This is a genomic window from Actinomyces sp. HMSC075B09 (genome assembly GCF_001812395.1).
In the GTDB taxonomy this organism is placed as follows: Bacteria; Actinomycetota; Actinomycetes; order Actinomycetales; family Actinomycetaceae; genus Gleimia; species Gleimia europaea.
The window spans coordinates 288,358-346,028 of sequence record NZ_KV808731.1 but is presented as its reverse complement, the minus strand read 5'-3'; the positions used below and the strand labels follow the sequence as shown (position 1 = coordinate 346,028).

Sequence of the window (57,671 nt, the reverse complement as noted above, 5' to 3'; positions counted from 1 at the left end):
AAAACGTCAGGGGTGTGCGCGGTGTTGGGAACATTTGAATCGACGAGGACGTTGCCTTCCTTATCTTTGGTGTAGGCCTTGTCTCCGAGGGCTTCCATCTGTTCGACGGCGGCCACGTGGTCGCGCAGGGACAGGGTGAGTAGTTTGGGGGATAGGGGTTTGCCGGTGTTCCACGCGGGGCAAAGTTCTTGGCAGCGGCCGCATTCGGTGCAGGTCATGAAGTCTAGGCGTTGCTTCCACGTTAGGTCTGCAAGCGTGCCGGTGCCGAGCGTCGCGTCATCATCTAGCTCATCAAGCTGTTCTTCGCTCAGAAGCGGAGCCCCCTCCACAATGAGTGGCGAAGCCGCACCCAGGGTTTTGGAACCGTCGACGTTGCGGCGCGCATAAATATTGATGAGAGCGAGGAAGCGGTGCCATGCCACACCCATGCTGGTCTGCACGCCTACTACGGTCATCCACGCCATGGAGATCATGACTTTGAGGAATGACAGTACGGCTATCGAGTTGAGGAGGGCGGCGCTGGACATGCCGGCCAGGGCGTTTCCGAGCCATGCGGTGGTGGGGTAGTGCAGGGCCGTGGCATAGGCGGGGTTCAGGATTAGTTGGCCGCCTTCGTCGGTTACGCCGTTGATTGCTGCCGCGTAGTCGAGGGCGCGCAGGCCAATCACTGCGAGCACCACGGTCAGCACTACGAACTCAACGAAGTATGCCTGCCAGCGCGTGGATCCAAGGAACCTCGATGCTAGTGAGGTGGCTTGGCCGGTGCGGGTTTCACCTTCTGCTTCGTTGTTACGGCCGGAGCCGGACACAAGACGCAAGGTGATAAGGCCGATGATGCCAATGAGACTGGTCCATGCGAATAGTTCAACGATCCATTCCCACAGGGGAAAATGGTCGATTGCGCCCAAGGAGAATGAGGGCGCGCGAAGTTTACCCATGCCGGTAGCAAGAGTGAGCGCCAGGATAGGGAAGGAGAGCATGACGAACCAGTGCGCGATGCGAACGCCGGGCCGGCCACGGAACTCGCGGTGGCTCAGCACGGTTTTGATGGTCATCCACAGGCGCGGGCCAATCGGGCGGAGACGGCCGGGTGCGCTCTGACCGGTGGCAACGCGCTGGTACATGACTATGAGGGCGCGAACGAAGGTCAAGATCGCGACGATGGTCGCGATGACGGCGATCGCAAAAAGGGTTACGCGCAAGGTTGCAGGGGTCATGGCCTTCGCTCCTTCACGGTTTAGGGCCTGTCCGTATTATCGCTTTATTGCGCCGCCGTCTCAAAAATTCGCTAGTCTGATTCTGGCTATAAGCCAGTTAGCCGCTTTCGTTGCGAGTGAGGACAGTTTTGGTCACGATTTTGCTTCTTCATGCGTTGGCGGCTTGTCTTGCCCCGTTGCTCGGGCGAAAGTTGGGGCGAAATGTCCTGTTCCTAACCGCTTTGGCGCCGCTTAGTGCGGTGGTGTGGGCGCTTTCGTACACGAGGGAGGTGTTCACTTCTCCTCCGCAGTTCGTGTGGAATTGGGTGGGCGAGCTCTCTTTGGCAGTGGTGTTCAGGCTGGATCCACTGTCGTGGTTGATGACGCTGATTGTGAGCGGCGTGGGCACGCTGGTGATGCTGTATGCGGCGCGCTATTTTAGTTCTAATGCGGCTAGTTTGGGCCGGTTTTCTGCGATTTTCACAGCGTTCGCGGCGGCGATGCTCGGCCTTGTGACGGCTGACCATTTGCTTATTATTTATTTATTTTGGGAACTGACCACGGTATTTTCTTACCTGCTGATCGGTCACCATTTTGATAATCGTCCCGCTCGTGCGGCTGCCCGCCAATCTATTCAAGTCACCGGCTTTGGCGGCCTCGCGATGTTTGCCGGTTTTGTGATGGTGGCAGAGGCCCCGGGTGGCTCTTACGCGGTTCACGTGCTGGTAGAAAATGCTCGCACTGGTGTGCTCGATGTCGGTTCGGCACAGGTGATTGTGGCTGCCTTGCTGATCATTTTGGGTGCGAGCACCAAGTCGGCATTGGTGCCGCATCATTTTTGGCTCCCGGGCGCGATGGCAGCCCCCACGCCTGTGTCTGCGTACTTGCACGCGGCTGCGATGGTGAAGGCCGGCGTGTATTTGATTGCGCGTTTGACGCCGGGCTTTACAAATGTGCCGGGCTGGTCCCCGATAATAGTGGCGCTCGGTCTTGCCACTATGCTCCTTGGCTCGTATCGCGCGTTGCGGCAGTTCGATCTGAAGCTGGTGCTGGCCTATGGCACGGTGTCTCAGCTGGGTTTGATGAGCGCGGCAATGGCTTACGGCACGGCCGCAACTTACGCGGCGGGCATTGCGATGTTGGTGGCGCACGCCGTATTTAAGTCGGCGTTGTTCATGAGCGTTGGTTTGGTAGAGAAGGCCACGGGCACGCGCGATTTGCGTGAGCTCAACTGTCTGTACAAGCATCAGCCTGTGCTGGCCACGTCCGCCGCGGTGCTCGCGCTTTCAATGGCCGGCGTGCCGCCTCTGCTTGGTTTCTTGGGTAAAGAGGCGTTTATTACCAGTTTGTTTGAGGGAACTGGTGCCGGCTGGGCTACAAGCATCGCACCCCATTCGGCAGGAGCGAGCCTTGATGTTACTGCCTTGGTGATTTTGACGCTCGGTTCGGTGCTTACTGTCGCGTACTCGTGGCGCTACTGGTGGGGCGCATTTGGACGCAAACGCATCAAGATTGAGATGGATAACTCGCAGCTACCCGCCCTCACGCTGATCCCGGTGGTGGGGCTGGCGGGGGCTTCCTTCGCCGCAATCCAACCGGCGTGGCTCCAGACTTTGACGGAGTACATTACCGAGGGAGGAGTGGGCGAGCCACACATCGCGCTCTGGTCCGGACCCGGGCCTGCACTGATCACGGCAGTGATTCTGGCCGGAGGTGTGTGGACGGCGTGGCAGCGCCCCCGCATTGCGCGTATTCAGAGGCGTCTGGCTCCTAAACACCTGCATATTAGCGAAATCTACAGGTGGCTAATGCTGGAGCTGGAACACTTCGCATCGCTCATCACCTCTTTGTTCCACCGCGGTTCTTTGCCGTGGGATATAACCACGATTTTCGCGGTATTCGCAGCGGCAGTTGGTTTTGGCCTGGTCGAGGTCGGCCAGTCCGAGCTCAATCTGCGTTTATGGGATTCGGCTACGCAGGTTGGAATTGTGGCGCTCGCGGGTGTGGCTGCGTTTGTGGCGGCGAGGTCGCGTTCGCGTATTAACGCGGTGTTGGCGCTCGGCGTGGTGGGCACCGCGATTTCGCTGCTTTACATGACGTATGGCGCCCCGGATTTGGCGCTTACGCAAATGCTGGTCGAGGTTGTCTCCCTGGTTGTGTTCGTTCTGGTGTTGCGTTCCTTGCCGCAGAACTTCTCGGTGCGTTCGTTCGCGATTTCCCGTTGGGCGCGCATAGGTTTGGCGGGCGTTTTGGGAATCGTGGTCACGGGCGCAACTATCGTGGCTACTCAGGCCCGCGTTGCGGAGCCTATTTCTAACTTGATTCCTGCGGAAGCTTACTCGTTTGGTGCGGGTAAGAACGTGGTGAACGTGATCTTGGTGGACACACGCGCGTGGGATACGGTTGGTGAGCTTTCGGTCCTTCTCGTGACCGCTACGGGCGTTGCGTCGATGATTTATCTGGTGCGTCGTAGCTCAACGTTGGAGCGCGAGAGGCCTAAGACACCCGGCGCGTGGTTGCCGGCAATTTCGATGCTGTCGGCGCGTTCGCGCTCGCTGCTTCTAGAGGTTGGCACGCGGGTTTTGTTCCCCACGATGCTGGTCGCTTCCCTGTGGTTGCTCTGGGTGGGCCACAACAATCCGGGTGGCGGTTTTGCGGGCGGTGTCCTCGCGGGCATTGCGTTCACGTTGCGTTATATGGCAGGAGGCCGGTTCGAGCTGCGTGAGGCCAGCCGCGTGAATCCAGGTGCGCTGCTGGGCTTTGGTCTGTTCACTGCAACGGTTGGTGCGGTGATGCCGCTGGCATATGGAAACACGGTTTTGGAGTCTACGGAGATTGACCTCAGTTTCGGCGTGCTCGGCAATGTCCACTTCACGTCGGCACTGATTGTGGACGTGGGCGTGTACCTACTGGTTGTGGCGGTTGTTTTGGATTTGGTGACGGCCCTTGGTGGCCAGGTGGATAAGGATCGCGCGGAGGCCGAGCAGGCACAGGTGAAGAACAAGATGCCTGCGGGCGCGCTTAGCGACGTGAGGAGGGAGCCAAAGTGAGTACTCCTTCCCTGGTTGTGGTGATTCTTGCGGGCGTGCTGGTTGCGGTGGGCGCTTACCTGGTTATGGAGCGCACGCTAACGCGCATCCTGATTGGTTTGGCGCTGATGGGGCACGGCGTGAACGTGCTGTTCCTCGCGGCGAGTGGCCGTTCAGCGCGTCCGGCTTTGCTTGGTGAGGACGTGGATCCAACGATCATGGCTGATCCGCTCCCGCAGGCGATGATGCTGACCGCGATTGTGATTGGACTGGGTACTACCGCGTTTGGCATGGCGCTCGCGTACCGGTCGTGGCGTTTGTCTGGCCATGACGAGGTTGTTGATGATGTTGAGGATCGCCGGCTTGCGCGCAGGTTGGCGAAGGACCGTGTGGATGACTACGGGGTAGATGAGGTTACCGGTGAGGAAGATCCGCATCGCTTCTACGATGCGGAGGCCGTAGAGGATTCCGCGCGGGCGTCTGAGAGGGGACCTAGCCGAGGGGAGGGCGCCCGATGAACTGGATGCTCCCTATCCCCGTACTGCTGCCGCTATTGGCGGCGGGCTTTGCCCTTGTGTTTGTGCGCCGCCCGAAGTTGCAGCAGCTGATTTCGCTGGTGACGCTGACAACGGTGCTGGTGGTTGGCATCACGCTAGCGGTAGCGGCAAACTCCGGTCCGGTGGTGCTCGACGTGGGTTCGTGGGCGGCGCCTGTGGGTATCACGCTGGTGGCAGACCGGCTGTCCTCGCTGATGCTCGTGGTTTCGCAGATTGTGACGCTCGCGGTGCTTGTGTATTCGCTGGCGCAGAATCTCGCGGATGAAGATCCGGATGTGCCGGTTGCGATCTACCACCCCACATATTTGATTTTGATTGCGGGCGTTTCAAACTCGTTCCTAACGGGCGACCTTTTCAACCTGTACGTGGGTTTTGAGATTCTTCTTGCCGCCTCGTTTGTGTTGATCACCATTGGCGGTACGCGAGGTCGTATTCGTGCGGGCACGGTCTACGTGGTGGTTTCGCTGGTTTCGTCGGTGCTGTTCCTGATTGGTATTGGTCTGACGTATGCGGCTACGGGCACGGTTAATATGGCGCAGCTTTCCACGCGTCTTCGAGAGATTGATCCAAGTGTTGCGCTTACTATCCAGCTGGTTTTGCTGGTGGCGTTTGGAATTAAGGCGGCAGTGTTCCCGTTGGCCGCTTGGCTTCCCAATTCGTACCCGACGGCTCCGGCGCCGGTAACCGCTGTGTTTGCGGGTTTGTTAACCAAGGTGGGCATTTACGCGCTGATTCGTTTGCAGGTGTTGTTGTTCCCCGGCGAGGGCGTGTCGGTACTCCTAACAGTTGTGGGTATAGCGACGATGATTGTCGGTATTTTGGGTGCGATCGCACAGCACGATATGAGGCGTTTGCTGTCGTTTGTGTTGGTGTCTCACATTGGCTTCATGATTTGGGGCCTGGCTGTGGTGAACAAGGTGGGGCTTGCGGCGGCGATCTTCTACGCGGCTAACCACATTTTGGTTCAGACCACGCTGTTCTTGATTATCGGGTTGATTGAGCGTCACGAGGGCACTACGTCTTTGCGCGCTCTTGGGGGTTTGGCAAAAACTCATCCGATGCTTGCGATCATGTTCATGATTGCGGGGCTGAATCTCGTTGGTGTTCCTCCGTTTACGGGTTTCATTGGCAAGGTGGGGCTTGCGCAGTCGTCGGTGTTGCAGGGCCAGTGGGAAGGCTACGCGCTCCTCGCCGCCGGAATTATCACGTCGTTCCTGACACTGTATGCGCTTATCAAGGTGTGGAATTTCGCGTTTTGGCAGCCCAAGTCTGATACGCACGTGACGGATACTGATTTTGCTCAAGTGCGTGGGGCTAGGTATCAGAGGGCAACGCTACGCGCTGCCGAGGCAATCTCGCGGATTGCGGATTCAGATGACCGCATGCAGGTCCACTCTCGTACCCGAAGAGAGATGGAGGGGTCGGCTGTTACGCGCTTGATGTATGCTTCGGCGGCCTCGCTGATTTTGGTTATGTTTGCGATGACTGCGGGGGCGGGTCCGATCTACGCGTATGCTTCGAATGCTGCGCTTGATCAGATGGAGCGCTCCGCCTACTTGCACGCGGTATTGCAAGACGATGGCCGCGGGGCAGGTAAGTCGAAGTTCGCCGCCGCGGATGCGCCAAAGATTTTGCAAGATTATGCGAAGTCGGCGCAGGAGGATTTGATTCGGGATTACAGCCGTGACGGGCGCGAGCTGGAGCCAGAGAAGCGCCAGACCGGACAGGAGCTATGGCGTTACCAGTGGCATGCTCCGTTCATTCTTGACGAGAATAATGAGCACATTCAGAGCCACATTTTAGGTATGAAGTTGGCGCGGGATTATTCGGCGGCGTTCCCGAGGACGGGGCTGGCAAATGAGTAGGGTGAGAGCTTTCGCGTCAAAGCGGCTGTCGCTTTCTATGACGTTGTGGTTGCTGGTTTTGTGGACGCTGTTGTTCGCGAAGTTCGATCCACTGGTGTTGCTGAGCGGCCTGCTGGTAGCGCTCTTTATCCAGCTGATTTTCCCTTTGCCGCGCTCGCGGTTCTTCGAGCATTTCCGGTTCCGCCAGGGTTTGATTCTTGCTGGCGTGTTCTTGGCGGACATGGTGAAGGCGGCTGTTCACGTTGCAAGCGTAGTTGTGACAGGTCGCGATTATGAGTGTGGGGTTGTGCGAATCAATTTGCGCAGTAGCGCGGATATTACGATGGCGGTTACCGCGGCGATGATCAATTTGGTGCCGGGCACAATCGTGGTTGAGTTGAAGCGCCGCGAGGGCATCATTTACCTACACGTGTTCGATCTTGAGGCCCAGGGCGGCGTTGAAGGCGTGAGGGCGGCTTCGCTGGCGCAGGAGGAACGCGTGTTGAAGGCACTGGCTTCCGCGCAGACGTTGGACACCGTGGGGGTGAAGCTGTGAGCACTTTGATAACGGTGATTTTGTTTGTTGCTCTGATGGCGATGATTGCAACCGCGTTTATGACTCTGGTGCGGCTGACATTAGGGCCGAGCATTATGGATCGGGCGGTTGCCTCGGATGTGCTTGCGGTGGCGGCTGCGGGAATAACGCTGGTGATTGCAGTGCGAACGGATCGCACGGATGTGCTGGTACTCGCCATTATCTTTTCGATGGTTGGATTCATGTATTCGGTAACGCTGGGACGTTTTTCGGAGCGCCCGCGCGATACTACGGACGCGGCTACTACGCCGGAGCAGTTGCGCGCACAGGAGGTGCGTTTGATGCGTGAGGCGCAAAGCGAACTCCACGCGGAGGAGCGCGAGGCAATCAAGGCGGCCCGCGAGGCGCAGGTTTCGAAGCAGTCGGCTAAGAGCGTCGCCGATGCGGGCGAGCGTGCGAAGCAGACGTCAAAGAAGGCATCGAAGAAGGCGAGTGAGAAGCATGAATAGTTTCGAGGCCGTGTGGGATCTGCTGGGTGCATTGCTTCTGCTCGGCGGTGCTTCGTTCATGCTGGTGAGCGGCGTGGGGTTGCTCCGTTTGCGCGACACGTATTCGCGCATGCACGCTTCGGCAAAAACCCAGTGGTTGGGCGTGTTCTTGATGGCTACGGGCGCGGCTGTGTCCATGCGTTCGTGGCAGTGGGTTGCGGCGGCCTTGCTGATTGTTGTGTTGCAGACGGTGTCATCTCCAATTGGTTCGCAGTTGATGGCGCGCGCAACGTATCGCAATCAGGAGTTTGAGACAGCTGATCTGGTGATTGATGAGTTGCTGGTTGATAACGAGCAGGCGGAGGCAATCGCGATTAAGCACCCGCGTTCACGCTATGGTTTTGCAAGGCCAAAGGATTATCCAGATTTGGATTCGTCCACAACTGAGGCCGGTTGAGTCCATTTTTTGAAGCGCCCCGCAACTGGTTTTGTGAATGTGTAATGATGAGGGCGTGCGTGAAGATGAACTGCTGGATGCAGACTTTTCTGATTCGGATAAACCTAAAGATGAATGTGGCGTTTTTGGGGTGTGGGCGCCGGGCGAGGAAGTATCTCGTTTAACGTATTTCGGGTTGTACGCCCTCCAGCATAGAGGTCAGCAGTCGGCGGGTATTGCTGCTTCCGATGGTAAGAGCATCATGGTTTATAAGGACATGGGGCTCGTTTCGCAGGTGTTTAATGACGAGGCTCTTTCAACGCTTGAGGGGCATCTGGCTATCGGGCACGTGCGTTACGCAACGAAGGCGGCGGCTGAGTGGAAGCATTCGCAGCCGATGTTGGGGCCTACTGCTACGGGTTCGATTGCGCTTGGTAATAACGGAAACGTGACGAATGCGGCCCAGTTGCGCGATTTGGCAAATAAGGTTTCGCATCGCCCGATTGACGATGATGCGACGGGCACGCAGATTGTTACGGCGCTACTGGGTGGGTACGGCACTGAGAAGGGCTGTGAACAGCATCTGGGGGAGGGGATGCAAACTGAACGCGGTTCGCTGATTGAGGCAGCGAAGAACGTGTTGCCGCGTCTTCAGGGTGGTTTCTCGATGGTGTTTATGGATGAGCGCACGCTGTATGGCGCGCGTGATCCGCACGGTTTGCGCCCACTGGTTTTGGGACGTTTGGATACGGGTTGGGTGCTTGCATCTGAGACCGCGGCGCTCGATATTGTGGGCGCGTCGTTTATTCGCGAGGTGGAGCCGGGTGAGCTGATCGCGATTGATTCAGACGGTATGCGCTCGTTTAAGTTCGGTAAGGCTACTCCGCACGGCTGCGTGTTTGAGTACGTATATATCGCTAGGCCGGATACGAGGATTGCGGGCAGGTCGATTAGTTTGGCGCGTCAAGAGATGGGCGCCGCACTGGCTCGCGAGCATCCTGTGGATGCCGATTATGTGATTGCAACGCCAGAGTCTGGCACGCCCGCAGCGATTGGCTACGCGCAACAGTCCGGTATCCCGTACGCGCAGGGTTTTGTGAAGAACAGTTACGTGGGCCGCACGTTTATTCAACCTACGCAGAGTTTGCGTCAGCGCGGTATTCGGCTCAAGCTGAATCCGCTGCGCGACATTGTGCAGGGTAAGCGCCTGGTTGTGGTGGATGATTCGATTGTGCGGGGCAATACGCAAAGGCAGATTGTGAGGATGCTTCGCGAGGCCGGGGCAAGTGAGATTCACGTGCGTATTTCGTCGCCGCCGGTGGGCTGGCCGTGTTTCTTTGGGATTGATTTCCCAACGAGGGCGGAACTGATTTCCTCGGTGATGGACGTGGACGCGATTTGTGAGTGGATTGGCGCGGATTCCTTGGGGTATTTGTCGCTGGAAGACATGGTTGCCGCGTCGGGGCAGCCGGCGGATAGCTTGTGTTTGGCTTGTTTTAATGGACAGTATCCGGTGCCCGTCCCACCGGGAACTCCGATTCCGGGTACGCCTGGCGTGACTAAGTGAGGTTTGTATGGTTGATTACGCTGCTGCGGGTGTTGATATTGAGGCGGGTGACCGCGCGGTTGAGCTGATGAAGGCCGCGGTTGCAAAGTCTCATAATGCCACGGTGTTTGGTGATTCGGGTGGTTTTGCCGGGATGATCGACGCGTCGGCGTTGAAGGGGATGAAGAGGCCTCTGCTCGCCTCGTCTACGGATGGTGTTGGAACAAAGATCGCGATCGCGCAGGCGATGGGGGTCCATGACACGATTGGTCAGGATCTTGTGGCGATGGTTGTGGATGACCTGGTGGTAATGGGTGCGAGGCCGTTGCTGATGACAGATTACATTGCAACGGGCCGGGTAGAACCGCAAAAGATTGCAGATATTGTGCGCGGGGTGGCGCAGGCTTGTGCGCAGGTGGATTGCCCTTTGATTGGTGGCGAGACCGCGGAGCATCCCGGTTTGATGGATCCGGAGGATTACGACATTGCGGGCGCTGCAACGGGCGTGGTTGATGCTGATGAGATGCTTGGTGCTCACCGCGTGACGGTTGGCGATGTCTTGATTGGTATTTCGTCTTCGGGCTTGCATTCGAATGGCTATTCGTTGGTTCGCAAGATTGTGGCTGACTCGGGGTGGAAGCTTGATCGGGAAGTGCCGGAGTTTGGCCGCACGCTCGGTGAGGAACTGCTTGAGCCCACGCGCTTGTACACGAAGCAGATGCTATCGATGATCGAGTCGCTTCCCCGCGGCGCGGTGAAGGCTTTGTCCCACATTACGGGCGGCGGGTTGGGCGCGAACATTTCGCGCGTTATCCCTACGGGTTTTATTGCGCGAGTGGATCGTTCATCTTGGACCATGCCGCCGGTTTTTTCTACGCTTTCTAAGCTCGGCGGAGTCAGTTGGGACGCGATGGAGCAGACGTTCAACTTGGGCGTTGGCATGGTCGCGATTGTGGATGAGGCCGCAGCTGATGAAGCGCTGGGATTCTTGATGGCTGTTGGCGGCGAGCCGTGGGTGTTGGGCGAGGTCGAACTTTCTTCGTCTTCGCTGCAGGTAGCGGATTCGGATCGTTTGGTACAGGGCGCTAAGGGAGTGCAGGCAGGAGCGGCCCTACTGACGGGAAGCTACCGGCTCTAGGAACTGCTCACTTATAGGTTGGTCAAGCATAACGAATCGGGAGGGTGCTTGCCCTCCCGATTTTCGTTTGACTATTTGTTTTGGGTGTTACGACTCATTTGTAATCGTCGTAGTCATCCCAGTTGTCTTCGTCGGTTGCCGGGGGAATATCCCCGTACGGATCGTTCGATTCGCCTCGCTCAGCAGCGAGTTCACGCTGCAGAGCGTCAAAGTCGGTCTCGGGTGAAGCATATTTTAGCTTCCGAGCCACCTTTGTTTGCTTGGCCTTCTGACGGCCGCGCCCCATTGGCGTCGACCCCCTCCACAGTGTCTTGCGGATTCCCGTGGGAACCCTGAGCGTCTAATGGTCTTTCAAGCGCCTATTCTAACGAAAATCGGACAGATTATCCTAACGTCAAAAAGTGTATTAGGGATTTTCTGCGGGTTTTCCGTGGTTGTTTGGCATTTCGATTTCAAATAGTGGATCTATTTGCGCAGTTTCTTGAGTCCGACGAGGAGGCCGAGCGCTACGCCCACTGACGCGAATTTGGCCAGTGCGCGCGGATCGCCTTTGAGGGCAGCTTTGGCTTCATCTGCGGTTTCTTGACCAAACTGCGTGGCTTTTTCGCCGGCGCGTGTGGCAGCGGCTTTGGCTTGTTCGCGCGGATTTAGGCGGCTGCTGAGCTCGTTGACGGTGGACTGCATCGCAAGGCGCGTGCGCAGGATTTCAGCTTCGATCTCTTCGACGGTGCGAGGGGTTTCGCTCACTTTTCCAATCCCTTCTTTGCTGCGGCGACGTTTAGCTTCATGTTGTCGCCCGGGTTCGGCTTGTCTGCCAGGCCTTTCTTGAGGAGGAGGGCTCCAACTGCTGCCAGGATGATAACGATGAGCAGGAGGATGCCCGCGGTGATGAGGGCTGCAAGCCAGGGGGCTACAACGTTTGCGAAGCCAAGCTCGATGGTGCGGAAGATCCATCCGAGTAGGTAGAGGGCGAATACGCCCGCACCTGCGAGGAGGGCGCCCCCAACGCCGGCTTTCTTGGCAAGCGTGGTTGCTTTGACCTTGGTTAGTTCGATCTCGCCGCGGATCAGGGTGGTGATCTGGTTGGACAGTTCGTTGACTAGCTGCCCGATGCTTGTGTTGGGGCGAGACTGCGTTGTCTCCACAATTACTGGCGTGGCTGGTTTGGACCTGTCGACTGCCATCTTGAACTCCTCGAGTGGGTCGGTTGTGTTGCGGCCTTGTTGGCTGCGAATACTTGTGCGCGGGGCACACTGCTTCTAGTTTGTCACGAATCGCTGTTGGTCGCTTGAAATAGTGGTGCTTTCTGGCTGAAACTCACATGCTCATTCGGAGGTGATGGATTCGAGAATTGGTGCACGTGCCGCGCGCCGGGCGGGACCAACGGCGGCGAGGATCCCAATGATGATGGTTCCGGCGAGTAGCGCGCGCAGGGTTGTCCAGGGGACTGAGAGCACGGAGATGCCTACTTCTTTGGTGTAGGTGACTAGGCCGATGCCGGTTCCAAGCCCGATGAGGATGCCGATGATGGTGCCGTATAGGGAGGTGAGGATCGCTTCGGTGATGATTGTCCCGGCGATTTGGAGTTTGCCGGTGCCGATGGCTCGCATGAGTGCGATCTCGGTGGTGCGCTCGTTGACGGCAAGTCCGAGCGTGTTGATGATGCCGACGATTGCCACGACGATGGAGAGGCCGAGCAGGGCGTAGAGGATGGCAAGCACCGTGTTGATGGTGTTACCGATCTCGGAGACCAGATCGGTTTTGGTGTAGACGGCGATGGTGGGTTGGTCAGCGAGAGTTGCGCGAACGTTTTCCTGCACTTCGTCTAGGGGTAGGTCGGTTTTGAAGACGGTGACGAAGGAACGCCCCACTGCGGTCAGGCCCAGTTCCTCGAGCGTATCGGGGGCGACTAGGGAGGTCGTGGTGAGGATTGTGGAGTCGTGGATTCCGCCGATGGTTATGGTTTTTGGCCCAAGGTTGCCAAGGACGGTGAGCTCGTCGCCAACGGTGAGTCCCAGTGCTTGCGCGCTGTTCTTGGATAGCAGGATTTGGCCGCGGTTGATGTTAGAGAGGGCGCCGCTGGCCATGGGTACTTTGAAGTCGGTGGTGAGGCGGGTGGTGTCCACGGTGGTGAGTGCAAGGGGGAAGGTCTCGCCATCGACGGTGGTGGGCGCGAATGCGCTGGTGTAGGAGTCTCCTACGGATTTCACGCCCTTAGTGGCTCGGATCCTGGCTATGACTTCATCGGTGATGGATTCTCCGGGGCTGATGGGGGTGATGGTGAGGTCGGCGTGTAGCTCGGATTGGATGGCTTCGGTGGTGGAAGCCTGCACGGACGATGCCAGTACGGTTCCAAGGGTTACGAGGCCCATTCCGATGATGAGGGCGCCGGCGGTGGCGCCGGTGCGCCGGGGGTTGCGAACGGCATTCTTGGTACCGATGCGCAGCGCTACGAGCCGGGTTTTGCGCAACGCGAGGGCGGGGAGGGTGAGGATTCCTTTGGCGAGGGCGGGCGAGGCAATGAGCGCGCCGATGACTACGGCTCCCGCGCCAAGTCCTAGGGAGGTGCCCGCCCAGGTAACGGCCTGTTTCGCGCCAAGGTAGACGCCTGCGGCCCCAACTGCGATGAGTGCGCAACCAATGAGGGCGCGCGGCCAAAGCGGTGCTTCACGTACTCCGGAGACTTCGCGCATGGCTTCTACCGGCGGGGTGTGCGCGGCGGCGCGGGCGGGAAGGATCGCGCCAACGAGGGTTACTGCGATGCCCACAATCAGCGCGGTAATGATGACGTCGCGGGGTAGCGCGGTGATAAGAGAGGTGACCATTCCGGCTTTGAGAAGGCCGAATGATGCCAGAGTTAGTAGACCGGTGCCAGCGAGGAGTCCGAGTGCGGATCCAATGACCCCGATAACCAGGGCTTGAATGGCAACTTGAAGGAAGATTTGTAGGGGAGAGGCCCCAACGGCACGCAGGTAGGCGAACTCCTTTTGCCGAGCTTTGACGGCCATGTGGAAGGTGTTGGCGATGATGAAGGTGGAGACGCCGAGAGCGAGGACAATGAATACGAGTAGGAACGTGGTGACGAATCCAAGGGTGTCTTTGACGTTGTCGGCGGCCTCCTCGATCGCGTCATCGCTGGACCTGATGGTGTAGTCCGCTCCGAGGCTGTTCTTGATGTTGCGAATGGCGGCGCCCAGGTCCGTGTCGATTTCGGTTTGTACGGCGATGGCGCTTACCAGTTCAGGCGTTTGGCTGAGCGAACGCGCGGTCTCCTGGTCGAAAGCAATGATGTTAATGGGCGAGACTTCCGCGGCCAGGTGCACGATGCCTACGATTTGGGCGTGGTGCCTTTCGCCCCCGGCGATGTATTCGATCCGGTCGCCAACGGCAAGGTTGTAGCGTTTCAAGGCGGCTGCTTCGAACGCGATTTCGTTTTCACTGCGCGGTGTTTTGCCTTCAATCGTCCAGGGGGTGAAGCCGGTGAGCGCGCCGGTGGCAAGGGTGACGGTGCCTACGCCGGTGGCAGGTGATCCGTCTTGAAGCACGGTGATGGGGCTCATGTACACGGGCTGGGCGTCTTTAACGCCGTTTATGCCGCGGATTGTGTCAGCCGCGCCGGCGTCGATTCGTGCGCGCTGGCTCGAGTCGTCGGAGATCGGGTTGCCTTCCACCTGAATGGTGCCGAATGTGGTGGAGGCAAAGGATTGTACGAAGGTGTCTTCGAGGCTGGTTCGCAGGGCGAGTGTGCCGGCGAGGAATGCAACGCCGAGTACCACTGACAAGATTGTCATGAGGAACCGGGTGGCGTGCGCCCAGACGTCGCGCAGGGCTATTTTGATCACGCCTGCTCCTTACCGTTTTGCGCGTTGTTTTGTTCGGGTTTAACGCGTTTGACGATGGGGATTTGGCCGGTCAGTTCAAGGTCGTCCTCGGGAATGACGGATCCGGGAAGGTCATGCAGCAGTTTCTGCGCGCGGATCAGAAGGTCTTGCGTTTCGGCGTCGAGTTCACCGGTTGGCGCAATGCGTCGTAGCGCTTCGTCAAGGGTTTCGCCGGGTTGGCGTTCGGCGTCTTGAAAGCCTTCGGATTTGGCGGGCATGGTTTGATTTTCGAGGACCGCTTCGTGCTCGCCGGGCGCGGACGTAGGCGTGGGGGTGGAATCTTCGCTTGGTACGGGGTGGCTCGCAGTCTCGCGATCGTCTTGCGGGTCGGTTTCACGCAGGGTGTCGAGTTCGCGCAGGGCATCCAAAACGGCGTCAGGTGTGGGCTGGCGCAGTTCGGCAACGATGCGTCCGTCTACAAGAAAGAGGATGCGATCGGCGTGTGACGCGGCGGTTGGGTCGTGGGTGACCATGACGACGGTTTGCTCAAAGGCGTCCACGGCTTCGCGCAGGAATTTGAGTACTTGAGTGGAGGATTTGGAGTCTAGGTTTCCGGTTGGTTCGTCGGCGAACACAACGGTTGGTTCGGTGATGAGGGCGCGGGCGCAGGCAACGCGTTGCTGTTGTCCACCAGACATTTCGGCGGGTCGGTGAGTGAGGCGGTCGCGCAGGCCAACGGCGTCAACGATGGTGTCGAAGCGTTCTTTGGAGACGGTCTTCTTGGCGATGTCGGCTGGCAGAGTGATGTTTTCTCGCGCGGTGAGTGTGGGGATGAGGTTGAAGGATTGGAAGATGAATCCGATTTGTTCGCGCCGCAGTTTGGTGAGTTTACGCTCGGACATGTTCGAGATCGTGTTGCCGTCCAGGGTTACGTCTCCGCTTGTTATGGAGTCGAGGCCGGCTAGGCAGTGCATGAGTGTGGATTTGCCTGATCCGGATGGACCCATGATGGCGGTGAACTCGCCGCGTCCGATGGTGACATCTACGGATTTGAGGGCGGTGACGGCGGCGTTGCCTTTGCCGTAGGTTTTGGTGAGGCCGCGGGCAATGATCGCGGGATCGGTGGGGGTGGTTAGGGCCTGGAGTACACTCATGTGTCTATTGTCGTTGAAATGGCCGCTGTTTGCGATGTGCACGCGAATGTCCACTAACGCTGATTCTGATTTAGTGCCAGCTTTAGAGTCTTGGGTACAGAAAAACCCTCGGATTTCCGAGGGTTACCTGTGCCTCCGACCGGCGTCGATCCGGTGACCTTTCGATTTTCAGTCGAACGCTCTACCAACTGAGCTACAGAGGCTCTGGTCAAGTTTTCTTGACCGAGCGACCCCGACCGGGCTCGAACCGGCGACCTCCGCCGTGACAGGGCGGCGCGCTAACCAACTGCGCTACGGGGCCTTGGTGCGAAGATTATATTACCGGCCTTTTGAACCCTTGCCAAATTAGTGCGTTACTTTATGCGTGTGAGCATGCTCTCCCTAATTTTCAAGGTAGCGCCGGTGCTTTGAATCGTTCATGAGGGGCGTGAGAAGAGCGGTTTTGGCATGAAAAAAAGACCCTTGCGGGTCTTAGTAGAAGTGGCGACCCCGACCGGGCTCGAACCGGCGACCTCCGCCGTGACAGGGCGGCGCGCTAACCAACTGCGCTACGGGGCCAACGTACCCCCAACGGGATTCGAACCCGTGCCGCCGCCGTGAAAGGGCGGTGTCCTAGGCCGCTAGACGATGGGGGCCTCTGCTCGCTATGCATGCGATCAGACTCGTCAAAGTCTACGCGACTTACCTTCATGTTGGCAAAGCGTGAAGTTGTGAAGCCTCTCACCGGCGTTCAAGTTGTTGTGGGTATGCCGCGCCGAAAAGAAAATGTCCGCTCCTGCCCCTACTCTTTAAGTATGGATGGTAACGCTGAAGAAGCTGTACAGGATGCGCTGAACCTGCTCCAACTATTCGCGGGTGTGGCAGTTGGTGTGCTGGTTTCGCTGGTGATAGCGATGCTGGCGTGGGCCGCGCTGCGGGTGGTATCGCGAAAGTCCGATAACTTCGCTTGGCTTGCAAGACGTGTGAAGATCCCGTTCTTCGCACTGTTCTTGGTGGCAGGCGCGTGGGTTGGCCTGAATTACATGGTGCAGGTGCTCCCAACGGATGCGGCTACATGGATTCCGCTCCTGCAGCACACGCTGCTGATTATCACAATCGTGATGGTCAGTTGGATGTGTTACGCCGGTGCGTACGTCATTGAGGACGTCGCGAAGCATCGTAAGGAGGCAACGGGCTCGCGCCGTCTTGCTACTCAGGCTCAGATGCTGCGCCGAATCGTGCAGTTGGTTGTCGTGATTTTGGGCGCGGTAGCGGTGATTTTGACATTCCCATCGGCTCGAATAGCGATGGGTTCGATTTTGGCGTCGGCCGGTGTGATTTCTTTGGTCGCAGGCATTGCGGCGCAAGATTCGCTGTCGAATACGTTCGCGGGTTTGCAGATCACGTTTACAGACGCGATTCGTGTGGGCGACGTGGTGGTGGTTGATGACCAGTTCGGAACGATTGAGGAGATCACGCTGACCTACGTCGTGCTGGCGGCGTGGGATGATCGGAGCTTCATTGTTCCGTCCACCCATTTCACGCAGAATAAGTTTGAGAACTGGACGCGCGCTAATACGAAGCTTGCCGGCACTGTGGAGCTGAAGTTGGATTGGCGTGCGCCCGTGCCTTTGATCCGGAGGGAAGTTGAGCGTCTGCTTGAAGAAACGGATCTGTGGGATAGGCGCAGCTCTAGCGTGCAGGTTACGGATGCAACGGACGGGTGGATGCTCGTTCGCGTTGCGTTGACGGCCAGGAATTCTGGTGACCTGTGGGATTTGCGTTGTTATATGCGTGAGCATTTGATCGATTGGGTGGTTGAGAACGCCCCTTACGCTCTGACTCGTACTCGCGTGCAAAAAGAGGACGTGGTTGAAGTTAACCTGGATCGCTCTGAGCGTGAGATTGTGGAGCTCGCTAACGAGTTGCGTGATATCGAGCGTGAGGGCGAGAAGAGTGCGGTGCGCCCTGACCCTGAGGAGCCGCCGGCGCAAACAAAGCAGGAGGCTCGTATGCGTGCGGCGAAGAACCGGGCTAGCAAGGTGCGTCGCAAGCGATTGCGTGACCGCAAGGTGACCACGAAAGTGCTGGCCGAGCCGGAGTCTACGCGCGTGTTGTCGCCCGCAGAACTCCTTGCGATCCAGCGGGGCACGAGCCCGGAAGTTCCCGCTAATGATGATGCCCGGGGCGCGGATGATAGCGCGGTGACGTCAACGGTTGGGGATCGTTTGTATTCGGGAAGTGAAGAGGCCGAGGCGCGGTCGAAAAAACTAGAGGGCCCCTCGGAGGAAATGCAGCGCAAGCGGGTTGAGACGCAGACTTTGCGGGCGCTTCGCCTTGGTGATATTTCTGAGGAAACCGCGATCAATAAGCTTGGCGGCGATGAGCCTGCCCGGCAGTTGGTGGAGGCGGAGATGAAGCGGATTCAAGATGAGGAGCAGGAATAGTTATGGAAACTCCTAAGGTTGATGTGAATGCGGCGGCTCGTACGCAGGCGCAGTGGCGTGAGGTCTTGAATCCGATGGAATACCACGTGTTGCGTGAGGCGGGCACGGAGCGTCCCTTCACTGGCGAATTGTTGAATGAGGACCGCGAAGGGATTTACCGTTGCCGCGCTTGCGGCGCGCAGTTGTTCCGCTCGCAGACGAAGTTTGATGCCGGCTGTGGTTGGCCCTCGTTTTATAAGTCAGAGGACGCCGCGGTGAAGTATGTTGAGGACACTTCGCATGGAATGGTGCGCACCGAGGTGCGTTGCGCGAATTGTGATTCGCACTTGGGGCACCTGTTTGATGATGCGCCGCAGACTCCTACGGGGCAGCGTTACTGCATGAACTCCGTGTCGCTTTCGTTTGAGCATACTGCGGGTGAATAGTTCGGGAAGGCGCGCGTTAGCGCCGGCGCTGTTTATTGCGTCCGGGACAACCCAGTACACGGGTGCCGCGTTTGCGGTGGTGTTGTTTTCGGTTATGGCGCCTACGACGGTGGCGTGGTGGCGAGTCACGATTGCTGCACTGGTATTGCTGGCGTGGCGCAGGCCGTGGCGGGAGCATTTGACGCTTCGCGAGGTGGGCGCGTCAGCTCTGTTTGGCGTGGTCATGTCCGGAATGAATATAGCGTTTTATGAGGCTGTAGCTCGCTTAGATTTAGGTGTCGCTGTCTCGCTGGAGTTCCTCGGCCCCGTGGTGGTCGCAGTGTTTTTCGGGCGAGGATGGCTCAGTAAACTTGCGGGCCTGGTGGCTTTTGCGGGGGTTTTGCTGATCTCCGGTTTTGGTATTGATAGGACTAGCTCCGCTGGAGTGTCGGGGTTCTTGTGGGCGATGTTGGCAGGCGGCTTGTGGGCGGGCTATATCCTGATTGGGCGCCGGATCGCGAGGGCAAGGTCGGGCCTCACTTCACTTTCGATTGCAACGGCCACGGGTTCACTGGTGTATTTCCCCGTGGTGGCGGGCAACTTCTTGTCGGCATTCGAGTCTACGCAGATCTTCTTGACGGTGGTGGGCGTAGCGTTCTTGTCTACGGTGATTCCGTATTCCATTGAGCAGGTCATTATGAGCTGGATCGACGCGCCTACATTCGCGTTGCTAAACGCGTTGCTCCCAGCAACGTCGTTGGTTGTGGGGGCTGTGGTGTTGCGCCAGTTCCCGGCGTGGCCAGCAGTTGCGGGTTTGGTGTTCGTGTCGGTTGCTGTGTGGATGGCGTCGAGGCCTCCTAGGGATCAACAAAAGAGAACTCTAAATATTGACAAAACCTGACCTCAGCTTGGTTAAAACATTACTTCGCTAGTTTTAGTTAGCTGTATTTTGTGCGAATCGTCGCTCATTCAGCATTTGCGCGCGAAGTCTGGCTCGTTTTCTGGAAAGTTAGAAGGTGTAAGGCCCGGCATGAGCCGGGCTTGTTAAAGCATTGAGAAGGGGTTTTCCATAATGGGAGCTATTATTTGGTACATCATTGTTGGCGCGATTATTGGTGCGCTTGCTCGCTTGTTCATGAAGGGTGAGCAGCCAATGGGTATCGTGTGGACGATTATTCTTGGCGCGCTTGGTGCAGGTATTGGCGGCTGGATCGCGGGTGCTATCGGTGTTGGCTCTGTTCTTGAATGGATCATCTCGATTCTGGTTGCGATGGGCTTGATTAGCTTGTATTTGAGCTTCGCGGCTAAGAAGAACTAGTTTTCGCATTGTTGAGGAGGGAGCCGCTGGCTCCCTCCTCTTTTGTTGCTGCGGTAATGGGTTTAGGTTTTGGCAGTTGCCCTGCTAGGCGTTAAAATGGTGCCTACGGGCCTATAGCTCAATTGGCAGAGCAACGGACTTTTAATCCGTGGGTCCCGGGTTCGATTCCCGGTGGGCCCACCCGGCGGATGCCCCTGCGAGAGCAGGGGTTTTCGCATATCCAGGCACAAATGGCGCAGTATTTGGCGGCGACGTTACGCGCGGGATCGCATGGAAGGTGGCTGCTACTTGTCTTTACAACTTACTGCGGCGATTGGCGCTTGGGCGGCATGAACCGGCGTTGTTTCACCCATGATGATGTTTGCGCCTTGGGGGATCTGGTAGAGGTAGCAATAATGTCCGGGACGGATGTGCGTCCTGGAGTGGGGGCAGGAAGGCGATGCTAGTTGGATCTTGTAGCGTGTTACGGGTAGCGTCTTAGAAATCGCCGATGAATCATTAGTCTTAGTGGCGCGGGAAGTGTTTGAGTCGATTGTTCCCGCAACCTAATCGACGTGACGCAAATCACTAAAAAGCTTGTGAGCATGGTGCCAAAATTGCACCCTGCTTTTTGTTTTTTCGCATTTTTACATCGGTTTAACTCGTCGTTAACGCGTCAGATGACTTCTTCGTAGTTGGTGTCTTGTCCTGCTTCCACAGTGGTGGTGGCTTCCTTGTAATCGCGGGCCACAAAGTATCTGCATCCGGCTTGTTTTCAGGTCTGGCCTTCAAAGGTGGCGAGGTATTCGTTGCGGCGCCTTAGTTCTCGCGTCTTTGTTTGGGTTTCCGGTTAGTCAATGGTGACTGGTGGCTGGCGGTCACTTTATGCCCTTTGCTGTTGTGCGCGCACATTCTACGTAGCGCGTAGAAGGGAGGTTGCAATGAGTGATGTTAATCCGTGGACTGGTTCGCCAGTCGTTTCTACACAATGGATACCCAGGTTTGGTCTGGGTGCGTGCGGCTGGTGTCTTTCCAACAGGCGTGACGCCGTCAAGGGGCTTGAGTGATGAGGCTTCTAGGGAAGATCGTAAGGTTTCGCAAGATTTGTCTTTGATTAGAGAGGAAGATTAATGAATGTGTTTTCTAAAGGTGCTGCTCTGATTGGTGCGGGTAAGGCGCGCGTGTGGGCGGGCTTGGCCAGTTTGGATTTGAACCCGGTTCCCAAGGCTCCTCCGGGAGTGGATATTATCGTGCAGACAATGTTGAACTGGTTGATATGGATTAGTGGAGTAACAGCGATTGCTGGTGTCGTTATTGTCGGCATCCTGCTTAAAGTCTCCAACGAGTGCGGCATCGGCAATGAGGGCATGCGTCGTGTCTGCTATATAACTATAAATGCGATCGCAATCACGTTCGTTTTGGCTTTGCTGAAGCTGTTGCTCTGACGATGGAGGAAAAGAACGTGAATGTGCTGACTCGTCCGGCGTTTCTTGTGTCGGGGTAACTTCGGTTAAAGATTGGGCAATGCTACGACGAAAAGGTAGACCATAATCCTAAGGTTTGTGCGTCCCTGGTTCGATTCCCGGTTGGCCCACCCGTTGGAAGCCCCTGCGAAAGCAGGAGCTTCCGCGTATACAGCAAGGCTTATTACATTCCCCGTCCGTAACCGTGTTAGCGCCTTTACTTCGACACGGCTACGGTTTCCCTTTTGTTCTTGGCTTCTTCGCATCAGGCTCCCCAAAGGGGTGGATTGCCGTCACGAATTTGTTTTTCAGGGTGGTCGTTCCTGGAATGTAGTAGTCGTTCCAAGAGTAGTAACGTTGTTCGATCACTGTGTGCGGTCGATGTGCTGGGTGGCTAGGGCGAGGTATTCAGCGTCGCTGATTTGTCCAGATAAACACTGCTCGAGCAAATCTCTAATGTAGGCGTCAGTAACAGTGTGGCCAGCTAAAGCAAGCGCAGCATCTGCAAATGCTATGGCCTCGCGTACTGCGGCCTGAGTTACTAAACGCGGTTGTGCTGACACGCTCATAATGCTTCCTCGTTTCCGTGGTGTGCGCCCGCCGTTGCGTGTGCTCTAGCCCTGTATTCGTTAGCGTCAATAATGCCCGCGGCGTAGTTGGTAAGGTTTTCGACATCTTCTCTGGTCAGATCGAATCCTTCATGCCACAATGCCGCAAGCGTATTGCGCACGCCGAGTCGCTGTTGATCATCAAGGTTTTGGAATAATTCAGGCTGGCGTTGCTCAATGTCAAAAGTGCGCATAATGCCTCCCATATCTATCCAACTTGTACCACAGGGGCGTGCAATGCTCACTGGGTGTCAGCTATGCGCGGGTGCGGGTGTGAGCGCTGTTTGGCTTGTCCAATGTAGAACTCTTCCCCACAGCTGTTTTCCCATCGTCTTACGTCTCGCTAGTTCCTTTAGCGTGTCCTTCGAGATTCTAATCGTCCAGGCCAAGGTCAGCCCTCACTTCTTCAAGCGAGTAGGTCTTCGACTTGCCGGCGCGGATTGCGTCTAGCTCTTCTGCAGCCAGGTAGTAGTCCTCTAGGTCATCCAGGTATTTTTCGAGCGCCTCGCGAACGTAAACGGAGGCGGGGCGTCGAGTTTGAGCGCTGAGGCTGTCGAGGCGCTTTTTCGTGTCTTTCGGCAAGCGCAAACTAAGAACATCGCTACTCATATAAACAAGTATGCAGTAGGACGTTCGCATATCCAGGCACAAACGGCGCAGGAATCCAGCCGCTCATAATAGAATGCGGGCGGGCAGTTGTTTTTGCGTGTTGCTGGTTAGTTCTAAGGCGGCGTGATGCCAGATAGAAAATGGGATTCGCTAGCTCGGATCACCCGAGTGTTCCTCCGGGTTGCGGAGGTGGCGCTGGTATTGAGCGCTTTGGCAATCATTCTGTCCACGTTTTTTGTAACTGTTCTCCAGGTCCGCGGCACGGGAAACGGGTTTGAGAAGGATGACGTGTTGGTTGCCGCGCATCATGTGGATTTTGGTCGGGGTGACACGGTCGCGTTCTTCCACGGAAACCGCATACTGGTCCGCTCAGCTATCGCCATTTCCGGCGATGAGGTAGATGTGCTCGATAACGGTCATCTGGCGGTAAACGGTATTGAGTCCCCAGCTGCGTTAACGCCTGAGGATTTAGCTCGCTCGGAGGTTTCGTTTCCGGCAACGGTGCCTGAGGGAGGAGTGCTGGTTGTGATCGGCCAGGGCAATACTTCCGCATTGCACGAGGTGGCGGGCGAGGATTTTGTTGGCCGCGTGGTGTTGCAAGTGTGGCCTGTGCGGAGTTGGGGAAGAATTTGAGCCTCTACGTCTAGGCAATGAGTCCTACGTCTTAAAATAATTTGATAACCTGCAAAGGTGCGAACTGCACGTCTTTCGAACTAAAGAAGGAAATTTCATGTCTCGACAAATCTCCGTGCAGAGGGGAGTACGTGCAGTCGCGGTCGCGTTTGCCACGGTACTTGCCCTTTTGTTGGCGGTATCTTTCCCGGGCTTAGCGAAAGCTGCGGATGATCCCACAATCACTGTGACCAGCCAGGAAGGCGATCACACTTACGGTGCGTACCAGGTCTTCAAGGGTGACCTAGCTGATGTTGACGGCAAGAAGGTGCTGTCGAACATCGAGTGGGGTACCGGTGTTAAGTCCACCGAGCTCTTGGCCGCTGTGGCTGGCGCGAATCTTCTTGATGGCGTTACTGCAGGCTCTTCAGCAGCCGATGTCGCAAAGGCTTTAGAGAAGGCAGATAGCGATACGGCTCTTGCGTTTGCAAAGCTGGTCTCTAAGAACCTAAGCGATACTAAAGCTGATTTCACTAAATCCGGCGATGCGGCTCCCTTTACTTACAAAACCGGCAAAGTTGCCCCCGGCTACTACGTAGTTGTGGATACGGACACCAACGCCGCCGCTTTGACTACTCCGATCTTGCAGGTTGTTGGCCCGGTTGAGGTTGCATCGAAGTCTTCTGTTCCTACTTCGGATAAGAAGGTTCAGGAAACTACCGGAATCGACGCAAGCAAGGTTAATGATGGTGAAACCGCTTATGATGTGACGGCTAACTATGAGATTGGCGCGGACGTACCGTTCCTTCTCACGGGAACAGTTTCGAAGAACCTCGCAGACTACAAGACTTACAAGTACGCTTTTGTCGATGAGCTTTCAAAGGGATTCGACTTCAACGCTGATTCGGTAGAGGTTTACGTTGGCGCCACTAAGGTCGATGCGGGCAAATACACGGTCACTTCGGAAAAGATCGCCGATGCTGGTGATTACCAGGACGGAACGCGTATCCGTATTGATTTTGCCAACCTGAAAGATGTTCCGGGCGTAACTGCTGACTCCACGATCACCGTTCGTTATACCGCGAAGCTGAACGAGAAGTCTGAAGCTGGTAAGCCGCAGCCTAACAAGGTGCACGTTGAGTACTCGAAGAGTGCATCTGACGATGAGGGCGAGCCTACTGGTAAAACGCCTGACAAGGAAGTTTTCGTTTTCACCTACAAGGTTGATTCTGAGAAGGTAGACGCAGACAAGCCTGAGACTAAGCTTGAGGGCGCTGAGTTCCGTTTGTTGAACGCTGACAAGACCAAGGCTGCCACGATCAGCAACGGCAAGATTACCGGCTGGGCTGAGCTTAATGCTGGCACCACAATTACTGTTCCCAATGGCGGCCAATTCTCCGTTGAGGGTCTTGATGCTGACGTGCAGTACTACTTGGAAGAGACCAAGGCCCCGACTGGCTACAACCTTCCTTCTGGAGACGCGAAGTACACGTCGATTAAGCTGACTGCCAAGGTTGAAGCTAAGGAGGGCCAGAAGCCTGCTGTTACGGAGCTAAAGCTTGGTGAGAAGGCCGATGCGTCTCCAGCAGACGGCAGCTTCTCGACGCTCCAGATTAAGAACTCGAAGGGTTCAACGCTTCCGGAGACGGGTGGCATTGGTACCACAATCTTCACGATCGTTGGCGTAGCCGCGATGGTTGCTGCTGCGGGTGGTTTCGTTCTACGTAATCGCAAGAAAGCGTAGATACCAGCCGTAACGGTCGATTAGATTGACCCTTTCAACGCGCGGACGTTCCCGCCGGCAAACTAAGCCGCCGGCGGGAACGCCGCGCACGAAAAAGGGACGTCGAAGTTTTTCAGACATAGCGTTAATCGCCTTGTTCATTTTTGGCTTGCTGGTTTTCCTCTACCCGCCGGTGGCTAACTTTTATAACCACCAGAGGCAAAAAGCAGCGGTGGTTAGTTATGAGGAAGCCGTGTCAAAACTGGACACCACTGAGGTGGAGCGTCTTTTGGATGAGGCGGAAGCTTATAACGATGCGCTTGTTTATGAGCCGGGTAGGCTACCTGCTTCGCAGATGGATCAGTATCTACGGATGCTGAACTTCACGGGCACGTCGGTGATGGGAACAATCCAGATTCCTTCGTTGGGAGTTAATCTGCCGATTTACCACACCACAGACGAGGCCGTGTTGCAGGCGGGTGTCGGTCATATCCCGGGTACGTCGCTGCCGATTGGTGGAGTTGGAACCCGTTCGGTACTGACAGGTCATAGAGGTTTGCCGTCAAGCAAGCTCTTTACGGATCTAGACAAGCTAAAGCCGGGTGACATTTTTGTGATCCGAACGGGTAACCGAGAGCTGGCGTATCGCGTGAGCGACATCGTTGAGGTGTTACCAACGGAAGTTGGCTCTCTGCAGCTCGAGGCTGATCGAGATTTGGTGACGCTGGTTACCTGCACGCCGTATGGGATTAACACTCATAGGCTTTTGGTTACTGGCGAGCGAACCGAGTTGTCGGCTGTGGGGTCTATCGCGGCGGATGCTGTGCGGGTAGACCCGGTGTTGGTGGCAGCTTTTGTAGCTGTTCCTATTTTTGTGGTGGGGCTTGTAGTGGTGTTGCGCCGGACGCGAAGTGTGTATGCGCCCAGGCACATGGGGAAGGAAAGTGACCATGCGGACGAAAAGTAGCCTATTAGCGCTTTGGTTGTCGATTGCGCTGGCGTTTTCGTTGGTTCCGGCTCACGCCGATTCAAGGCCCGATGTTTTAGATTTTGAAAATGTTGAGGCAGACCGCCTGGGTTCGGTGTCGGCCCTGTTTCACGCGGTGGATAACCAGCCGCTGCCCGGCGTGGAGGTCCGCCTGTACCGGATCGCTGAGATGGCCCCGGGTTTGCCTTTCGTATTAGATGATTCTTACGCCACGGCTATTGGTTGGAAGTCGTTGACTGATGCGACCGAGCCGAGCGATCCTGACGTGGCAGCGAGCGCCACGCTTACGTTGCAGTCTCTGCTGGAGCGGGACGGTGTGGCTCCAACGGCGCAGGCCACTTCCGATTCTGCGGGGCAGGTCCGCATGCAGGACTTGCAGGTAGGCGTTTATTTGATGACGGCAGCTCCTGTGAAGCAGGGAGCGTATAGATACGTCGCGTCTCCGGCGATATTCTCGCTCCCTCAGAAGGGTAGTGAGGGCCAGCTCGATTACGACGTGGTGGTTGCGCCAAAGCTGGAGCCTCAGAAGGTAGAGCCAACGAAGTACCGTTTGGTCAAGCTTTGGCAGGATGAGCCGGTGAAGGATCGCAGGCCAACGTCGATCCAGGTAGACGTTTTGGCTGATGGAAAGCTTTTTGAGCGTGTAACTCTGAGCGCGCAGAATGATTGGACGTTCGAGTGGCAGGACGAGACGGGAGACCGCCGCTGGTCGGTAGCTGAGAAGCTGAGCGGGTCTTACGAGGTCAGAACTGCTGTGGATAATCACGTTTTCACGCTAACGAACATTGCTCCTGAACCTGAGAATCCGAAGCCAAAGGGTCCGCTGTCAAAAACGGGTATAGACGGGAAAGTTGGCGGTGTAGCCATCGTGTTGTTCTTGGCTGGTTTGGTGCTTGTAGGCGCAGGGCGCGTGCGCGGAAGAAATGAGAGGGCGTAGCCATGCTTAGAGGTGTTGAGGCCGCGAGAACACGCATTCTTGTCGCACTGGTGAGCGTCATTGCTCTCCTGGGCGTCATGTTTGTTATGCCCGCTACCAGTTATGCTGACCCAGCTGCGCCTGAGGTGGAATCCCAGACGGTTGAACCCGATAATCAACCCGAGGAGCCCACCGAGCTTTCCATTAGCGAGGACACCGCTGCTGCTGATCAGCCGGTGGGGGAGCCAAACCCGGATGCGGGGGCTGCTGGGCAGTGCCCGGCGGATAAGAATGAGACCACTGTCAACCCGCAGGTGGTTGGTGACTTGCAGATCGAAATCGCGCAGGCCGTAACGCAAAAGGATCCCAATGTGGTCGATAGTGTTGCGCAGCGTTATACGGGCGAGACATTTAAGCAACACATCGGTATTTCGAACACCGCTGCCGCAGAAAACGTGCAACACCGCATTTACCTCGAGTTTTCGAATAAGGACGGTTACGCCCTGGTAAATGGCTCGAAACTGGAAGTGCGTGATGAGCCGTATTACCAGAACAGCGAAAACCAGGTAAACCCCTATTATTTCCGCAAGGCGGAGGGCGCGGAGAACACCTATTACATTGAGGTCCCCGGCTCGAAGATCGGTGAGGCTTTCTCTGTAGATCTAGAAACGAAGTACGACTCCCCGGCATCGCCGGGTGGCACGGCCCGCATCTGGGGCGCGCAGCTCACAACGGAGCAGGCAGAGGCTGCAGGCAAGACGGCGGTTGATCCTGGTTGTGGTGTCCACGCAGCGAAGTGGGACACGGTGCGGCCAGAGTATCAGGCTGTTAAGAGCCAGAATACTTCGGGTAATTATTCTCGTGCGTGGCCAGCAGCGTCAGAGCCAGCCATCGCTTACAACGCAGAAAAGGGCGTTTATGAGCTACATAATTTGAGGTACAGGCTCTACCTTGAAAAGGCTCAGGATTCCCCCACTTTGCCTACCGGTGGGGTAGGTCAGGATCCGTTCCAGAAGATCAAGGTGGAAGAGACGTTCACCGTGCCCGACGGCTTCGAAATCAATCCTGACTATATTAAGGGGATCAGAGACGGGCTGAACAGTAGCAGCCGTGGTGGACTTATGTCTTATGATGGCTTGGACGGGTGGACGCGAGACGGCTACGTTAATGACCTCGTTTTCGCCCCTAGCATCAACGGCAAGAAAACGCCGATTTTCGGCATTCACGGATTTGGGCTAGATCAGGTGGATATCGGTTGGGCTGTCCCGCAGCCTGAATACAGGCACGTGACTGGCAAACTCAGTGACGACGGCCGCACCCTGACACTGTCTTGGTATCGAAATAAGAACACTGCAACCAGAAGCCTGTACCTGCGTTTCGCTGACGATTTGCTTGTGGCCAAGAAACTTCCTGAGGGTGGATCCGTTGACGTGAGCAACGGGGTTGGAATGACGGCGCATTACACGCATACCGATCCGAAGACAACCAATGCGGAAGTAACAACGCCGGTCAAGGTAGAGCCAGGCAAGGGTGAGTTTGTAAAGACTGCGGGTGACGGAAAAACAGAGATTTACCTGCGCGGCCAGGCCGTTCCCTTCACACTAAGCGCCAAGAATGTTGGTTCGGGCCCGTTGGATCTTGCGACAGTGAAGGACGATTTACCCACCACCCTTTACATGACACCGGCGCAAGTTCGGCAGGTGCTGGGAAAGCCCGAATCTTCTGGCTTGTCGATCACCATTTCAAATATTGTGCCCTGCGCCGAAAAGCTTAACGTTCAGGTAGCTTCGGGTGGCACGGCGGGTCTTTCGCCATCTTACAACCCGGCGTGTACTGCCGACCCAACCACCGTGCAGATAAAACGTGCCGGCAATTCCATCACGTTCAAGGTGGGAAATGGTGCGGAAGAAACACTTTCGGCTGCCGAAATTGAGAGCAAGCTGGCCGCTTTTGCAGTAAGGAAAAACACCGCATACTCGCTTTCTTGGGCGGTGCCCGATGGCAAGATTTACGGTGGCAATGAGCTGAAACTCTCGTTTAACGCCACGGTGAAAGACACCTACATTTTTGGCGATCCGATCCAAAACGATTCGGGTGAAGATGTAAAGAACACGGCATATTTTGGGGACACGCCAAGTAACTCCACGTTCAAAGCGATGCCGGAGGCAAAGATCGGCAAAATCTCTGACCCGGCCGATAACGAGGAAGTTAACTCTGGCCAGAAGATCGACTATTCGATTCGAGTGCAATTGGCCACCGGCTCTCCAGAAGGCTTTATTATGCCGCTCATCGACGAGCTGTCGGGGCCTCACAAGTTGCTCGCTAAAATCGAGAAAAACCCGGACCTAAAAGGTCTTGGGCTGGAAACTAAAACTATTAAAAAGGTTGACTACTACGTGCTGGATAAGCCCGGCACATACAAAAACGTCACGTTTGAACTGGTGGAAACTCCTCCGCATAAGACGGATATAGTGCACGAATTCATTGCAGATCACGTTGAGGTCGGCAATGAATCAACGCGAATCCAATGGTACGTAGACCCTGCGAAGTACAGTCCAGGCGCGGTTGTTACCGCTCACTATTCGACGCTGGTTGATGAGCTAGATCCGTCTGATAATGAACAGCACTACGTGATTAACACGGCAGGCAACAGTAAACCGCCGAGCGCAAAGACCTCTCACCCGATTTCACGTCAGTACGTGACCAAGAACATCGTCACGAAGCGGGGCGATACGCCCGGCGAGGACGAGCTAGTTAAACAAAGTCCGGTCCGCCCAGGGGAATCAGTCACCTACCGCGTCTCGGTAGCGAACTCTCGGGACACTGCGATCGACTTCACCAACGCTGACGTTTACGACGCGCTACCCAAGTCGTTGCCGGGCAGGCCGTGGACAAAGGAAGACATTAGCGTGGAGTTCCCCGTTGGAACTTCGGTGCAGGGCGGGCAGAACTGGAGCGTTTCCCAAACTCCTCCGAATGGTGCTAATGACGGGGATGACACGCAGCAGTACATAGTGTGGGGTGAAGATTTCAAACTGAGCGTGAAGGGCGAGGTTTACGCCTATATCACGTTGAAGTTCCCTGATGCTGATGACGGCGAAGCTTATGTCTCTAAGTATTTGAAAGACACTTTGTACAACAATTGGCATGTAAAGACTATGAACGATGGCGTCAGCCACTTTGTCACCAAAGCTGGTGAGGATGGGAAACCTGCTAACGCCGCGCTACAAAAGGGCGTGCTAGGTACGGGTAATTTTGACCTTGGCTCTGGCTCCTACAGTTTTGCAGATGGCGGCGGCGGTTATGGGCCGCGAATTATGCTGGACCCAAATTCCGATAGCACCGCGCGCACCGTGTATTCTCGTTCGACAACAGATCCTGAAGGAAAACGGTCATTTAACGGACCTTACGCGCTGTATTACGTGTCGCTATTCAATGACGGAGATTCGCGCCTGTATTTGAACGATATTCAGGACATGCTCCCCAAGGGCGTGACGTATAGAGCGTTCTACCCAACCACAGATGAGTTTACTCAAGGGCACGGTTTTTATAACTCAGGCGGCTCCGGTTGGCTTGCAAACGTGGATAATTTCCGCACCTGGCAAGCCAAGAGCTCTGACGTTCCCATCGCCGTTGCTGGCGCGGAGCCGAAGAACGCTACTATTACTGCACTAGCAGATGTCACCAACCCTTCGAAGATTACTTTCAAGGTATCCAATGGAGATGATGGGCAGAAGGGGAACCTCGCATATGACGAGGAGAGGCAACAGTTCTATTTGAATCCAAATGAGTTGCTCGCATTTTCCTATATAGTGCTGATTGGCCCGAACGCTCCAGAGGATTTTGTTGTAAATAATGTGGCAATGCCTTATGACGATGTGACCGGGCAGGGTGTGGACGTTAATCCGGACACCTCCATCAAGTCTGTTGAACAGGGTGACCAGGTTCTAAATGACGGTAAGCGTCTCATTTTGGATAACGAAAAGGCTTCAGATAAGGGCTTCTCACCTAAGCCGGGCACCGAGCAGTGGCTGGCTTCTAACGTCAGCTTGATGCGAGACAAGCCAGTTCCGGGTATCGAAAAATCTATTGTGGCTAAGACTTCCACGGGCGGAGAACGAACTGCGGATCCCACCCACGCGGCTTACGCCGATACCTTGCACTGGAATATCTCTGCGTACAACGACGCCAAGGAGACCATCGAGGGTTACGTAGTTTCAGACCTTTGGGATCCGAACTATCTACCTACGGGCGAGGTCAAGCTTTCGGTGGGTGGTACACGCTTCACTGACGGAAGTAGCAATGCGCTTTTCACATTCGGTGATTGGACTGTGCAAGATGGTAAGCCTACTGCCGTCGAAATTAGGGCTGCGAATCTGGCTTATAGCGTGGGACCGAAGAAACTTGTAGTTAACGGTGATCCGGTGGCGATAATGTCGCGAAGAGGCCAGCAAGCTATCTTCCACCTGTCGCTGACATCTACTTCCGATGGTCGCATCAGGTTTGACTTGCGTGCCGACAAGGATTCTCCGAAAATCGCGTCCCTGGGATACTCCGTAGGCGGCGTGCCCATAAAATCGAGTGAGTCGCTGACTATGGAGTTTTCCACGAAGAATCCAAAGCAATCTGGCGACTATCCAGCTGCTTTTAATACTGCTTTCTTCACTTTGTTGGATCGGCAAGATTATGATCCAAAGCAAGTCAAGAGAGGTGAGAACACCGAGATTGACTTGAAGCTCGCTGACGACTTCTACAACGCTAACTGGAGTGGCAACACTGGAAGCAATCACACTGCCAAGGGGCTGAAGACGATCAAGGCTGAAGCCACGATTCCGATTGGCGGCGATGCGTTTACGTCTTCTATCGAACGGGTGGAAGAGGTCTCGGATCCTGCGAATGTCGCGACGTCTACCTCCTCGCCGAATTACATTACGCTGAAAGACGCGTCCTCGACCTTCCGCTACTCGATGGAAGTTAAGAACAACAAGCCGGACCCGGTTAAGCGGATCACGATGATTTCTAACCTGCCGTATGTGGGCGATAACTACACGTTCCCTTCCGCTCCGGAGAGAAACTCTGAGTTCGCGGTCCGCTTTGCTGACAATCTGAACTTGAAAGTTGAGGTAGTTAGCAAGGACGGCACCCGCAAGGTACTACCGGCAAGTGCTTACCGAATCGAGTACTCAGATCAGCAGGAACCGGAAGCGTTCACGGCTGCAGATTGGGCTGGTAATCCAACTGCCAACTGGAGTACTACACCCACTAAGAATTCAAGATCGATCCGTCTAGTGCTAAACGAAACGGCTCAGGATTCAGATTTCTCGTTCGGTGGGGAATCAACTCTGGCACTGTCTTTTGACGCGAATGTTGCCAAGCCCGCTGAAGTTAATCCTGACGAGATAGCGTGGTCAACGTTCGGCTACAACTACCAGGCGCCAGGTAGTGATCTGAACCTTTCATCTATCCCCTTGAAGGTGGGGGTAAAGGTCCTTGGACCAGCTGCAACTGAGCTACCAAAAACTGGTGGCGTTGGTGTGTACGTGGTGTATTTGCTCGGTGCGCTGACCATGGCTGTGGCACTAGGTGGGCTCGCGCTACGTAGGCGCTCTTAACGATTAGTATGAAACCGAAGGGCCGAAAAAGAGGCAGAGTTTTAATGGCTCTCGGCCTGCTGATAGTTGGGGTGGCCGTAGGGGCACTTGTGTGGTTGCTCGCGTCGCCAGGCGCGAGCAACTCGCGCGCTCTGGCGGAGCAAACTCTGAAGATCATGCCCGACCCTAAACCCGCAGTGGTTAATAAAGAAAACGATCCTGCCATGCCCGGGTTGAATGTGCGCGGGCAAGACGTGGTTGGTGTGCTGACTATTTCGGATTTTGGCCGTGACTTCCCAGTGCTAAGTGCAATGGACAAAACGGCTAAATTTCCTGGGGTGTATGCCGGCGCTGCAAACAATGGAACCCTAATAGTAGGGGTATCGAGCTATTTGCCGGGCTTTAGCGGCCTTACATCCCTGCAAGACGGTGCTCAAATTAGGTTTACTGCTGTTACCGGCGAACAGTACAGCTACCGGGTGCTCACCGCAGAATCCATTCCTGCCGCAGATGCTTCAAAGCTTAGTAGCGGGGATGACTGGGACCTCACGCTGTACACCCCTTCACTGTCTGGCGTGCAGTTTGAAATCATCCGCGCCACCGCGGTGGTCAGCGAATAACTCCGCACATAATTTAGACTGCAAGTGTTAGGAGATGAGTTCAATGAGTCAGCCAAGGTTCCACCGTCCCGCAATGCTCAGTTTTGAGGACGCTGAGAAGATCGAAGGTGATTCAGATCCGGCAGCCGCGGCTTTGGTAGCAATGACGTCGGCGCGCGCCCTGCTGGGCCTCGCTGATGACGAGTTTGGTGACAACGCGGTGCAGAAACTGGTTGCGGCAATCCAAGAAGAGGGTGTGGACATAGTTTCTGACCTGTGGGAACGTAGCCCGGCGTTCACGCTCCCCGGCGCGCTGTGGCGTCTGTATTTGTTGAACGAGTGGTATCAGCGCGACTCAATCAAGGTTCACGAGAGGTTCGTGGAGGGCCTAAACGCGCCGTTCACTGCAGGAGTTGATGACGCAGACCCGCGGCCGCAAACGCCGGACGACGCCGAGTTCTTTGAACGACTGAATGAGCTGATGACGGGAGCCGGATGTGCAGATTTGTCTAAGCTCTTGCGCGACGCGGCCCTGGTGATGAGGATCCTCGCATCGGGCGCAACGTTTGGCACCACCTGGATTCGCACAGATAAAGACAGGCTCGCGAATATGGTGACCCGTCGTGCTCGCGCCCTGATTGAAACCGCTAAAGAACTGGATGAAGCGGCGATAAGATCGGAAAATGGCCGGCTAATCTGATGCCCCTTGGGCTTTGAATAGAAAAGTGAGACCGAGAAACGATGGCTGAAAACATTTCGCCCAGCGGACAGCCGCAGGCCCTTGAAAACACGGACCAGGCTGGTGCGCCTTTCGCATCTGCGGAGCAAAAGGACATGTTCCTGCTCGTCAAAAAGAAGGCTCCAGAAGCCGTAGATGAGCTACCAAAAGAGAGGTTTGCAGACCGCGAACTTTCGTGGATGAACTTCAACCGCCGCGTCCTCGAACAGTCCGAAGACACCGAACTCCCACTACTTGAGCGCGCTTGGTTTTCAACCATTTTTTCGTCGAACTTAGACGAGTTTTACATGGTGCGCGTTGCCGGTTTGAAGCGCCGCATTGCGGCGGGCATCGCAAAGGTCGCAGCGTCGGGGCTGACCCCGCGTCAGATCCTGGACGGTATCATGCAGTTGACGCGTGAGCTTACATCCCGCCAGGTGAAGTCGTTCCATGAGGACCTCCTGCCCCTCCTCCATGAAGAAGGCCTGCATTTGCGTTCGTGGAGCGAACTCGATTCCGCGCAGCAAGACGCATTGTCGAAATACTTCCAAAAGCGGGTTTTCCCCGTGTTGACGCCGCTCGCAGTGGACCCCTCGCACCCGTTCCCATACATTTCGGGCCTGTCTCTTAACCTTGCCGTGGTGGTTCTAAACGAAGCCACCGATAAGACGTATTTCGCGCGGGTTAAGGTGCCGCAGTCGCTGCCACGCCTCGTTAATGTCGAGTCCGTTATGCCAGATTTTGAGGGCGTAGCTACGGAAGACCTCGCCGCCACGAAGGCCGGCACAAACTTTGTTCCCCTCGAAGAGGTAATAGCCGCGCATTTGGATACGCTATTCCCCGGCATGAAGGTGCTGGAGTCGCACACGTTCCGCGTGACTCGTAATGAGGATTTGGAAGTCGAAGAGGATGACGCGGAGAACCTGTTAACCGCGATGGAGCAAGAGCTGCTGCGGCGTCGTTTTGGTCCGGTGGTGCGCCTGGAGGTGGCGGAGGACATATCGCAGACGGTGCTGGATTTCTTAATCGACCGGTTGGAGATTTCAGAGCAGGATGTGTTGCGCTTGCCAGAGCCGCTTGATCTGATGGCGCTTAACGACCTGCATGATTTGGATTTGCCGCATTTGAAGTACCCCAAGTACGTGCCGGTAACGCCGAAGGGGTTGGCGGAGTATGAGTCTGCGAGGGCGGGGGACATCTTCTCGTCCATCCGCAACCACGACGTGCTACTCCACCACCCGTATGATTCTTTCGCAACGTCGGTGCAGCATTTTGTGGCTACCGCTGCGGCCGACCCACAGGTTTTAGCGATTAAGCAAACCCTGTACCGCACGTCGGGTGATTCCCCGATTGTGAAGGCCCTAATCGATGCCGCGCACGCCGGCAAACAGGTAGTGGCTATCGTAGAGATCAAGGCGCGTTTCGATGAGGAAGCGAACATTTCGTGGGCGCGCAAACTCGAACGTGCGGGTGTGCACGTGGTTTACGGAATGGTTGGGCTGAAGACGCACTGCAAGCTGTCCATGGTTGTTCGGGAAGAATCCGATGGGCTGCGCCGCTACTGCCATGTGGGCACGGGCAACTATCACCCCAAGACGGCTCGCGGATATGAGGACCTGGGCCTGCTTACCTGTGACCGTGAAGTTGGCCAGGACCTCACGCGTTTGTTCAATCAACTGTCCGGTTATGCTCCGCGCACCACGTTCCACCGCCTGCTGGTTGCCCCAATGTCGATCCGCTCGGGCCTGATTGAGCGCATTGATGAACAGATGGAGCGCAAGAAGCGCGGCGAGGAAGCCTACATTGGAATCAAGGTGAACTCGATTGTTGACGAGGCCGTGATTGACGCATTGTATCGGGCCTCGAGGGCGGGCGTACCCGTCGATCTAGTGGTCCGCGGTATTTGCGGGATCCGCGCGGGAGTGAAGGATCTGTCAGAAAATATTCGGGTTCGCTCCATTCTGGGCCGCTACCTGGAGCATTCGCGTATCTACTGTTTCGGGCCAGAAGGTAGCGAGGAGGTGTGGATCGGCTCGGCCGACCTCATGCATCGCAACTTGGATAGGCGCGTGGAGGCCCTGGTGCGAATCACAGATGAGGGCCAGGTTGCGTACCTGTCGAAGTTGTTGCGCACGGAGGCCTCTGACGATGTGACTTCGTGGCATTTGCGCGGCGATGGCTCTTGGGTTCGTCACACGCACGGTAAGAAGGGCCGCAAACTCACTGATATTCAAGAGGTGCTGATGGAGAACGCTTCTTCGCGGGTGAAGGGCCGGAAGGTTTTCTAACGGCCAGGTCCGCATTATCACCAATCCCGAGGATGCCCCGCGGCGTCCTAGGGATATTTATATGTGACTTTCGGCGCTTTATGGCCGGGTTTGTCTGATTCAACGTCGGGGTTCGGCGCGGTTTTACATACGATTATGGCAAGCGAAGCTAGGAGAACCGATGATCGAGTTCGACGACGTGTCAAAAACCTACCCCGGGGGCACGCAGGCCGTTTCTAACGTGTCTTTCACTGTGCCAAGTCATTCAACCACGGTGCTTGTGGGTTCATCGGGGTCGGGTAAGTCCACCCTGTTGTCGATGGTCAATCGCATGATTGAGCCTACGAAGGGGCGGGTTCTTATCGATGGGGTTGACGTAGCTACGGTTAATCCTGTGAAGTTGCGTCGTTCTATCGGTTACGTGATGCAGGCGGGTGGTTTGTTGCCGCATCGCACGATCATCGACAACATTTCAACGGTTCCGTTGCTGGGCGGCGTGTCTCGTTCTAAGGCGTATGAGCGCTCCCGTGAACTGATGGATCTGATGGGCCTGGAGGCGCAGTTGGTTAATCGCTACCCGGCGCAGCTCTCGGGCGGGCAGCAGCAGCGCGTGGGGGTGGCCAGAGCACTTGCCGCGGATCCCGATATTTTGCTTATGGACGAGCCGTTTTCTGCGGTTGATCCGATTGTTCGCCGCGAGTTGCAAGATGAGGTTTCGCGGTTGCAGCGTGAGCTGGGCAAGACGGTTCTGTTCGTAACCCACGATATTGACGAGGCGTTTACCCTGGCCGATGACGTGATCGTGTTGGGCTCGGGCGGGCAGATAGCCCAGCGGGGTACCCCCGATGAGTTGCTTACGAATCCAGCTAGCGATTTTGTGGCGTCATTTATTGGCCTCACGTCCGGTGCGCGCAGGTTGCGTGTACGGGGTGATTCGAGGATTGTGGAGGATGCTACGGGCCGGCTGCTTGGGGCGCTTGAATGACTTGGGTGGCTAATAACGCGCAGTGGATTGCGCAGCTAGTTTGGCTTCATCTGTGGCTGTCGGTGAGCGCGATTTTGGTTAGTGTGCTGATCGCGGTGCCGGTTGGTTGGCTGGTGAATCGCCACAAGCTGACGCGCGAGGCTTTGATTGCGTTGATCAGCGTGATTTATGCGGTGCCGTCTTTGCCGATGTTTATTGTGATTCCGGCGATTACGGGCGTTTCGATCCGGTCTGCGGCGGCGGTTGTGATCGTTTTGAGCATCTACGGCGTTGCTCTGCTACAACGCACGGCTGCGGACGCCTTCGCAGCGGTGCCGCAAGAAGTGCTGGATAGCGCTACGGCCATGGGTTATTCATCTTGGCAGAAGTTTTGGCGTATTGAGTTGCCGCTTGCCGGTTCGATCATCATTGCGGGCCTGCGCGTGGTTGTGGTGAACACGGTCAGTTTGGTAACGGTTGGCGCGGTGATTGGTATCCAAAGTATCGGCACGCTGTTCACGGATGGTTTCCAGCGTGGAATCATTGCCGAGGTCGTGACGGGTTTGCTGCTCACGATTGTGCTGGCGCTCGCGTTGGATGCCCTGACGGTGTTGGCTGGTTGGCTACTGTTCCCGTGGAAGAGGGCGGAGCGGCCCGGGCCGGGGCCTCTGGTGGTTGCGGGCGTGACGCAGGATGAGCCGGCCGATGAGGAGGGCGCACGATGAACTTGTTGGTTGATGCGCTTGCGTGGGTGGCGGATCCGGGCAACTGGTTGGGTGCGTCCGGGATCTGGGTGCGCCTGGGCCAACACTTGGCTATCGCGCTCGTGGTGCTGTTGATTGCTAGTGCGGTGGCGCTTCCGGCGGGCGTGGCGGTGGGGCATACGCGCAGGGGACAGGGCGTGGTGGCCGCGATTGCCGGCGCTGCTAGGGCTGTGCCAACTCTCGGTTTGCTGACGCTGCTCGGCCTTTTGATGGGAATCGGTTTGAAGGCGCCGGTGATTGTGTTGGTGGTGCTGGCTATCCCGCCTTTGTTGGCTGGCGCGTATTCGGGTGTGGCAAATGTTGATGTGACTGCGGTGAAGGCGGCTCGCGCGCTGGGCATGTCGGAGTGGCAGATTGTGCGCGGGGTTGAGCTACCGCTGGCTAGCCCGGTGATTATGGGCGGTGTTGGTTCGGCGGCGCTGCAGGTGGTGGCCACGGCTACTTTGGCTGCGTACGTGGCGGATGCTGGTTTGGGCCGGTTCATATTTTCGGGCTTGTCGGCTCGGCGTTATGACGAGATGCTGGGCGGCGCTATCCTGGTGATCTTGTTGGCTCTGTTTGTGGATTTGGCGTTTCATCTTGCGATAAAGGTCAGCGAAAGGCATGCTCGCAGAAGCACCGGTTTAGCTTAGGCAAGGGTTGCCGCCCGCTTTGGTTTGTTGAAGGTATCGATAGTAGGAGTGTTTATGTCTTTGAAACGTGTTCTGGGCGCCGCGTTGGCGGTTGGCCTGACGGCGTCGCTCGCGGCTTGCGGCGGTTCGTCTTCGTTTGAACAGGGCGATGCGTCAAAGCCTGCCGAAGATGCGATCGTGATTGGCTCGTCGAATTACTACTCGAATGAGATCATCGCGGAGATTTACGCGCAGGCGCTTGAGGCCGAGGGATTCGCCGTGAAGCGTGACTTCAAGATCGGTGCGCGCGAGGTTTTGAATAAGGAAATGGAAGACGGCTCCATTGACGTTCGTCCTGAGTACACGGGGCCACTGCTACAGTTCTGGAATCCGGATAATGAGGTAACCGGCAAGGATGCGATTTATGAGGAGTTGAAGAAGACCGCTCCGCAGGGATTGCAGGTGCTGGATCAGGCCGAGGCTACGGATCAGGATTCGTACGTGGTCTCGCGCAAGTTCTCAGAAGAAAACGGAATCACGTCGCTTGCTGATTTGAAGAACTATGACGGCAAGATCATTGTTGCTGGTAGCTCTGAGTTTGAGAACCGTCCGAATGGCCCGAAGGGCTTGAAGAAGCATTACGGTGTGGATGTTGATTTCGCGCCGATTGAGGACAAGGGCGGCCCGTTGACGGTGAAGGCGCTACTTGATGGTGACGTGCAGTTGGCTAATATCTTCTCGGCCAGCCCGGACATCAAGCTGAATGATCTTGTGGTTTTGGACGATCCGCAGGGCATGTTCCTCTCGTCGCACGTGGTGCCGCTAACGGTGTCAGATCTTGATCCGAAGGCCGCCGAGGTGCTTAACAAGGTGCAGGCAAAACTCACTGCCGATGGTTTGCTGGATCTGAATGTGCGTTCGTCGCAGGATCAGGAGTCCGCTGATGTGATCGCTCGCGAGTGGATTGAGCAAAACCTGTAGATAAGGGCAGTTAACGCTTTGTGCGGCCCTGCCACTTGAGGATTTCGGTTACCCGAAATACGATGAGGGTTATTCGTTAGGCTTCGGGTGGGAAGAGGTCACTGTGGCGCCCGCTAAGAAAGTTCGCAAGCACAGGCTTTGGCCCATGTTGGGGCCGGCATTTGTTGCCGCTGTCGCGTATGTTGACCCCGGTAACGTGGCTGCGAATATCTCGGCGGGCGCTACGTATTCCTACATGCTGGTGTGGGTGCTGGTGCTCGCGAACCTGATGGCTGTGCTGGTGCAGTATCAGAGCGCTAAGCTCGGCCTGGTTACCGGTCGCTCACTGCCTGAGATCCTGGGCGATCGTCTGCCCAAGCGGCGCCGCATCGCGTTTTGGTTGCAGGCCGAAACGATTGCTGCAGCCACTGATCTGGCGGAGATAATTGGCGGCGCTATCGCATTGCAGTTGCTGTTCGATTTGCCGCTGATTGTGGGCGGTTTGATTGTGGGCGCTGTGTCGATGTCGTTGCTGATTTTCCAAAATGCGCAGCGCCAGCGCCAGTTTGAGGCCATCGTGGTTGCCTTGCTGGTAGTTATCACCGGCGGTTTCTTAGCGGGGTTGTTTATAGAGCCGCCCTCGGCAAGCGGCGTGGTTTCCGGCCTCGTTCCCCGTTTTAGTGACACGAACTCGGTGTTGATCGCCGCATCGATGCTGGGCGCAACCGTTATGCCTCACGCGATTTATTTGCACTCGTCTTTGGTGAATCACCGGTTCAATAAGAAGAATCGAAATTTAAAGATTTTGCTTCGCGCGACGAGGACGGACGTGGTGTTCGCCCTGATTGTTGCGGGCGCGGTGAACTTGGGGTTACTGCTGCTTGCCGCGTCCGCGCTGGGTGGACATGCGGGAACCGACTCGATCGAGGGGGCCCACGCCGCGATCGAGGCCGTGTTGGGCTCGGGGATCGGCGTGGTGTTCGCGGTGGGTTTGCTAGCCTCCAGCCTTGCGTCCACGTCGGTTGGAGCGTATGCGGGCTCGGAGATCATGGGCGGCTTGCTGCACGTACGGGTGCCGTTGTGGGCGAGGCGCTTGGTTACCCTAATCCCTGCGTTGATTGTGCTTTGGGTGTACCCAAATCCCTCGTGGGCGCTGGTGATTTCGCAGGTTGCGCTTTCGTTTGGTATTCCGTTCGCGATCATCCCGCTCACCTGGTACACGGCCAGTAAGGACGTTATGGGGGATTACCGTGACGGCACGGCAATGAAGATAGCAATGGCGGCGGTTTCTGCCCTGATTGTGGCGCTGAACTTCGCTCTCATTTATCTAACGTTCACTGGCGTGGACGTGCCCGCTTAAACGCGAGTGTCACCTATCGTCTCCCTGTCCGCGCTACGCAAACGGCGGGCATGGCCGGGGTGCGGACTCTCTTACAGCTCAGAGTGAAAACCGGTAGAATCGAATCAGATTTGTCCGTATCCGCAACCTTGAAGGCTCTTGCCACCGCAGTGGCGACGCGTTCAGTGGTATGTAAGTTTTGAAAGTTCACCGTGGCTAAATTTCGACCCAGCCCAGTGCCTAGCCGGATTGTTAGGTCTGCGGGCGCTATTGTTTGGCGTCCGCGAGACCGGCATATGCCGGTGGAGTTCGGCCGAGAATACAAGGCAGATGAGATCGAGGTCTTGATCGTCCATCGGCCTCGCTATGATGACTGGTCTTGGCCGAAGGGCAAGGCGGAGATAAATGAGCCCCTTATTGCGGCGGGTGTTCGCGAGGTGGAGGAAGAAACCGGCGTCCTCGTGCAAATGCACGCCCCGCTGAACACGCAGCGTTACCGCCTTGGTTCAGGGCAGACAAAGGAAGTGCACTACTGGATTGGCACGCCGGTTACGCACGGGGGAGTGGAGCGTTCGCGCATTCCGGTGGTTCCTGCACCCGCTAAAGAGATTGATTTGACGCGCTGGGTGGATCCGCGCACGGCGCTCGACATGCTGACGCGCCGCGGTGATAGGCGCTTGTTGGATGATGTGATTGCGAGGGCGGAGTCGGGCCGGCTGGTAACGGCAACTCTCGCGATTGTCCGCCACGGGGCGGCACTCACGCGGGCACAGTGGGACGGCGCGGAGGCAAAGAGGCCGTTGAATCGCACCGGTGTTGTAGAGGCGCTGGATCTGGTGGATATTTTCTCGGCGCTTGGCGTTTCGAGGCTACTGTCCAGTCCGTGGGTGAGGTGTAGGTCTTCGTTGGAGCCGTACGCTGCAGTGGCAGGTCTTAATCTGGTTACTGCACAGGAGCTTACGCAGGAGCATGCGCAGGTCGCGCCGGATGAAGCTGCGCAGGTGATTGAGCGCTTGGTACAGCGACCGGCGCAGCCGGTTGTGGTGTGCGGCCATAGGCCCGCGCTGCCGGCAATGTTTGAGCCGTTGCAGGCGATTGCGGCCAGTCAGTTGGCTCGCCAGATTCCAGCGGAAGACCCTTATTTACGGCCCGCGCAAATGCTGGTTGCGCACCTGGCTTACCCCGCCGCGAATGCGAAAACTCCGGAAATTGTGGCGTTTGAAACACAAAGGACCATCAAACGGTTTTAAGTTGGCCGCGTGTGCTTTAACAATTCACCGTCCGTTTACCTAGTTCGCGTCCGGTCTTAACTTTGCGTCGATACCTTTTTTAGCGGTTGCAAAAAGCAGCTTCTCCCGCGCGTTTGCGTTTGGGAATACCTTATTGAAGAGGACTATTTGACGTGATGAACCTTCGACTCTCTAGAGTAGCTCTAGCCTTTGGAGCGGGCACGATCGCTTTTGGTCTTGCCGCTTGCGGTTCGGATAACCCGGTTGCCCAGAATGAGGGCGATACCTCGACGGGGATGGCTGAGGGCACAACGCTTTCTGGCTCCGTTGCGGGTGCGGGCGCTTCTTCTCAGGAAGCCGCTATGAACGCGTGGATCGCTAAGTACCAGGCACAGCAGCAGGGCGTAACCGTTTCTTACGATCCGGTTGGTTCGGGTGCTGGCATTACCCAGTTTGTTGGTAAGCAGGTTGCTTGGGCGGGCTCAGACGCCGTCCTAAAGGATGACGAGGTTACGGCCGCTAAGGAACGCTGTGGCTCGGACGCTCTTAACTTGCCGGTCTACATTTCCCCGGTTGCGGTTATTTTCAATCTTGAGGGCGTCGATAGCCTGAACATGGATGCCGAGACCATCGCGAAGGTGTTCTCCGGTGAGATCACCAAGTGGAACGACGAGGCGATTGCTTCGCAGAACCCGGATGTTGAGCTTCCGGATCTGGCAATCACCCCGGTTCACCGCGCAGACGAGTCGGGCACCACGCAGAACTTCACTGACTACTTGAGCAAGGCCGCCCCGGATGCGTGGCCGCACAAGGCCGGCAAGGCATGGCCGATTTCTGGTGGCGAGTCTGGTGACAAGACCTCGGGTCTTGTACAGGCTGTGACCGCTGGTACCGGCACGATTGGTTACGCGGATGCGTCGCAGGCTGGCTCACTCGGTACGGTCGCGCTGAAGGCTGGTGATGGCTACGTGAAGTTCTCGAACGAGGCTGCAGCGGCTGCTGTTGACTCGGCTGAGCGCGTAGATTCGGGCGTTAAGGGCGATCTTGGTTTGACCATCAACCGCACGCCGGAGGATCCGAAGGCTTACCCGCTGGTTCTGGTCTCTTACTCGATCGTCTGCTCCACTTACGAGGATCAGGAAACGGTTGACCTAGTGAAGAGCTTCATTGGCTTCCAGGCTTCCGCTGAGGGCCAGGCGGCGGCATCTGAGGCTGCTGGCTCGGCTCCGATCTCCGCTAACATGCAGGGCGAAATCAAGTCCTCGCTCGACATGATCCAGGTGGCTAAGTAAATGAACAACACCGGGAAGATCGGTAACAAGATCTTCCGGTCAGGGGCAACTGCTGCGGCGGTCACGATTCTAGTGACCCTCGCGGCGGTTGCCACATTTCTGATTGTGAGAGCCTGGCCGGCGATCAGTGATTCTTCGGTGCGTATCCGAACGGTTGGCAGTGCGGAAGAGCTAAACATTTGGCAGTTCACTGGCCCACAAATTTTCGGTACGGTGCTGGCGGCTGTCCTTGCCATGTTGCTTGCCGTGCCGCTCTCCATCGGAATCGCACTCTTTATTAGCCATTACGCGCCAAAGCACCTTGCTCAACCGCTCGGCTACATGGTTGACCTTTTGGCTGCAATCCCCTCGGTTATTTACGGTCTGTGGGGCGCGATGTGGCTTATTCCAAGGCTCGTGCCGTTTTATGAGTTCTTGTCTAAATACTTTGGATGGATCCCGCTTTTTGCAGGTCCGGTGTCTACAACCGGCCGCGTGATTTTCTCCGCTTCTTTGATCCTTGCGGTGATGATCCTTCCGATCGTCACCGCGGTTGCGCGCGAGGTGTTCTTGCAAACCCCGAAGGCGCACGAAGAGGCCGCATTGGCTCTTGGTGCGACGCGTTGGGAAGTTGTGAAAATGGCGGTATTGCCGTTTGGCCGCTCCGGCATTATCTCAGCTGCAATGCTCGGTTTGGGTCGCGCTCTCGGCGAGACGATGGCGGTTGTAATGGTGCTGTCGGTGGGATCGAGCTACTCGTTCAACATTTTGCAGGCGGGTAGGCACTCCACCATCGCGGCAAACATTGCCCTACAGTTCCCCGAGGCCACGGGCACGTACACTTCTGCCCTCATCGCTACGGGTCTGGCATTGTTTGCAATCACGATGATCGTTAATATGCTTGCGCGTTGGATTATTGCTAGACGCGCCGAGTTCTCGGGGGCCAACTAATGTCTGTCGAAACTCAAACAACAGCGAACCCTAACCCGTTCGCTTCGCGCAATCCCGCCTTGGATAGGCGCCGTAAGCTGGCTGACAAGAGCTCGGTCGTGCTGGTGGTGCTGGCATTTGCTTTCGCGATTATTCCGCTGGTCTCCCTGCTGTGGATCGTGGTGGAAAACGGTTGGGGGCGCCTGTCTCCGTACTTCCTCACCGTCTCGATGAACGGTGTTTACGGCGGCATGGATGCGGGCGGTATCTACCACGCGATTATTGGTACTTTGCTGGTCACGGGCTGGGCCACGCTCATCTCCGTGCCAATCGGTTTGGCAACCGCGATTTACCTGGTTGAGTATGCGGGTAACTCGAAGCTTGCGCGCGCAACCACTTTTTTCGTGGACGTGATGACGGGTATCCCTTCGATCGTCGCCGGCTTGTTCGCCGCAGCACTGTTCGGCCTGCTCGTTTCGCCGGCATATCGCGCGGGCATTATGGGTGCGGTAGCGCTGTCGGTGCTGATGATCCCAACGGTTGTGCGCTCGAGTGAAGAGATGCTGCGCCTTGTCCCTAACGAGCTTAGGGAAGCGTCTTACGCTCTTGGTGTCCCGAAGTGGTTAACGATTGTTAAGGTCGTGCTCCGCACGTCCGCTGCCGGCCTAACAACCGCAGTGATGCTTGCAATCGCACGCGTTGTTGGTGAAACCGCGCCGCTGCTTATGACTGTAGGCGTGATTGATTCGATCAACTACAACGTGTTCGAGGGGCGCCTCATGACGCTTCCCGTTTACGTGTACCGCCAGTATTCGCAGGGTCTGGCCCCGTGTGGTGCGCTGGAGAACTGTGTGGAGACAATCAACTACGATCGCGCTTGGGCCGCCGCCCTGGTGCTGATTTTGCTGGTAATGCTGTTCAACCTGATTGCTCGAATCGTGGCGTACTACTTTGCGCCTAAGGGCAGGAGCTAAAAGAGAATAACGATGGCTAAAGAGATCATTGTTGAGAATGAAGACATTTACTACGGCGATTTTTTGGCCGTAAAAGATGTGAATATGCGGATCCACGCGAAGTCAATCACCGCGTTGATTGGTCCGTCGGGATGTGGAAAAACTACGTTCCTCCGCACGCTGAATAGGATGCACGAGGTCGTCCCAGGCGCTCGCGTGACGGGAAGCGTGAAGGTTGGGGATAAGAACATTTACGACAAGGATGTGGATCCGGTTCAGGTTCGCCGTTCCATTGGCATGGTGTTCCAGCGTCCAAACCCTTTCCCGACGATGAGTATCCGCGAAAATGTTTTGGCTGGCATCAGGCTAAATAACAAGAGGATGCCAAAGTCGGATCAGGATGACCTGGTTGAAGAGTCCTTGCGTGGAGCTAACCTTTGGACAGAGGTTAAAGATCGTTTGAACAGCCCCGGTTCGTCTCTTTCGGGTGGCCAGCAGCAAAGGCTTTGCATCGCGCGCGCCATCGCGGTTTCGCCTGATATTTTGCTGATGGACGAGCCGGCATCCGCGCTTGACCCCATCTCGACCCTCGCAATCGAGGACCTCATGATGGAGCTGAAGGATGACTACACAATCGTGATTGTCACTCACAACATGCAGCAGGCGGCGCGCGTTTCGGACCGCACGGGTTTCTTCAACCTGCGCGCAGCGGGCGAGCCGGGCGGTTTGGTGGAGATTGACGACACGTCAAAGATTTTCTCTAATCCAACTGAGAAGGCAACTGAAGACTATATTTCAGGACGCTTCGGATAGATTTTTCAAAAGGTAGAGGGCGAGGATTAAATCCTCGCCCTCGCTTTATTGTGCTAGCGGAATTTGCGATTCGCGTTGGGTTTGAAGAAGCTACAGGCCGGAGTTTTCAAACGTGTTGGTAACCGGCGTGGGGCTGATTGCAACGCAAAGAAGTGTGCGGTCTCCTGCTTGATCCCAGCTTTCTGCGGTAGGCATCAGCGGGTAAATATCTAAGGTAGAGGTGCCGATTTCGCTTCCTACAAACGTTTTGAACTCGGTGGTGCAAAACTCGGATGCGATGTTTTGAATGGCGTCCGTGCCGGGGAACTCGTCACCGGTTAGCTCTTTTTCGGCATATACCTCGGCTTCGTGCTCGCTTGTGCATGCAACCGTTTGGACGGTTGCCAGCTCGAATCCTGCGGACAGCTCGGCGTTGTCAGGCAGGTCCAAGCAGTTCCCCGCTTCGAGTTCGAGCGCTGAGGTAGTGGAACAGGCGGATAGAAGTAGTGCTAAAGCGAGGGCCCCGCCAATGTAGCGGGGCTTCGCATTGTGGTTAAAGATTCTCATCAGTTCTCTACGGTAACACTAGGTGCAGTAATCGGTAGATTATTGCTGCCACTGCTGCGGCCGCAGGGAGGGTGAGGAACCAGGCGATAACGATGTTTCCGGCCACGCCCCACCGGACGGCGGAGAGTCGCTTGGTGGCGCCCACACCCATGATGGCCGAGGTGATGGTGTGCGTGGTGGAGATCGGTGCGTGCACTATGAATGCCGTGAAGTAAAGGACAACCGCGGATACGGTTTCGGCAACGAAGCCGCGCGCCGGGTCCAGTTCGATAACGCGGCGTCCGAGGGTACGCATGATGCGCCAGCCGCCGGAATAGGTTCCTGCAGAGATTGCGAGTGCAGCCGCGAGTTTAACCCACGTGGGGATGGTGAGCTCACCGTCTACGATCACGTTGTGGGTTTCGCCGTAACCACCAGCAAGGAGGGCCATGACGATGATACCCATCGTCTTTTGGGCGTCTTGGAGGCCGTGGCCAAGCGCCATTGCGGCGGCGGACACGGTTTGTGCGAAGCGGAACTTACGCATGGTGCGGTGGTAGGCGAGGTTGCGTACAAGGTACAGCGCGATCTGCATGATGATGTACGCCAGGAAGAAGCCTACGAGCGGCGAGAGGAACATCGGGATGATGACCTGCATGGTGATGCCGCCCCACAACACGGTGGTGGAGGACGCCAGGCCCGCGCCCACAAGGCCGCCGATGAGGGCGTGTGAAGACGAGGACGGTAGCCCAAACCACCAGGTGATGAGGTTCCAGGTGATCGCGCCGATTAGTGCGGCCAGGATGATCCCGAGCCCGTGCACCTGCATCGTTGGATCACTGGATATGGTGAAGTGCTGAATGTCGATGATGCCTTCACCGATAGTTTTTGCAACTTCGGTGCCGAGCAGGGCGCCAACGATGTTCATGACTGCCGCCATGGCGAGTGCCGCGCGGGGCGTTAGCGCCCGGGTGGACACGGATGTTGCGATGGCGTTTGCCGCGTCGTGGAAGCCGTTGGTGAAGTCAAAGCCGAGCGCAATGACGATTACAACAACGACGAGGATGAGATTCAGATCCACCGCTTAGGACTCCTTGATCGCGATGGTCTCAACGCCGTTTGCGAGTGCTTCGAAGGAGTCGATCGCTTTTTCGAGGACTTCGATGACGTCCTTCAGCTTGATCACTTCGAGGGCGTCGTGTCCGCTTTCGAAAAGTGCAGAGATGGTTTTGCGGTATGCCTGGTCGCCGTCGTTCTCAAGGCGGTTGATTTCAACCCAGTAGTCGCGTAGCCCGCCAAGGGTTTTGAGGCGAGGCATCGCTTGGGCGGTGAGGTCGCAGCAACGCTGAATGACGTTCAGTTGCTCTGCCACGCCGGGAGGGAGCACGCCAACCTTGTATAGGACGATGAGGTCACCGGCCTCGTCCATGTAGTCCATGCAGTCGTCGAGGCGGCTGGAGATGTAGGTGATGTCGTCGCGGTCGAGCGGAGTGACAAACGTTTGGTTGAGTCGCTCTGCAATCTCGTGGGTTACCTCGTCACAGGATTGTTCAAGTCGGTGTAGTTCGTCGCGAAGATCAACGCGACGTTCCGGAGTTGCAGCGCTGATTTTTGCAAGTAACTCAGCTGCAGATACCAAAAAAGTGGCTTGTTTGGTGAAAAGAGTGAAGAAGATGTTGTCGTCGTTGGACCTTGAAAAACGCACTTGTCATACTCCAATACGCGGTCGTTGGTCACATACAAATTCAACATTAGTGTACTTTACCGATTTGACCTATTTCAGTAATCCGCCGTTTAACTTTTGGTAACGTTTTTAGAGTTCGAGAAGTGCGTAGATAAGCCGTTTGGTCTTGAGATTAGGCGATTGTGTGGCGGGGCGCGGAGTTGGCGATTGCAATCTGACAATCACGACCAAAAGTAAAATGAAGATAAAAGAATGCAACTATGGTGAACAAGAGCGATGTTTTGAATCCCGCGGTATTTTTAACAGTTTGTTTCAAAATCCGCATGGTTTTAGACATTGTGTCTCGCTAGAATCAGCATATGAGCAGTGAGCATTCTAAAGATCCAGAATTTGAGTTGGATGAAACCTATTTGGAGATCCTTCGTCAGTTGCGTCGTGACTCGCGAATGTCTGTTGCGGCGCTTGCAGAGGCCGTGGGAATCTCTCGTTCAAATGCGTATGCGCGGCTTAATACTTTGGTGGAGTCCGGCGTTATTGAGCGGTTCACGATCGACATTAATCCGAGCTTGATTGGCAAGAAGGTGAGCGCGTTTGTGTTCGTCTCACTTGACCAGAGCAAATGGAAGCAGTTCGGTATGCAGCTTAGCGCCTTGTCAGAGCTTGACTATTACGCGGTGACTACGGGCGAGTACGACGTGATGTTGCGGTTGCGCGCTGACGATGTGCCCGGAATTCAGCATGCGGTGGTGGACGTCATTTCTCAATGGGAATGCGTGCGAGACACCGAAACGGTGTTCCTAATGCAAGAGCAGGACAGCGATTTTGATTTGGCTCCGCAAAAGGTTCAGCCTGCAACGTTAGATTTGCTTGGGGTTTTAAAGTTTGAGTCAAATGCGGCGCGCGGTTTTCGCGATGGCTTAGGCGCGGAAGACTAGCGCGGCAGGCGGCGTAAAACGCAAAGTAAAAGACACCGAACCAAAATGCGCCTGTCGGCGCGAAGGCCGCTCGTAGCGGCAGAAGTTGGAGCCCGGGGCATAGTTGGTTCGGTGCCTGTTTCAATACTAATGCATATTGTGAACTGCGCACCTCAAAATGCCCCATAGTGCGCGTTGGTTTTGTTGGAGCATGCCAGATTGCCTGTTGTGGTGGGGATTCTTAGTTGAAAGTGTGGGAGCATTTGGGTGTGGATGACAAGAATACGCAAGATCAGGCAAAGAACGATTTGAGCAAACATAGGCATGCTTCGCGTTTAGGTACGCCGGGTTTGTCGGCCCCGAAGGAGGGGGCGGATTCGTCTAGGTCTGCGCGCGTGTCTAAGAGCTTGAAGAGGGCGCGCTTGTCGCAACGCCGCGCGGGAACGAAAACTCGCGGTAGGGCGCAGCAAATCTTGTCTATCCCGGCTCGTTATCTTTCTGCCACGATCGCTATCTTGTTGGCGGCGTCCATCGTGATTTCAAACCTGGTGTTCGACACCAGGGCTGTGGTGATGCTTGTGATCGTGGTTGCGATAGTTGTCTTCGCGCGTGGTTGGGCTGATCTGGTTCAAACTCCGGTGCGTTACACGTCGCTGGTGACGATCCTGATCGTCGGGATCGTCACGGTGATTGCCATTAGCGTAAGTGATGATTTTGCGTGGGCAACCGTAGGGCTTGGCATGGTGGTGCTGGTGGCGGCGGTCATGGAGGCCACCCGGCCACTTCCACGCACAGACCTCCTCCATTCACTATCGGCCTCGGTGTTTGGTGGATTTGTGGTGGTGATCGGCAGCGCTTGGGTGACGCTGTGCGAGTCGGAATTGTGGTCTGCCGTTATGGTCACCGCTGCGCTCGCATTCATTGTCACCATGGTGGGTAACCAGCTGGGCGCAAGCGCGGGGGCAAACGCGCTCTGGGCGCTGCTTCTGGGGCCGCTTAGCGCCGTTACGGTTACAGGTATTGCGCTTGCGGTTGGCGAGCCCGCCAGCCTGCTCTCTTTCGCATTAGCGAATACGTCGTCAGCCGTGCCGCCGCAGGTGTCGCTTTTGCTAATGTCCGCACTGCTGGGTTTGGGAGTGGGCGGCGTGATCGTGATCGTAGACATGCTGTTTGGTGAGCATAATCGCCGTATTTCCGAGGCGGGAGCGTTCGCCCGCGGGGCAATGAAGTTCCTGCTCGCAGTGATGCCTATCTACGTGATTGTGCGAGTGGGCGCTCTGCTCTAGCCCATCGGTGCCGGTTCTCTTTTGAGAACTTGGCGGCATGTGCGGGTTTGCCCGCACGCCTCAAACAATTGTCCGCGCGCGGCTTTAGCCTGGGTACATGATCGTTATTCCGCAGAATCTTCCCAGTCAGGTTGCGCCCCTAACTTGGCTACTGGGTACGTGGGTTGGTTGGGGCACCCAGAGCTCGCCGGAAGGCAGTAACTTGGTGACGTTTGAGTTTGATTGCCAGGTGGTGGGCGAGCAGGTGTCTACTCGCCTCGCTGTGTTTAACACGGATGCGGTGGTGGAGGTAGATGCGCAGGTGGGCGCGTTGGAGGGCATTGATTTGCTGCCCCGCTCGGGCGTTGCCAGTGAGGAAACCGCCTACTGGAAGGTGCTCAAAGACACCGATGGGGAGGATAACTACCTGCAGGTAACTTCCGCGTCCACGGACGGTATTGCCGGGCTTTGGGTGGGCAGGGTGCAGGGCCCACGTATTCGTCTGCTGATTGATACGGCCGTGCATAAGGAGGGGGCGCCGGCCGCATCGCTCGGCGAGCGGATGCTGGGCCTGGTGAACTCCGATATTTTCTTTAATGAGACCTTGAATACCGATAAGGGAGATTTCGTGGTTTCGGGCCGAGTGGCCCGCGTTGAGGAAGCGAAACCGATCGAGACGTTTGAGAAGGAGTAGTGATGCGCTCTCCACTGCTGGATATGCCCGGAGCCGTGCCGGATGAGTTTGATGAGGATGTGCCGGCTCGCTTTGGTGATTGGAGCGGCGAGCAGTGGCAGTTGGAGGCAGGGCAGGCGCTGTCGGACCTCTCGGACTTAGGGGTGGTGCAGGTTTCGGGGCCAGATAGGCTTTCGTGGCTAACTACCATCTCGTCGCAGGTGGTGAACGCGCTGCAACCGGGGGAATCGCGCGAGCTACTCCTTTTGGATCCGAATGGGCGCATTAGTTTTGCAGCTGGCATTGTGGATGACGGGCAGGTCGCAACTCTCCTGGTGGAAGGTGCGAAGGCGGGGGACTTAACCGAGTTCTTACAGCGCATGCAGTTTATGTTGCGCGTGGAAGTGCGCAACGTGACTAGCAAGATCGCGGTGGTTGGAAGCATCGTAAAGACGGGCGCGGATGATTTGCACCAGGTCGCGAGCCGGCCCGTAGCGGACTTGCCGGGCTACCTGTTCACATGGGTGGATCCGTGGCCGGGCGTGGCCGAGGGTGGGGCGAGCTATACTCCGCAGGATTTCGTCCACCCCGCGCAGGGACGCACCCGGGCCCTCCACGGCGTAGACCGAGAGCAGTTTGCACAGTTTGCGTCCGCGTGGGCCCAGCGCGGCAGTTGGGCTGGCCGCAACGCTTGGGAAGCCTTGCGGATCGAGGATTTGCGCCCGCGCTTTGGGCGCGAGGTCGATGATAAGACGGTTCCGCACGAGCTTGACTGGCTACGCACCGCAGTGCATTTGAATAAGGGCTGCTATTCGGGACAGGAGTCGGTGGCGCGCATCGTGAATATGGGCAAGCCGCCGCGAAGGCTGGTGCTGTTGCAACTTGACGGATCGCAATCGCGCGTGGTGAAGCCAGGTGCGGATGTGATGCTCAAAAGCCGAAAGGTTGGCCAGGTGACCTCGGTGGCGCGTCATGCCGATTGGGGGCCGGTGGCGCTCGCGGTGATCCGCCGCGCGATTCCGCTGGACGTGCAGCTTGACGTGCAGACGAATGAGGGTGAGGTCGCCGCGGCTCAAGAAGTGGTTGTGGATCCGCTGGGGCGCTCGTCGGCGTCGCCTAAGGAGAGGCCGGGCGAGGAGCTTCGCAAGGCGCGCCGCGAAATGCCGGGTGCGGGCCATCCGGGATCTCCGGGCGGTTTTGGTATTGGAGGTCGGTCACTGTGAGGGCTGTGATTCAGCGCGTTAGGGGAGCGTCAGTCTCCGTTGATGGCGAGGTCGTGGGTGCGATCACGGGCCAGGGGCTTTGCGTACTGGTTGGCGTGACGCATGATGATGGCCCTGCTGAGGTGGAGACGATCGCGCGTAAGATTGCCTCGCTTCGCATATTGGATGATGAGAAGTCTGCAACTGATGTGGACGCGCAGGTGCTGGTGGTTTCCCAGTTCACGCTCTACGGGGATGCGCGTAAGGGGCGGCGGCCCACGTGGCAGGAGGCAGCGCCGGGCGGTGTGGCGGAGCCTTTGGTTACCGCGGTGGTTGAGCAGTTGCGCTCAAAGCACGGCCTGCATGTAGAAACGGGCGTGTTTGGAGCGGATATGCAGGTTTCGCTCACAAACGACGGGCCGGTAACGATACTCCTGGAGGCATGAGTCTGCGCGTTTCTCGCTTATGGTGAACAAACGCGATTTTATGTAGCGCTGCCTCTACTGTGTAGTTAGTAGATTCTTAGGAAGGCTGACTATGTTCGAGAGGTTTACCGACCGCGCTCGCCGCGTTGTCGTTCTGGCGCAGAATGAGGCGCGCGGACTCAATCACAACTACATCGGCACGGAGCATTTGTTGCTGGGTTTGATTGAGGAGGGCGAAGGCGTTGCTGCTAAGGCCCTGGAGATGACCGGGATTGAGCCGGAGGCCGTCCGGGCTACGGTTGTGGAGATGATCGGTAAGGGCTCTTCTGCTCCGGAGGGCACGATTCCGTTTACTCCGCGAGCGAAGAAGGTTTTGGAGTTCGCTTTGCGCGAGGCTCTTCAGCTGGGCCATAACTACATCGGAACGGAGCATATGTTGCTCGGTTTGATCCGTGAGGGCGAGGGTGTGGCTACAAAGGTCCTCGTTGAGCTTGGTGCGGATTTGGGTCAGTTGCGGGAGACGGTTATCCAGTTGCTTCGTGGCTACCAGCGTCAGGCTGGGGGCGGGCGCGAGGCCGTGGGTGTGGGCGGTCCGGCGCGTGAGCCGCAAACGAATTCGGCGTTGTTGGAGCAGTTTGGTCGCTCGCTTACAAATGCCGCTCGCGAGGGATCGCTTGACCCGGTGGTTGGCCGCGTGCAGGAGATGGAACGCGTAATGCAGATTCTGTCGCGGCGCACTAAGAACAACCCGGTGTTGATCGGTGAGCCTGGCGTGGGTAAGACCGCTGTGGTTGAGGGTCTTGCGCAGGCGATTGTGCGCGGTGATGTTCCAGAGACGTTGCGCGATAAGCAGATTTACAGCCTTGATATGGGCTCGCTGGTGGCGGGGTCGCGTTACCGCGGTGATTTTGAAGAACGCTTGAAGAAGGTGCTGAAAGAGATTCGCACGCGCGGCGACATTATTTTGTTTATTGACGAGATCCATACGCTGGTTGGTGCTGGCGCTGCTGAGGGCGCGATTGATGCGGCCCAGATTTTGAAGCCGATGTTGGCGCGCGGTGAGCTCCAGACGATTGGTGCAACCACGTTGGAGGAGTACCGCAAGTACATTGAGAAGGACGCGGCTTTGGAGCGACGTTTCCAACCGGTGAAGGTGGAAGAGCCCTCGGTTGAAGAGACCATCGCGATCTTGAAGGGCCTGCGTGACCGTTACGAGGCGCATCACCGCATCATTATTTCGGATGAGGCTCTTGCGGCTGCGGCGCAGATGGCTGATCGTTACATTTCGGATCGCTTCATGCCGGATAAGGCTATTGACCTTGTGGATGAGGCCGGTGCACGTATGAGCATTCGTCGAATGACGGCGCCGCCGGAGCTTCGCGAGCTTGATGAGCGTATTTCTGAGGTGCGTCGCAATAAGGAGTCCGCGATTGATGATCAGGACTTTGAGCGTGCGGCTGCGCTTCGTGATGAGGAGAAGAAGCTGACGGAGCGGCGCGAAGAGAAGGAACGTTCGTGGCGCGCTGGCGATATGGATACGATTGGCGAGATTGGCGAGGCTGAGATCGCGGAGGTCCTCGCAATGTCTACGGGCATTCCGGTGGTGAAGCTGACGGAGGCTGAGTCGCACAAGATTCTCAACATGGAGGCTGAGCTTCATAAGCGCATTATTGGCCAGGAGGACGCGGTCCGCGCTTTGTCTCAGTCGATTCGTCGTACGCATTCTGGTTTGAAGGATCCGAAGCGTCCGGGTGGCTCGTTCATTTTTGCGGGGCCAACGGGTGTGGGCAAGACGGAGCTGGCGAAGGCTCTTGCCGAGTTCTTGTTTGGTGATGAGGAAGCCCTTATCCAGTTGGATATGTCAGAGTTCTCCGAGAAGCACACTGCCTCACGCCTGTTTGGCGCCCCTCCGGGCTATGTGGGTTACGACGAGGGCGGCCAGCTTACCGAGAAGGTGCGTCGCCGCCCGTTCTCCGTGGTGCTGTTTGACGAGGTGGAGAAGGCTCACGCTGATATCTTCAACTCGCTGCTACAGATTTTGGAGGAAGGCCGCCTGACGGATTCGCAGGGGCGCGTGGTTGATTTTAAGAACACGATCATCATCATGACTACGAACCTCGGTACGCGCGACATTAATAAGGGCGTGCTGACGGGCTTCCAGGCCACGGGTACGCAGGCGAATGATTACGATCGCATGAAGCAGAAGGTGAACGAGGAGCTGAAGCAGCACTTCCGCCCCGAGTTCTTGAACCGCGTGGATGAAACGATCGTGTTCCCGCCGCTTCAGAAGGATCAGATCATTAAGATTGTTGACCTGATGATCGCCAGGCTTGATGAGCGCATGCGCGAGCAGGACATGAAGCTGGAGATGACCGAGGCCGCACGTTTGCTGCTTGCAGATAAGGGATTCGACCCGGTGCTCGGTGCTCGTCCGCTACGCCGTGCAATCCAGCGCGAGATTGAAGACATGCTGTCAGAGAAGATCCTGTTTGGCGAAATCAAGAGCGGCGACACGGTGCGTGTTGACGCCGAGGGTGAGGAAGGCGAGCGCCGCTTCACTTTCACTCCGGTTCGCTAACGCAAAACCGGGTAGTAAATAATGCGCGTGACCTCCCGGTTCTAATGCCGGGAGGTTATTCTTGCACAAAGGGTGGGCATTTTTGCAGCGCTTCGGCTCAGTTAACGCAACTTGACCCCAAGTTGTTACCCTGGAGGCAGTGTGCGAGCACTAGCCGCGATGGTGTGGCTATGTAACAAACTGGTTATAGAAAGTAGAGGCCACGAATGGTCAAGTACGTCTACCGCTTCTCCGAAGGCGATAAGGACATGAAGGACTTGCTTGGTGGCAAGGGTGCAAACCTTGCTGAGATGACCAAGCTCGGACTCCCGGTTCCTCCTGGGTTCACGATTACTACGGATGCTTGTCGTGAGTACATGAAGCAGGGTGGTGTTCCAGAGGAGCTCGCGCCAGCAGTCACGGAGAATCTGGCTGCTGTTGAGGAGAAGATGGGACGCAAGCTCGGAGATTCGGAAAATCCGTTGCTGGTGTCGGTTCGCTCCGGCGCTAAGTTCTCGATGCCGGGCATGATGAACACGGTGCTTAACATAGGCCTCAACGATGAGTCGGTGCTGGGGCTTGCAAAGGCTTCGGGTAACGAGCGTTTCGCGTGGGACTCCTACCGTCGCCTGGTACAGATGTTTGGTGACACCGTGCTTGGCGTAGATGGCGCTCTCTACTTGGATGCGCTTGACCACATCAAGGAAAGGCGCGGCGTTCACTTCGACCACGAGCTTTCTGCAGAGGATCTGAAGGAGCTCGTCGCCGAGTTTAAGCAGATCACGAAGGAAGCTGCGGGCCGTGATTTCCCGCAGGATCCGCGCGAGCAACTTGATCTTGGTATTGAGGCAGTGTTCCTGTCTTGGAATACGGAGCGCGCAAAGATTTACCGCCGTCGTGAACGCATTTCTGACGATCTAGGTACGGCTGTGAACGTTCAGACCATGGTGTTTGGCAACATGGGTGAGGATTCGGGCACGGGTGTTTGCTTCACGCGTGACCCCTCCACCGGCCACTCTGGCGTGTACGGCGATGTTCTGATGAACGCCCAGGGTGAAGACGTTGTGGCGGGTATCCGTAATACGGAGCCTTTGGTTCAGCTTGCAACGCATGACAAGAAGTCTTACGACGAGCTGATTGCAATCATGGATAAGCTCGAGAAGCACTACCAGGATCTGTGCGATATTGAGTTCACGATTGAGCACGGCAAGCTGTGGATGTTGCAGACGCGTGTTGGTAAGCGTACGGCTGCCGCCGCGTTCCGTATCGCCACCCAGCTGGTTGACGAGGGCTTGATCGATATGGATGAGGCTCTTACTCGCGTGACGGGTGAACAGCTTACCCAGCTGATGTTCCCGCAGTTCGACGCGAAGGCTAAGAAGACCTTGCTGACGAAGGCTATGGCTGCTTCGCCGGGCGCTGCTGTTGGCGAGATTGTTTTCAATAACGAGGACGCCGTTGCCGCTGCTGCGGAAGGCCGCAAGGTCATTTTGGTTCGCCGTGAGACCAACCCGGATGACCTTCCGGGCATGGTTGCCGCAGAGGGTATTTTGACCGCTCGCGGTGGTAAGACCTCGCACGCGGCCGTGGTTGCTCGCGGCATGGGTAAGACTGCTGTTGTTGGCGCTGAGGAACTGGTTGTTAAGGAAAAGAAGAAGTTCATCCGGGTTGGGGACCAGGTTCTGCGCAATGGTGATGTGATTGGTATTGATGGCATGACCGGCGAGGTGTTCGTCGGTGATGTTCCGGTTACGGATTCTGCTGTGACCACCTACCTTGCTGAGGGGCTTGAGGCTGGTCTAGCAGCGGCCGCAGATGACGAGATGGTTGCAGACCTGATTAAGTCGGTGGACCGCATTTTGACGCATGCCGATGAGAAGCGCCGCCTCTCTGTCCGTGCCAACGCGGATACGCCAGACGATGCAGCTCGCGCGCTGAGCTTCGGTGCGGAGGGCATTGGTCTTTGCCGTACGGAGCACATGTTCCTCGGTGAGCGTCGCGCCCTGGTGGAGCGCGTGATTTTGTCACCTGCCGATTCGCAGGATCGCGCTGACGCTCTTGCAGAGCTAGAACGCCTCCAGTTTGCTGACTTTGAAGACATGCTTCGCGTGATGGATGGCCGGGAGATGACGGTTCGTTTGATCGACCCGCCACTCCACGAGTTCCTTCCGGACCTCACCCAGCTTGAGGTGAAGGCTGCGGTGCAGCGCGCCCAGGGCGAGGAACTTTCCCCCGAGGATCGCACGATTCTTGAGGCGGTTCGTCGTCTGCATGAGACCAACCCGATGCTCGGTACCCGCGGTGTTCGTCTAGGTATCTTGCTACCGGGCTTGTTCGCACTTCAGATCCGCGCTCTTGTTGAGGCCGCGTTGAAGCTGAAGAAGGAGGGGTTGGATCCTCGTCCCGAGATCATGGTTCCTCTCGTTGGTTCGGTTCGCGAGTTGCACAAGGTTCGTGAAGAAGCTGAGGCTTTGATCCGTGCCGAGATTGCTGCCGCCGGGGTTGAGCACGACTTCCCGCTTGGTTGCATGGTTGAGCTTCCGCGCGCGGCTATCACCGCTGCTGACTTGGCTACCGAGGCTGACTTCTTCTCGTTCGGCACTAACGACCTCACACAGACGGTGTGG

Annotated in this window: 50 protein-coding genes and 5 tRNA genes (2 of these 55 only partly in view); 39 read left to right on the top strand and 16 right to left on the bottom strand. The window is 56.7% G+C overall.

Features of this window, described 5'->3' with window-relative positions; translation table 11 throughout:
* Positions 1–1,217: the 5' portion of a (Fe-S)-binding protein gene (locus tag HMPREF2854_RS02445; protein ID WP_070618490.1), read on the bottom strand. Its footprint begins 1,114 nt before the window's first position; the window shows 1,217 of its 2,331 coding nt (coding positions 1–1,217); the start codon lies at positions 1,215–1,217; its stop codon lies beyond the left edge, outside the window.
* Positions 1,218–1,333: 116 nt separating this feature from the next.
* Between HMPREF2854_RS02445 and HMPREF2854_RS02440 the strand changes: the two genes are divergently transcribed.
* From HMPREF2854_RS02440 to purM, 8 genes are read left to right on the top strand one after another with little or no spacing between them, the layout of a single operon-like run.
* Positions 1,334–4,246 carry a Na+/H+ antiporter subunit A gene (locus tag HMPREF2854_RS02440; protein WP_261666635.1) on the top strand — a complete coding sequence of 971 codons (2,913 nt, stop codon included), beginning with the start codon at positions 1,334–1,336 and terminating at the stop codon, positions 4,244–4,246.
* A complete protein-coding gene (locus HMPREF2854_RS02435; RefSeq protein ID WP_070618485.1) occupies positions 4,243–4,743 on the top strand; it encodes a Na(+)/H(+) antiporter subunit C in 501 nt (166 codons plus the stop codon). The genes HMPREF2854_RS02440 and HMPREF2854_RS02435 overlap by 4 nt, the downstream gene beginning before the upstream one ends.
* Positions 4,740–6,647 carry a Na+/H+ antiporter subunit D gene (locus HMPREF2854_RS02430; RefSeq protein WP_070618482.1) on the top strand — a complete coding sequence of 636 codons (1,908 nt, stop codon included), beginning with the start codon at positions 4,740–4,742 and terminating at the stop codon, positions 6,645–6,647. Before HMPREF2854_RS02435 ends, HMPREF2854_RS02430 begins: the two co-directional genes overlap by 4 nt.
* A complete protein-coding gene (locus HMPREF2854_RS02425) occupies positions 6,640–7,182 on the top strand; it encodes a Na+/H+ antiporter subunit E (RefSeq protein WP_083309328.1) in 543 nt (180 codons plus the stop codon). Before HMPREF2854_RS02430 ends, HMPREF2854_RS02425 begins: the two co-directional genes overlap by 8 nt.
* Complete coding sequence (locus tag HMPREF2854_RS02420; RefSeq protein WP_070618476.1) at positions 7,179–7,670, top strand: MrpF/PhaF family protein; 492 nt, start codon at positions 7,179–7,181, stop codon at positions 7,668–7,670. The genes HMPREF2854_RS02425 and HMPREF2854_RS02420 overlap by 4 nt, the downstream gene beginning before the upstream one ends.
* Entirely contained in the window at positions 7,663–8,106 is a 444-nt protein-coding gene (mnhG, locus tag HMPREF2854_RS02415; RefSeq protein ID WP_070618473.1) for a monovalent cation/H(+) antiporter subunit G, read from the top strand. The genes HMPREF2854_RS02420 and mnhG overlap by 8 nt, the downstream gene beginning before the upstream one ends.
* 37 nt (positions 8,107–8,143) lie before the next feature.
* Complete coding sequence (gene purF, locus HMPREF2854_RS02410) at positions 8,144–9,652, top strand: amidophosphoribosyltransferase (protein WP_070618470.1); 1,509 nt, start codon at positions 8,144–8,146, stop codon at positions 9,650–9,652.
* A 7-nt stretch (positions 9,653–9,659) separates the two neighbouring features.
* A complete protein-coding gene (purM, locus tag HMPREF2854_RS02405; RefSeq protein ID WP_070618467.1) occupies positions 9,660–10,769 on the top strand; it encodes a phosphoribosylformylglycinamidine cyclo-ligase in 1,110 nt (369 codons plus the stop codon).
* 94 nt (positions 10,770–10,863) lie between these two features.
* Here the strand turns inward: purM and HMPREF2854_RS02400 are convergent, their stop codons facing one another.
* The 9 genes from HMPREF2854_RS02400 to HMPREF2854_RS02360 all read right to left on the bottom strand — a co-directional run bounded on the left by HMPREF2854_RS02400 (position 10,864) and on the right by HMPREF2854_RS02360 (position 16,379).
* Positions 10,864–11,055 carry a DUF3073 domain-containing protein gene (locus tag HMPREF2854_RS02400; protein WP_070618464.1) on the bottom strand — a complete coding sequence of 64 codons (192 nt, stop codon included), beginning with the start codon at positions 11,053–11,055 and terminating at the stop codon, positions 10,864–10,866.
* Positions 11,056–11,234: 179 nt separating this feature from the next.
* Positions 11,235–11,516, bottom strand: a complete 282-nt coding sequence (locus HMPREF2854_RS08705) for a DUF3618 domain-containing protein (protein ID WP_070618461.1) — start codon at positions 11,514–11,516, stop codon at positions 11,235–11,237.
* A complete protein-coding gene (locus tag HMPREF2854_RS02390) occupies positions 11,513–11,953 on the bottom strand; it encodes a phage holin family protein (RefSeq protein WP_070618458.1) in 441 nt (146 codons plus the stop codon). Before HMPREF2854_RS02390 ends, HMPREF2854_RS08705 begins: the two co-directional genes overlap by 4 nt.
* 141 nt (positions 11,954–12,094) lie before the next feature.
* Positions 12,095–14,611: an ABC transporter permease gene (locus HMPREF2854_RS02385; protein WP_070618455.1), complete on the bottom strand. Its 2,517-nt coding sequence runs from the start codon at positions 14,609–14,611 to the stop codon at positions 12,095–12,097.
* Positions 14,608–15,744, bottom strand: a complete 1,137-nt coding sequence (locus HMPREF2854_RS02380; protein ID WP_148130873.1) for an ABC transporter ATP-binding protein — start codon at positions 15,742–15,744, stop codon at positions 14,608–14,610. The genes HMPREF2854_RS02385 and HMPREF2854_RS02380 overlap by 4 nt, the downstream gene beginning before the upstream one ends.
* A gap of 130 nt (positions 15,745–15,874) precedes the next feature.
* Positions 15,875–15,947 (bottom strand) — tRNA-Phe (locus tag HMPREF2854_RS02375).
* 24 nt (positions 15,948–15,971) lie between these two features.
* Positions 15,972–16,045 (bottom strand) — tRNA-Asp (locus HMPREF2854_RS02370).
* A 180-nt stretch (positions 16,046–16,225) separates the two neighbouring features.
* A tRNA-Asp gene (locus tag HMPREF2854_RS02365) sits at positions 16,226–16,302 on the bottom strand.
* A gap of 4 nt (positions 16,303–16,306) precedes the next feature.
* Positions 16,307–16,379: transfer RNA gene (locus tag HMPREF2854_RS02360), tRNA-Glu, on the bottom strand.
* Positions 16,380–16,433: 54 nt separating this feature from the next.
* Here HMPREF2854_RS02360 and HMPREF2854_RS02355 point away from each other — a divergent pair.
* The 6 genes from HMPREF2854_RS02355 (at position 16,434) to HMPREF2854_RS02325 (ending at position 21,316) form a co-directional block, all read left to right on the top strand.
* A complete protein-coding gene (locus HMPREF2854_RS02355) occupies positions 16,434–18,170 on the top strand; it encodes a mechanosensitive ion channel family protein (protein ID WP_261666634.1) in 1,737 nt (578 codons plus the stop codon).
* Positions 18,171–18,172: 2 nt separating this feature from the next.
* Positions 18,173–18,595, top strand: coding sequence for a peptide-methionine (R)-S-oxide reductase MsrB (msrB, locus tag HMPREF2854_RS02350; protein ID WP_070618448.1), 423 nt, complete (start codon positions 18,173–18,175; stop codon positions 18,593–18,595).
* A complete protein-coding gene (locus HMPREF2854_RS02345; RefSeq protein ID WP_070618445.1) occupies positions 18,588–19,475 on the top strand; it encodes an EamA family transporter in 888 nt (295 codons plus the stop codon). The genes msrB and HMPREF2854_RS02345 overlap by 8 nt, the downstream gene beginning before the upstream one ends.
* Positions 19,476–19,646: 171 nt before the next feature.
* Positions 19,647–19,892 (top strand): GlsB/YeaQ/YmgE family stress response membrane protein, encoded by a 246-nt coding sequence (locus tag HMPREF2854_RS02340; RefSeq protein ID WP_070618442.1) that lies wholly within the window; start codon positions 19,647–19,649, stop codon positions 19,890–19,892.
* 107 nt (positions 19,893–19,999) lie between these two features.
* Positions 20,000–20,072: transfer RNA gene (locus tag HMPREF2854_RS02335), tRNA-Lys, on the top strand.
* 929 nt (positions 20,073–21,001) lie between these two features.
* Entirely contained in the window at positions 21,002–21,316 is a 315-nt protein-coding gene (locus tag HMPREF2854_RS02325; protein ID WP_070618435.1) for a hypothetical protein, read from the top strand.
* Between the two features lie 383 nt (positions 21,317–21,699).
* On the opposite strand, the gene HMPREF2854_RS02320 is transcribed toward HMPREF2854_RS02325, so the two are convergent.
* From HMPREF2854_RS02320 to HMPREF2854_RS02310, 3 genes are all read right to left on the bottom strand, one after another.
* Positions 21,700–21,903, bottom strand: a complete 204-nt coding sequence (locus HMPREF2854_RS02320; protein WP_070618432.1) for a hypothetical protein — start codon at positions 21,901–21,903, stop codon at positions 21,700–21,702.
* The gene (locus tag HMPREF2854_RS02315; protein WP_070618429.1) at positions 21,900–22,136 is read right to left on the bottom strand and encodes an antitoxin VbhA family protein; all 237 of its coding nucleotides are present in this window, start codon (positions 22,134–22,136) and stop codon (positions 21,900–21,902) included. The genes HMPREF2854_RS02320 and HMPREF2854_RS02315 overlap by 4 nt, the downstream gene beginning before the upstream one ends.
* Before the next feature lie 178 nt (positions 22,137–22,314).
* On the bottom strand, positions 22,315–22,551 hold the full coding sequence (locus tag HMPREF2854_RS02310) for a type II toxin-antitoxin system RelB family antitoxin (protein WP_070618426.1): 237 nt from the start codon (positions 22,549–22,551) through the stop codon (positions 22,315–22,317).
* Positions 22,552–22,677: 126 nt separating this feature from the next.
* Between HMPREF2854_RS02310 and HMPREF2854_RS02305 the strand changes: the two genes are divergently transcribed.
* The 18 genes from HMPREF2854_RS02305 to pstB all read left to right on the top strand — a co-directional run bounded on the left by HMPREF2854_RS02305 (position 22,678) and on the right by pstB (position 45,799).
* Positions 22,678–23,184: a hypothetical protein gene (locus HMPREF2854_RS02305; RefSeq protein WP_070618423.1), complete on the top strand. Its 507-nt coding sequence runs from the start codon at positions 22,678–22,680 to the stop codon at positions 23,182–23,184.
* Positions 23,185–23,281: 97 nt separating this feature from the next.
* Positions 23,282–24,907: an isopeptide-forming domain-containing fimbrial protein gene (locus tag HMPREF2854_RS02300; RefSeq protein WP_070618419.1), complete on the top strand. Its 1,626-nt coding sequence runs from the start codon at positions 23,282–23,284 to the stop codon at positions 24,905–24,907.
* A gap of 25 nt (positions 24,908–24,932) precedes the next feature.
* Positions 24,933–25,853, top strand: coding sequence for a class C sortase (locus HMPREF2854_RS02295; RefSeq protein WP_083309326.1), 921 nt, complete (start codon positions 24,933–24,935; stop codon positions 25,851–25,853).
* On the top strand, positions 25,837–26,811 hold the full coding sequence (locus HMPREF2854_RS02290; RefSeq protein WP_070618416.1) for a Cna B-type domain-containing protein: 975 nt from the start codon (positions 25,837–25,839) through the stop codon (positions 26,809–26,811). The genes HMPREF2854_RS02295 and HMPREF2854_RS02290 overlap by 17 nt, the downstream gene beginning before the upstream one ends.
* Before the next feature lie 50 nt (positions 26,812–26,861).
* The gene (locus HMPREF2854_RS02285) at positions 26,862–32,402 is read left to right on the top strand and encodes an LPXTG cell wall anchor domain-containing protein (RefSeq protein ID WP_186822470.1); all 5,541 of its coding nucleotides are present in this window, start codon (positions 26,862–26,864) and stop codon (positions 32,400–32,402) included.
* Between the two features lie 44 nt (positions 32,403–32,446).
* A complete protein-coding gene (locus HMPREF2854_RS02280) occupies positions 32,447–33,001 on the top strand; it encodes a sortase family protein (protein WP_070618410.1) in 555 nt (184 codons plus the stop codon).
* A 43-nt stretch (positions 33,002–33,044) separates the two neighbouring features.
* Positions 33,045–33,680, top strand: a complete 636-nt coding sequence (locus HMPREF2854_RS02275) for a hypothetical protein (protein ID WP_083309324.1) — start codon at positions 33,045–33,047, stop codon at positions 33,678–33,680.
* A 41-nt stretch (positions 33,681–33,721) separates the two neighbouring features.
* Entirely contained in the window at positions 33,722–35,986 is a 2,265-nt protein-coding gene (locus tag HMPREF2854_RS02270) for an RNA degradosome polyphosphate kinase (RefSeq protein WP_070618404.1), read from the top strand.
* A gap of 160 nt (positions 35,987–36,146) precedes the next feature.
* Positions 36,147–36,950, top strand: a complete 804-nt coding sequence (locus HMPREF2854_RS02265) for an ABC transporter ATP-binding protein (RefSeq protein WP_070618402.1) — start codon at positions 36,147–36,149, stop codon at positions 36,948–36,950.
* Entirely contained in the window at positions 36,947–37,654 is a 708-nt protein-coding gene (locus HMPREF2854_RS02260; RefSeq protein WP_034507263.1) for an ABC transporter permease, read from the top strand. The genes HMPREF2854_RS02265 and HMPREF2854_RS02260 overlap by 4 nt, the downstream gene beginning before the upstream one ends.
* Positions 37,651–38,325, top strand: a complete 675-nt coding sequence (locus tag HMPREF2854_RS02255; protein WP_070618400.1) for an ABC transporter permease — start codon at positions 37,651–37,653, stop codon at positions 38,323–38,325. Before HMPREF2854_RS02260 ends, HMPREF2854_RS02255 begins: the two co-directional genes overlap by 4 nt.
* Positions 38,326–38,379: 54 nt before the next feature.
* Positions 38,380–39,285: a glycine betaine ABC transporter substrate-binding protein gene (locus HMPREF2854_RS02250; RefSeq protein WP_070618397.1), complete on the top strand. Its 906-nt coding sequence runs from the start codon at positions 38,380–38,382 to the stop codon at positions 39,283–39,285.
* 103 nt (positions 39,286–39,388) lie between these two features.
* Positions 39,389–40,624 (top strand): Nramp family divalent metal transporter, encoded by a 1,236-nt coding sequence (locus tag HMPREF2854_RS02245; RefSeq protein ID WP_083309323.1) that lies wholly within the window; start codon positions 39,389–39,391, stop codon positions 40,622–40,624.
* A 191-nt stretch (positions 40,625–40,815) separates the two neighbouring features.
* Complete coding sequence (locus HMPREF2854_RS02240) at positions 40,816–41,853, top strand: NUDIX hydrolase (protein ID WP_261666633.1); 1,038 nt, start codon at positions 40,816–40,818, stop codon at positions 41,851–41,853.
* A 155-nt stretch (positions 41,854–42,008) separates the two neighbouring features.
* Complete coding sequence (gene pstS, locus HMPREF2854_RS02235) at positions 42,009–43,124, top strand: phosphate ABC transporter substrate-binding protein PstS (RefSeq protein WP_070618390.1); 1,116 nt, start codon at positions 42,009–42,011, stop codon at positions 43,122–43,124.
* Positions 43,125–44,054: a phosphate ABC transporter permease subunit PstC gene (gene pstC / locus HMPREF2854_RS02230; RefSeq protein ID WP_070618387.1), complete on the top strand. Its 930-nt coding sequence runs from the start codon at positions 43,125–43,127 to the stop codon at positions 44,052–44,054.
* Entirely contained in the window at positions 44,054–45,007 is a 954-nt protein-coding gene (gene pstA / locus HMPREF2854_RS02225) for a phosphate ABC transporter permease PstA (RefSeq protein ID WP_070618384.1), read from the top strand. The genes pstC and pstA overlap by 1 nt, the downstream gene beginning before the upstream one ends.
* Positions 45,008–45,019: 12 nt before the next feature.
* A complete protein-coding gene (gene pstB / locus HMPREF2854_RS02220; RefSeq protein WP_034507247.1) occupies positions 45,020–45,799 on the top strand; it encodes a phosphate ABC transporter ATP-binding protein PstB in 780 nt (259 codons plus the stop codon).
* Between the two features lie 90 nt (positions 45,800–45,889).
* Here the strand turns inward: pstB and HMPREF2854_RS02215 are convergent, their stop codons facing one another.
* The 3 genes from HMPREF2854_RS02215 to HMPREF2854_RS02205 are packed head-to-tail and all read right to left on the bottom strand — an operon-like array spanning position 45,890 to position 48,029.
* Entirely contained in the window at positions 45,890–46,345 is a 456-nt protein-coding gene (locus HMPREF2854_RS02215; RefSeq protein ID WP_070618381.1) for a septum formation family protein, read from the bottom strand.
* A 7-nt stretch (positions 46,346–46,352) separates the two neighbouring features.
* Complete coding sequence (locus tag HMPREF2854_RS02210; protein ID WP_070618378.1) at positions 46,353–47,405, bottom strand: inorganic phosphate transporter; 1,053 nt, start codon at positions 47,403–47,405, stop codon at positions 46,353–46,355.
* 3 nt (positions 47,406–47,408) lie between these two features.
* Positions 47,409–48,029 (bottom strand): DUF47 domain-containing protein, encoded by a 621-nt coding sequence (locus HMPREF2854_RS02205; protein WP_070618375.1) that lies wholly within the window; start codon positions 48,027–48,029, stop codon positions 47,409–47,411.
* A gap of 338 nt (positions 48,030–48,367) precedes the next feature.
* Between HMPREF2854_RS02205 and HMPREF2854_RS02200 the strand changes: the two genes are divergently transcribed.
* The 7 genes from HMPREF2854_RS02200 to ppdK form a co-directional block, all read left to right on the top strand.
* The gene (locus tag HMPREF2854_RS02200; protein ID WP_070618372.1) at positions 48,368–48,943 is read left to right on the top strand and encodes an Lrp/AsnC family transcriptional regulator; all 576 of its coding nucleotides are present in this window, start codon (positions 48,368–48,370) and stop codon (positions 48,941–48,943) included.
* A gap of 248 nt (positions 48,944–49,191) precedes the next feature.
* Positions 49,192–50,208, top strand: coding sequence for a hypothetical protein (locus HMPREF2854_RS02195; protein WP_146002544.1), 1,017 nt, complete (start codon positions 49,192–49,194; stop codon positions 50,206–50,208).
* Positions 50,209–50,305: 97 nt separating this feature from the next.
* Positions 50,306–50,881, top strand: coding sequence for a heme-binding beta-barrel domain-containing protein (locus HMPREF2854_RS02190; RefSeq protein ID WP_070618366.1), 576 nt, complete (start codon positions 50,306–50,308; stop codon positions 50,879–50,881).
* A gap of 2 nt (positions 50,882–50,883) precedes the next feature.
* Positions 50,884–52,083: a CAF17-like 4Fe-4S cluster assembly/insertion protein YgfZ gene (locus HMPREF2854_RS02185; protein WP_070618363.1), complete on the top strand. Its 1,200-nt coding sequence runs from the start codon at positions 50,884–50,886 to the stop codon at positions 52,081–52,083.
* Positions 52,080–52,508: a D-aminoacyl-tRNA deacylase gene (gene dtd / locus HMPREF2854_RS02180; RefSeq protein WP_070618360.1), complete on the top strand. Its 429-nt coding sequence runs from the start codon at positions 52,080–52,082 to the stop codon at positions 52,506–52,508. Before HMPREF2854_RS02185 ends, dtd begins: the two co-directional genes overlap by 4 nt.
* 91 nt (positions 52,509–52,599) lie before the next feature.
* A complete protein-coding gene (locus HMPREF2854_RS02175) occupies positions 52,600–55,065 on the top strand; it encodes an ATP-dependent Clp protease ATP-binding subunit (RefSeq protein ID WP_070618357.1) in 2,466 nt (821 codons plus the stop codon).
* Between the two features lie 206 nt (positions 55,066–55,271).
* Positions 55,272–57,671, top strand: the 5' portion of a protein-coding gene (ppdK, locus tag HMPREF2854_RS02170; protein WP_070618355.1) for a pyruvate, phosphate dikinase. Its footprint extends 303 nt past the window's final position; only the first 2,400 of its 2,703 coding nucleotides appear in the window; the start codon lies at positions 55,272–55,274; its stop codon lies off the right edge, out of view.

Coding starts and splice junctions, on each gene's coding strand:
- HMPREF2854_RS02430 (WP_070618482.1), top strand. CDS start 4,740: ATGAACTGGATGCTCCCTATCCCCGTACTGCTGCCGCTATTGGCGGCG.
- HMPREF2854_RS02425 (WP_083309328.1), top strand. CDS start 6,640: ATGAGTAGGGTGAGAGCTTTCGCGTCAAAGCGGCTGTCGCTTTCTATG.
- mnhG (WP_070618473.1), top strand. CDS start 7,663: ATGAATAGTTTCGAGGCCGTGTGGGATCTGCTGGGTGCATTGCTTCTG.
- purF (WP_070618470.1), top strand. CDS start 8,144: ATGTGTAATGATGAGGGCGTGCGTGAAGATGAACTGCTGGATGCAGAC.
- purM (WP_070618467.1), top strand. CDS start 9,660: ATGGTTGATTACGCTGCTGCGGGTGTTGATATTGAGGCGGGTGACCGC.
- HMPREF2854_RS02400 (WP_070618464.1), bottom strand. CDS start 11,055: ATGGGGCGCGGCCGTCAGAAGGCCAAGCAAACAAAGGTGGCTCGGAAG.
- HMPREF2854_RS02390 (WP_070618458.1), bottom strand. CDS start 11,953: ATGGCAGTCGACAGGTCCAAACCAGCCACGCCAGTAATTGTGGAGACA.
- HMPREF2854_RS02380 (WP_148130873.1), bottom strand. CDS start 15,744: ATGAGTGTACTCCAGGCCCTAACCACCCCCACCGATCCCGCGATCATT.
- HMPREF2854_RS02355 (WP_261666634.1), top strand. CDS start 16,434: ATGTTGGCAAAGCGTGAAGTTGTGAAGCCTCTCACCGGCGTTCAAGTT.
- msrB (WP_070618448.1), top strand. CDS start 18,173: ATGGAAACTCCTAAGGTTGATGTGAATGCGGCGGCTCGTACGCAGGCG.
- HMPREF2854_RS02340 (WP_070618442.1), top strand. CDS start 19,647: ATGGGAGCTATTATTTGGTACATCATTGTTGGCGCGATTATTGGTGCG.
- HMPREF2854_RS02325 (WP_070618435.1), top strand. CDS start 21,002: ATGAATGTGTTTTCTAAAGGTGCTGCTCTGATTGGTGCGGGTAAGGCG.
- HMPREF2854_RS02320 (WP_070618432.1), bottom strand. CDS start 21,903: ATGAGCGTGTCAGCACAACCGCGTTTAGTAACTCAGGCCGCAGTACGC.
- HMPREF2854_RS02315 (WP_070618429.1), bottom strand. CDS start 22,136: ATGCGCACTTTTGACATTGAGCAACGCCAGCCTGAATTATTCCAAAAC.
- HMPREF2854_RS02310 (WP_070618426.1), bottom strand. CDS start 22,551: ATGAGTAGCGATGTTCTTAGTTTGCGCTTGCCGAAAGACACGAAAAAG.
- HMPREF2854_RS02305 (WP_070618423.1), top strand. CDS start 22,678: ATGCCAGATAGAAAATGGGATTCGCTAGCTCGGATCACCCGAGTGTTC.
- HMPREF2854_RS02300 (WP_070618419.1), top strand. CDS start 23,282: ATGTCTCGACAAATCTCCGTGCAGAGGGGAGTACGTGCAGTCGCGGTC.
- HMPREF2854_RS02290 (WP_070618416.1), top strand. CDS start 25,837: ATGCGGACGAAAAGTAGCCTATTAGCGCTTTGGTTGTCGATTGCGCTG.
- HMPREF2854_RS02280 (WP_070618410.1), top strand. CDS start 32,447: ATGGCTCTCGGCCTGCTGATAGTTGGGGTGGCCGTAGGGGCACTTGTG.
- HMPREF2854_RS02275 (WP_083309324.1), top strand. CDS start 33,045: ATGAGTCAGCCAAGGTTCCACCGTCCCGCAATGCTCAGTTTTGAGGAC.
- HMPREF2854_RS02270 (WP_070618404.1), top strand. CDS start 33,722: ATGGCTGAAAACATTTCGCCCAGCGGACAGCCGCAGGCCCTTGAAAAC.
- HMPREF2854_RS02265 (WP_070618402.1), top strand. CDS start 36,147: ATGATCGAGTTCGACGACGTGTCAAAAACCTACCCCGGGGGCACGCAG.
- HMPREF2854_RS02260 (WP_034507263.1), top strand. CDS start 36,947: ATGACTTGGGTGGCTAATAACGCGCAGTGGATTGCGCAGCTAGTTTGG.
- HMPREF2854_RS02255 (WP_070618400.1), top strand. CDS start 37,651: ATGAACTTGTTGGTTGATGCGCTTGCGTGGGTGGCGGATCCGGGCAAC.
- HMPREF2854_RS02250 (WP_070618397.1), top strand. CDS start 38,380: ATGTCTTTGAAACGTGTTCTGGGCGCCGCGTTGGCGGTTGGCCTGACG.
- pstS (WP_070618390.1), top strand. CDS start 42,009: ATGAACCTTCGACTCTCTAGAGTAGCTCTAGCCTTTGGAGCGGGCACG.
- pstC (WP_070618387.1), top strand. CDS start 43,125: ATGAACAACACCGGGAAGATCGGTAACAAGATCTTCCGGTCAGGGGCA.
- pstA (WP_070618384.1), top strand. CDS start 44,054: ATGTCTGTCGAAACTCAAACAACAGCGAACCCTAACCCGTTCGCTTCG.
- pstB (WP_034507247.1), top strand. CDS start 45,020: ATGGCTAAAGAGATCATTGTTGAGAATGAAGACATTTACTACGGCGAT.
- HMPREF2854_RS02215 (WP_070618381.1), bottom strand. CDS start 46,345: ATGAGAATCTTTAACCACAATGCGAAGCCCCGCTACATTGGCGGGGCC.
- HMPREF2854_RS02200 (WP_070618372.1), top strand. CDS start 48,368: ATGAGCAGTGAGCATTCTAAAGATCCAGAATTTGAGTTGGATGAAACC.
- HMPREF2854_RS02190 (WP_070618366.1), top strand. CDS start 50,306: ATGATCGTTATTCCGCAGAATCTTCCCAGTCAGGTTGCGCCCCTAACT.
- HMPREF2854_RS02185 (WP_070618363.1), top strand. CDS start 50,884: ATGCGCTCTCCACTGCTGGATATGCCCGGAGCCGTGCCGGATGAGTTT.
- HMPREF2854_RS02175 (WP_070618357.1), top strand. CDS start 52,600: ATGTTCGAGAGGTTTACCGACCGCGCTCGCCGCGTTGTCGTTCTGGCG.